Below are 54,065 nucleotides of genomic sequence, written 5' to 3'. Positions count from 1 at the left end.
GACCTTTGGCGCTGATGAGGTGGCGGCCAGCCAACGGCCCCTTGTTCGGGGCGCGCCAGTAGGTGTTTACGCTCGGTGGGAACGGCAGCACAAACTTCATATGGCCACCCCGCGCGCCTGGAGAAACTCGATCGCCTGCTCTCTTGCATCCTCGTCTCCATTAACTAGCGAGCGCAGCAGCATTACCGCCAGCGCTTCAGTGCCCAGACCGCTGATGGTGATTCCGCGTGATACGCCAGGGGTGATCGAGATCGCCCCTCTACGCTGGAGTGAGCGCAACATATCGGCGGCGGCGTTCACCGAAGCTGCGCCCATCATGCGGGCTACCTCGGCATTGCTGGGCGGGTAGCCGTGCTCTTTCTGGAATTTCACCAGCAGATCGAAGACCTCCTGCTGGCGCACCGTTAATGATTTATTTCCCACTGCTACCCCCTACAGAACCGCAACGATATCGTTGACGGTTTCGCGTATGCTGGATTTGCTGGATATCGCGCGGCGGGCGCGTACGTAGTTGAGCTCAAAGCCATGCTGCTGATACAGCTCAATGACGCGCGGCGCGGATGAGTTACTGATCATCACCCGGGCACCGCGCTGGTGGGCGGCAACACAGCACTCCGCCAGGGCGATCTGGTCGTCCCAGCCAAACCCGCCCGGCACGTAGTTCGTGAAACCGTTGGTGCCGGGCAGTGGCTCGTAAGGTGGATCGCAGTAAACGACATCGCCCTCGCTGGCCAGCGACAGGGTGCGACGGTAACCGGCGTTCATGAACACGCAGTTGTGCGCCAGCGCGCAGAACGCCTCGATCTCGGAAGCCGGGAAATACGGCTTCGCGTACTTGCCCCAACCAACGTTGAATTTACCTGCGAGGTTGTACCGGATCAGCCCGTTAAAGCAGTGGCGATTCAGGTACAGGAAAGCGGCGGCACGCTCTGGCCCACCCAGAAGCTGTGCGTTGAATTCGTCAGCAACAGCGGCATAGCCAGCGGCGCTATTCATGGTGCCGAACAGCAGACGAGCGTGCCGCAGTACTGCATCCGGTACCACGGCCAGCATCTGATAAAGATGGATCAGGTCCGCGTTAACGTCTGCCAGCAGGAAGGAGCTGTGCTTCTCGGAGTTGATGAACACCGAACCGCCACCCACAAACGGCTCAATCAGCCGCAGTCCGGTGGGGATAAGGCGATCGATATCAGGCAACTGGTGGTATTTGCCACCAGCCCATTTCAGGAACGGACGTTGCCAGGTGCGAGCCGCTGGCGCTGCTGGCTCTTCTGCATGCTCAAATTTATCCAGCGCAGCAGCGATACGTTCACCTATCCAGCGCATAACCGGTACGGCCATACTGTTACCTATGGCACGGTAGCGCGGACCATCCGGGCACTCGACAGCATCTTTGCCACGCCATGAAATAAGCGTGTGGTTATCTGGGAAACCCTGGAGGCGTTCACACTCGCGAGGCGTGAGGCGGCGCACCAGCATAGAATTAACAACAGCTGGTGGCTGTCCGCCGTTGGCATGGCTCTTAGCATGGTTCCCGGCTCGCAGTGTGGGGGCCAGTTCTATCGTAGCGTCAGCGCCATGATCCTTAGAACTAAACGAGATGCACGCATTCTCTTGTCCGTGATTGCGGCCCAGCGTATGGGCTAATTCATGGTTTGAATCAGGATCCTGAGTGCCGTGTACGGCAAAAGTCTCGACTTCGAAATCAATGCGCTGCCCTTTAGCTGTCAGGCAGGCGGCTACTTCGATACTGCCACTAGTATTACCGCCGCCGAAGGCTACGGGTATATAGTGGCCGGCAGCCGCGCCTTCTGGCCTACCGCCAGCGCCGCCTGTAAAGCTGTGCGCTGCGATCGTGCCGACTACAGGCTGCAGGTGTCCTGCTTGTCCCTGGTTGTCGTCTGCGCCACACGTTCCAACGCCGTTTGCAGTAAGGGCGGCAACCGACGATTGCGGTTCGCGGCGCGGCGGAGTATCCCGGCGCATGCCTTCGAGCTCAAAAAGTACTGCTGCGGGATCGAATCCGTTTCGAGCACTTGCGACAACGAACACACGTTTGCGGCGTTGTGCCACTCCGAAAAATTGAGCGTCGAGCACTCGCCAGGCGACAACGCGCGCGGGTCCATACACACAACCAGCGTTTGACCATTTTCCCCCTGCCGGGTGCAGTTCACTGCTTTCTCCGGCAAGCCCTGCAAGAAAGCAGCCGAAGGCGTTGTCTTTACTGGTGAGAACGCCCGGGACGTTTTCCCAGACGAAGATCGCTTCTTCTTCTCCGCTTTCGCGGCGCTTGTCATCGATGGCATCTGCTAATTCCACATATGAGAGGGTTAACTGGCCACGCGCGTCGGCGAGCCCATTACGTAATCCGGCGATGCTGAATGCCTGGCACGGCGTACCGCCCACCACAACATCCGGCGCTTCTACTGCGCCAGCGCGAACGGCCGCCGCGATCAGTGTCATATCGCCTAGGTTTGCCACTTCTGGCCAGCGCGTCGCCAGCACTGCGGACGGGAATTTCTCGATCTCGGAGAACCATGCCGCCTGCCAGCCCAGGGATTCCCAGGCCACGCTTGCCGCCTCAATACCGCTACATACAGATCCGTATTTCATCAGTTACCCCCAACGTAGCGGCCAGCAACGCAGCTGTCGTCACCGTTGCCTTTAGTCATTCCTGCCAGACAGCGCAGCCGACGCTGGCAGTACCGTTCGCGGTCATTGACTGATTTAGCCGCGTCGAATGCCGTAAGCCAGACCTCTGCAGCACGGCGGTGCAGCCCTTTTTCCTCCAGCTCACGCGCCCGCCTCTCCAGTTCCGCCAGCAAGGGGTCGCTGCCGTTTGTCGTATCGACGAAGTAACGGAACCCGTCCCCTGCAGCCAGGCGCTCAATCTCTCCGTACATCCAGAGGTTATCAATCGCGCCATACGCGTTGCTGCGAGTAACTTCGGGCAGCGCTGCGGCTATCTCAGACGGCAGCAAGCCCGGGTTATCTTTGATGTGCTGAAATACCTGCTCGATAGCTGTCATCCCCGGAACCCCGCTGGAATCTGTGAATAATCAACGTTGTCAAAGCTGGTGCGTGCTGCATCGCTGTTAACCCAATGCCCGTTACGGCGCTCAGGACGTCCGGCTTTTTCCCAGTTGGTAGCCGCCTGCAGGTAGGCCGGGAACTTGCTCGGCTGGAATAGCGTGGTCGGGCGCAGGTATTCGGACATTTTCAGGTCGTCACCCCACTTTGCGGTGCTGTAGTCGACCACCAGCATCAGTTCGTCCAGCGTGAAATCTTCTCCCAGGCGGGCACGGATATTCTCCAGTGAGGACTTGCAGACCTGGTACCGTGAGTTGGTTTTTTGGTTCAGGTGGGTTAATACCTGTTTGGCCTGGTCAGTGACCAAAACATCAGGGTCGGGTTGCCCGACAACCTGACAAAGGGTTTCAGGTTTTACTTGTGGATCTGGTTTTGAATTTACTGACGGATCCCCGCCAGATTCTGACGGGTCAAAACCAGTGCCAGCGCCGTTTTTTGATGCCTCAAATTTTGACGGGTCAGATTTTGATGCATCAGATTTTGACGTGTCAGAATCTGACAGGTGAGCAAATGCCCCCGCCTGAAGTTTCGCCACGTTGAGCCGGTAGACGTTAGACGCGTTGCGGTTCCCCTGGCGGCGCTGCGTGCGGGTCAGCCAGCCATCTTTTTCCAGCTTAGCGATCGCCGTTCTGACTGTGCTCGGGCCTGCACCCAACTGGCGGGCGATGGTTTCAATGCTCGGCCAGCAAACGCCCTCGTCGCTGCTGAAATCAGCCAGCCGCGCCATGATAGCCACGGAGGATAATTTCATGCCAGAAGCCGCGCAGGCATCCCAGACGTAGCCGGTTAATTTAGTGCTCATCCATCCACCCTTTTAAATTTCTCCCGGAACCGCTCAACAGGCTGCATGCATTCGTGCGGGTAACCGCTGCGCATGAAGATGACCTGTCGTTTTTCCCGGTCATAACCAACGACGTGCACTTCGACTCCCCGGTGATCCCGGTACCGCCGGTCAAGCTGTTCCACACCTCACGCCCCTTCTCGTTCATTGCCGAAAAAGCGCCTACCAGATCACGAGCTGGCTGGTAGTTGTTGCTCCCGTCAGCTACGGGTAATCTCTGCACATAGTCGAACGGGGAGTCACCCACCAGCGGCAGGCATCTAAATTGCGTTACTGGCCTGTATCGGCTTACAATGTTCATGCGTAGTTTCTCCACTTACTGAAATGACGCGCCAGACGCCTCGAGCTGCACACTCGGGGCGTCACCCTTTCTGGATGTCATGAACACTTCCACTGCCTGATCTGAAACGCCGTACAGCGCCATAAAGCCCATGAAGCCGTGGAACTGGTGACGGATGGTTTTACGGAACAGGTCAGAAAGCTTTTTCCTCTCGTGACGGTCAATCACCCCATCCCCAGCTGCTTCGATCTGCGCCTGCGCGAGCATTCCTTTCGCCGCGTTCGCCTGCATGTCGAGGGAATACAGATCGACGTTATCAATGCTCTCTGGCTTCGGTACGTCCACCAGCAGCTTGCCAACGCGCGCAGCGGCGTACTCAGCCAGCATCGAAACGCCGGACAGGTCCTCCATACGCTCGAGTTCTGCCAGGGTAAAGAAACGGCTACCGCACTTCTGGTACATGTGGTTGTGGAAAGTGTCGATGCTCATATCGAGATCGGCAGCCATGCCCAAACGTCCGCCCGGGTGGGCCTTGCACATAGCTGTAATCGCTGCCTTTATGCTGTCTACCATGATCGTTTTCCTTTGGTAGTTAACTGAATTAACGTTTCGATTTAGAGTTGTTTTGCAGGACAGGAAGTGAGCGACTCGGTTTGCTCATATCTGCCAGGGTAAAGAATGTGAAGCTCGCTAATCTCACCCTTGAAGAAGTTGACTAATCTTTCGGCCAACTCGACTGAGGGAACCTGCTCGCATCGTTCGATACGGCTTAATGTTGCGGGATCGATTTGAACACCAGCAGCAACATGCGAAAGAGTGAAGCCGTGCGACTTTCGCAATTTTCTAAGCGGTGATTGCATAATGCCTCCTGTATTTGCGTATTACGCATATTATTTCATGCTGGATGCTTGCGCAAGTCGCTTTGCACAACGCGCAAAAAATACATGTAATGGACGCATGAACATTGGAAACCGTGTACGACAGCTTCGCCTAGCGAAGAAGATGAAAATTGCGGATCTCGCTGATGCCGTAGAGATTGATTCTGCCAATATTTCCCGCTTGGAGACGGGTAAGCAAAAGCAATTTACAGAACAAACACTTAACCGATTAGCTCAAGCTTTAGGCGTTAGTGTGGCCGATCTCTTTACCTCGACAGATATTCAGTCTACTGTATGTATAAACAGTAACAATAATTCTTCATCTGTAGAGGGTGTCGATGTGTTTAGGGTTGAAGTTCTTGATATTGCAGCTAGTGCTGGCGCAGGATTTATCCAGGGAAGTGACGTGATAGACGTTATACACGCTATTGAGTACAGCCATGAGAAAGCCCTATCCATGTTCGGTGGTCGTCCCTCAGATGGCGTAAAAGTTATCAACGTGCGTGGCGATAGCATGGCAGACACTATCGAACCCGGCGATTTGATATTTGTCGATATCACAATCCACGACTTCGACGGCGATGGCATCTATGTATTTGGCTTTGACGAGAAAATTTACGTTAAGCGCCTGCAGATGATACCCGATCAGCTGCTGGTGATATCTGACAATCCAAAATATAGGGAGTGGAGCATCGACAAACAAAACGAGCACCGCTTTTATATTTATGGCAAGGTCATGATAAGCCAGTCCCAAGCCATCAAACGGCACGGTTAAACTCCCGCCTCAAAAAAAAGCCACTACGTGTGGCTTTTTTTACATCTCAATAATTGCGTTATGTGCAAATTATGCTTGCGTTATACGCAATTTCTGATTATCTTCATATCACCAACAGCGAACAGGCAGGACGCCCACGCAGTAGCCGCCCCAGGCGTATGAAGATGGGGATGATTCGCTGAACCAGCCATTCGCGTTAAGCGCCCTGCCCGGGTGTTTACCGGGACTGGATGACTTACCACTTCAAGACGGTCCTAGTAAATGTCTAGTAAGTGGCGGTGACTGCACCGAGAACAGCGGCGACAAGATGATGCAAACGGCAAGGGTCGTTAAAACTCGTTAGGTGCTGGCGTGGCATACGCGACACACGTGAGAGAACGTGGATGCCGTAATGGGCTATAACCCTTCAATCTCGTTCCGGGCGAGTTCAACCCGGATGACAGCCGGAAGAGACGGCACAGCCCAGACGATATCTGAGTGGCTTTAAAAACAGATGGGAGCCGGTGGAAGCCCGGCACACAACGAAGAGAGCATTATCTGTGAATAAGCACATCGACCCGCAACGCGGACGTGATGCCCAACCGATAGCTGTTAGAAGCATCATTTAGTGCTCTCTTCGTTGTGATGTGCTCAAGCACCTAAGACCTGTAATAGCTGCATTGCTGTCTTTGGCGGCGTCTGATCTTTACCCGTGAGGATGCCGCACTTTTTTACGCAACACACGAGAGCATCACCGGGCGACGGGCTCATAACCCAATCCACCCGGGCGGCCCCCTAACCGCAGGTGCTCTCCTGTGTTGTGTGGAGAAACTATAAGGGCGGTGGCAGCCGCCTTGGTTTAGAAAGCGAATTATTTCAAGCAAAAGGTACCCATGAATACTTTAAACACAGGTAAAGCCTTACCTTTAAATTTTTACTGGCTTCCAACAAAAATCTCGTACGACGATCACGTTGTTATTGGCATAAGTAATATAAAGATCGCTCTTTTTAAGCTGCTCAGCAATGGAAGTCATTATAACCGGTGCAATTCTGTCCCTATCACAAATATCATAAAACTGATCCCACTTAATCGTGATGCCTTCATTTCCATTTTTTCTCATCAAGTCATTGATATTAGAGGCAATAGTTGCTGCTGATTTTGGCATTTTCAGTCCTTAATTTGTTTTTATACAGCCTTAAAAAGACCTTAAAGATTCCTTACAGAGTCCTTACAGGGGCCTTATGAGATACTTAAAATAGGATTAAAAACACTTTATAGCAAGAACTTTCCCTTTCCTTTTGAGGCTAAGCGCGGTGCAGTGCGCTTTAAATGGAGAAACAAAATAGTGAAAGAACAACTCGCAGCCATGACCATCATAGAACTGGTCACTACGGCACATGGTTATGCCACCAGCATTCAGCAGATTGATACGCATTCTGCGATCGTCAGGGAAATGGCCTCCCGGCTGGAGGCGCTCAACCTGGCGCATATCGGCGGGATGAATAGCCTACGCAGCGCAATCAGCGATCGTGACCAGCTGGCGGCTGAGAATGCATATCTGCTGCCGAGAGCTGCCAGTGAACTGTCGAATGCATGGGTGCTTCATAAATATCTGATCGGTATTCAGGCGGCAATTATGTATCTGGATAATGGCAACAAGAATGCCGCTCAGGAATGGCTTTACGGAACTATTGCCGGTCCGGGATTCGAGTTTCCAGATGAGGTCGACGACATCGATGCATGGGCCACTCATCAGATGCGCGGAAGCATTAGCCATCCACGTGCTCTGGAAATCATCAAGGAAGAAACCCCCGCCACCGACGCCTTCCTGCGCGAGCAGCAGGCTAAAGGGGTGGAGATGTTTGCGGAGGTGTGCTCGACCGCAAACAACGGCCATGAAATCCATCCTGACATCGAAGAGATAAAGGCGTTCGCCGCCCAGCTGCGCGCCGGGGAGGCTGTATGAAATCACGCGGAATGATTTTTAACGCAGAGATGGTGCGCGCCATCCTCGACGGCAGGAAGACGCAGACGCGGCGGATCATGAAAAATCAGCCAGCTGAATTGCCATCGTCACCAGTCTCAATAACGCGCATTGATACGGGCTTTCAGTGGTATGCGAATGACGGCGTAAGCAGTGTCTTTACCTGCCCGTTCGGCCAGCCAGGCGATCGCATCTGGGTGCGCGAGGCATTCCGCGTTATGGGCTGTGCCACTGACGTTGCACGCCTGATGTACAAGGCGAGCGAGCGCAACAGCTTCACGGAGTCTACGCGCACCGTGCCGGTGGCGTCATGCACTAAACAGCCGTCTCAGAAATGGACGCCCAGCATCCACATGCCCCGCTGGGCCAGCCGTATTCTGCTGGAGATTACCGATGTGCGGGTGGAGCGGTTGAACAGCATCAGCGAGGAAGATGCCCGCGCAGAGGGATGTGCAGGTGGGCATGATTCGATACCCGACTATCACTACAGCGCTACACCACACGAGCATTTTCGGCATGTATGGACATCCATCTATGGCGAGGAGAGCTGGTCCTCAGCTTGGGTGTGGGTAATCGAGTTTAAGCGGGTTGATGGGGGTGCCGCATGAACGACAAATACGCAGCGCTGAAAGAAGCAGCGGCTTACTCGATTTTAGAGGAAGGTCAAATTTGGTGGGATGAGCAGCAACTGTCGTATGACGACGGTGTTGTTTTCCATAAAGCAGATATGCAATTTATCTCCCTTGCAAGTCCAGAAACCATCGTCGAATTATTGGCAGAGCGAGAGGCTGATAAAGCGCGGATCGCTGAGCTATCAGAGAGCCATAGCAAGCTTAGAGACACTATTGCGGCCATCCATAACACAATCAGAATGGATGGTGGCTATACACCTCTGGCAGCAATTATTAACGCAGCCAGGCGAGCACATGAAGAATCAGCAGTTGTCGCCGCTGGCATCACTCTTGAGACAGGGGTATAGGGATGGTCAAACTTTCTCACGATGAGCTTTGCCTGATTGCCTGCAACTTCCTGCAAAAGAACGGATTCAAGGTGGCTTTCCACGACCGCTTCAGAGCATGGACGCCTTACGGGGAGCAGGCAGACGCCATAGGTTTTCGGAACGGTGCATCGTGTCTTATCGAGGCTAAGTGCTCCCGTGCTGACCTGCTGGCAGATCGAAAAAAGCCATTCCGCATCGAGCCAGAAAAAGGTATGGGCGACTGGCGCTTTTTCATTTCAGAGCCTGGAATCATTGAATTAGCCGATCTGCCTGAGGGATGGGGGCTGCTGCACGTTGTGAAAGGCCGGGTGAAGAAGGTCCATGGCTGGCCAGGTAACTGGGAGTGGGTGAACAGCGCCTCTAAGCCGTTTGTCGCTAACAAACAGGCTGAGTGCGACTACATGTTCAGCGCACTTCGCCGCATGGATCTGCGCGGACACCTCAAAGAAGTATATGACGGGGTGATTATCAATAAACCAGAAGCAGCGCTCATTCAAAATGAGGACTAACCCATGACCACACTCAGCAATTTAATCCAGAGCGAAATCGCCGACTTCTTCGCTGGCTTCGGCGGCCCAGGCGAGCCAGACATCCAGAGCGGAGAGGCTCAGCGTCAGCTAACAGAGCGCGTGCTTGACCTGCTGCGCAAAGAGCGGGAAGCGGCTGTGCCGGTGGGCGTGGTTCGTCATATTGATGTTGGAGTGGCTGACAGAAAGGGGATTCACGTATCTCTGTATCAGCAATTGCCCGCTGGCACGGAAGTATTCGCAGCCCCGCCAGCGCCCCCCGTCGCAGTACCCGTCCGCTACATGAACCGCTACACCGGAGCGTGCTACACGCTGGAGCAGCAGCCGGATGCAGCGTCTGACCAGATGGTCTATGTGCCGCTGTATGATGTGGCGCAGCCCGTCGCGGTGCCGGATGACTATTTTTCGGCATTGGTTAGCAAGGCCCGACCAGCAGCCGAAAAGGCAATGCGGAAATTCCCACAGCCTAATTATGTGCTGCTGAAGGTGGCAGAAGAGGCCGGAGAGGTTGTGCAGGCTGGCGTTCACTACGCGGACAAGCGCATGAGCTGGGAACAAGTGGAGGGTGAGATCGTGCAGTTGCTGGCGATGCTGATCCGTCTGGTTACCGAGGGCGACCAGATTAACGGTGTCACACCACCAGAGAACACCCGCGCAGCTGCGCCTCAACAGGAAACGAACCAATGAACCACTTAATGATTGACCTTGAAACCATGGGCAACAAGCCCACCGCACCTATCATCGCTATCGGTGCCGTGCTCTTCGAACCCTCTACCGGCGAGCTGGGTTCGGAGTTTTATGCCGTTGTGGATCTGGAGAGCTCTCTGGTATTTGATGCAGTGGCCGACCCCAGCACAATTCTATGGTGGATGAAGCAAGGTGCGGAAGCGCGTGCGGCGATCACCAGCGATTCACGCGTGCACATCACTAATGCGCTGGGCGGGCTGAGAAGGCTGATTGATGAAAACTGCATTCTTAAAGACCTGCAGGTCTGGGGTAACGGGGCCACCTTTGACAATGTGATCACCCGGGCCTCGTTCGAACGTCATGGTATGTACTGCCCCTGGCAGTTCTGGAACGACCGCGACGTGAGGACAATCGTTGAGCTGGGTCGCGCTGTCGGGTTTAACCCGCGCTACGAGATCCCCTTCGAGGGTGATATGCATAACGCGCTGGCGGATGCCCGGCACCAGGCGAAGTACGTTTCGGCAATATGGCAGCGGCTAATCCCGGCCAGCGGCGATAGTATTGGTTAAGATGAACGCCCGGGTGCAGCCGGGCTAAGTGGAGAGATAGCCATGGGACAACTTGTAACTATTACAGACTGGGCATCTGGTCCGAACGGTTTTAAGGAGCCTATCAGCAGATCGGCGCTGCATAAAATCGCAAAGACCAAACAAACATATCCACCAGCGATTAAGCAGGGCCGCCGGTGGGTGGTGGATGAAAATGCTCGTTTTATAGGAATGGTGGGCAAGGTTGAGATTTCCTCTGGAATGTCAACGCAAGCCCGCCAGTTAGTGGAGAAAGCACTCAATGGCTGCCCGTCCCAGAAAGCATAACGTCAGTATTCCTAATCTCTATTGCAAACTGGATAAGAGAACATCCCGAATTTACTGGCAATACCGGCACCCAGTAACAGGGATATTTGTCGGTTTCGGCACAAATGAGGATGCGGCAAAGGCCGCAGCCTCAGAAATGAATCGAATTATAGCAGAGCAGGAAACCCAGCAAACCTATGCTTTAATAGATATGGCTATAAAAGCCAATACCAAAAAAGAGAATGGGATTAGGGTATCTTCATGGATCAAAAAGTATTTAGAAATTCAATCTGAACGCGTTGAAAATAATGAGTTGTCTAAGCGCACACTAATAAACCGAAAATCATGTGCTTTGGTCCTTGAGAAACGCGTACCAAATTTACGCTTAAAAGATGTAGATACAAAGATAATAGCAACCATCGTAGAGGAATATAAATCCCGTGGTAAGTTACGTATGGGGCAGTTAATAAGAGCCGTGCTAATTGATGTTTTCAAAGAGGCTCAACATGCTGGCGAAGTGCCGCCTGGTTATAATCCTGCACTGGCGGTAAGGAACCCCACTGCTAAAGTACAGCGTAGTCGAATGACACTGGAGCAATGGACCGAAATCTTTGAAGCAGCCGCGGATCATCCACCATGCGCTCAAAACGCAATGTTGCTAGCCCTCGTTACGGGGCAGAGGCGCGGTGATCTAATTAAGATGAAGTTCAGTGACGTCTGGGATGGTTTCCTGCATATCGAACAGAGTAAGACCGGGGCCAAAATTGCACTACCTCTTACATTGCGTTGTGAGGCGATCAATATGTCCCTAGCAGAAGTCATTGCCAGGTGCAGAGATCGCGTCATCAGCAAATACATGCTTCATCACGTCAGGAAGCATTCGACCATAGACGCGGGTGATCCGGTTAACGATAACACCATTACGCGTATGTTCATGGAAGCCAGGAACAAGGCTGGCGTTAAGTCAGTGAAGGGCTCTACACCCCCCTCATTTCATGAGCAGCGTTCTCTGGCTTCACGCCTTTACACTGAGCAGGGCATAGACGTTAAAACGCTGTTGGGCCATAGCACAGACGCGATGAGCGAACAGTACAAAGATGATCGAGGCATGGACTGGAAAAAGCTTGTGGTGTAGCTGCTTAAAAAACTAGAGGCATTGCCCTACTCAGCGTCTTATTTTTCACGTAGCGTTTTGGGGGGATGTGTTGGGGAGGTTTTGGGGAAAGAGATAAATTCAGTAAAAACAGCAATTTAATTTTCCGTTGTGTGCTCCACAAGCAAACGTCAGATTCCCATAGCTAACCCTAACCAGCCGGTAAAGCAATTTACCGGCTGCCCGGCGGCGCTCCGCTTGCACGGGCCTACAAAACCATAGAACCTGTAGGCTGGGTAAGGCATCAGTTGGCGTCACAGACCATATTTTCATGACTCCTAATGTTTTTTAATTTCCTTCTTCTTCCAAAGCTATCTTACATTCTCCTTTATTATCTAATTTATAGATCCCCATTGCTCCTCCTTTCAGCAAGAAAGCATCATTACCTATTATATAATCAGAGCTCATCAATTCATAATTTATATAGCACAATCTGCGCTGAAATTACTTCTAGCCTATGTTTATATAAGAAAACCTTAAAAAATGTTAATAAATCACCAAGGATAATACATGGCGATCCCTTCTTACTTATGGCTTAAAGATGATGGTGGTGCAGATATTAAAGGCTCGGTTGACATAAAAAATCGAGAGGGTAGTATTGAAATTTTATCGTTTGGTCATAATTTGCACATCCCAACCGACAGCAGCTCAGGTAAATTGACCGGAACACGTGTACATTCCCCTCTCACTATTGAAAAAGAGTTCGATAGTTCATCACCTTATCTCTATCGTGCAGTAGCTACCGGTCAAACGCTAAAGTCTGCTGAAATCAAATGGTATAAAATTAATGATGCGGGGCAAGAAGTAGAATATTTCAATATGTTTCTTGAAAATGTCAAGATCGTTGGCATTACCCCTGTCATGCATAATATAAAAAACACTGAAATGGAAAAACACAATCATAATGAATCTGTAGAGTTACGTTATGAAAAAATCACATGGAAATATTGCGACGGAAATGTTCAATTTAGTGATGATTGGAATATGCGAGTAACGGCATGATTGCTGCTAGATTTTCACTTAATGGTTTACCAACATCAATACTAACTGTTCCCGGCGTTGGTAATTTTCCGGCATTCTCAGGGCAAAAGAGTGGCCGTAATAATTCAACGTTGAGTAGTATAGTTGACATCGGCCCAATACCTCCTGGAAGATATTTTATTGTCGGACGTCATAGCGGTGGCCGGCTGGGCAGTATTTATGATTTTTATTTGAAAAATTTTTATGGCACAGACAGATCAGAGTGGTTTGCATTGTACGGCGATGACTGGCAAATTGATGACTCTGTTTTCATTGAAACAATAAAGCGTGGAGGGTTTCGGTTGCATCCAATCGGACCAAGAGGATTAAGCGAGGGGTGTATTACTCTGACGCATGTGAGTGATTTTGACTATCTTAGAAAAGCTCTGCTTAAGACAACGATGATTCAAGTTCCATGCTGTAGTTTCAAAGCCTACGGAACAATAACTGTATCATGATCGTAATCTTTCTTCGGTTAGTAACGATAGCCCTACTTTTCGTGGTTTGGTTTGTCGCCTGCGCTACGCTTTGGGCGGAAATCTTCCCGATTGAAAATGTCTACTCGCTTGCCCGGATGCTATGCATCTACGGTGATGAGAACATTTATGATCTGGCGGCAGCTCTCGGAATGATGTTTTCAGGAGCGGTTTCGCTGGTGCTTACCTGGTTGTCTGTGGTGTTTTTGCGACGTCACGCTAACTACTTAACATCACCCCATTCGCTCCAAAATAAGCACCGACGCCACCAGCACGGCGATGATGGCTAAAAAGGATGAGGTAATAATCAGCGTCTCGGTCAGCATCGGATCGTTCATTTTGTCGTCTCTTTTCTGCGCGATACAGCATTCATAATAGAGCGACATGAATATTTAATGACAGCTAAAGTGTTTTTAAGTGAAACTTTTAGGAACTTTCGCAGCGGGGTGAAAAAACTCTGCTGGCACACGCAGATAAGGTAAAGTAAGCGGGCTTATATTTCTGCCTGGAACCATCTTACATGTTTGATACCACTCTGTTTATTCTGCTAGGGCTGACGGCCCTCGGATTTATTAGCCACAACACCACCGTTGCCGTGTCGATCATGGTGCTGATTATGATCCGCATCACCCCGCTGAACGTCTACTTTCCGTGGATTGAAAAACAGGGCCTGACCATTGGGATTATCATCCTGACCATTGGCGTAATGGCTCCCATCGCCAGCGGGACGCTGCCACCCTCCACGCTTCTGCACTCCTTTGTAAACTGGAAGTCACTGATTGCTATTGCAGTAGGGATCTTTGTCTCATGGCTGGGTGGACGCGGCGTGGCGCTGATGAGCGCGCAGCCCTCACTGGTGGCAGGGCTGCTGGTAGGGACAGTGCTGGGCGTGGCCCTGTTCCGGGGCGTGCCGGTCGGGCCACTGATTGCGGCGGGTCTGGTGTCACTGCTGCTTGGCCGCCAGTAGGCTGCGGCGCTGCCAGCGCTTAGCCGTGTGCTCCAGCAGGGTACAGAGCAGGTAGTAGACCAACCCGGTAAAGATAAACAGTGCCGCCGGGTAGACCTGTACGCGGTTGTTAACCTGCCCGGCAACGGTGGTGAGCTCCGGGACGTTGACGATAAACGCCAGTGAGGTGTCTTTCAGCAGCGCAATCAGCAATCCCACGTAAGAGGGAAGCGCGTTGCGCAACGCCTGCGGGAGCAGTACCCAGCGCAGCAGCTGTACACTGCTGAAGCCTCCCGCCAGCGCCGCCTCATGCTGCCCTTTGGGCAATGAACCCATGGCGGCCAGCGTAGAGTACATCACCGAGGCGGAGGTAAACCATGCCAACGCCAGGGTCACGGTCACCGCGCCAGGTAGATCGGCTCCAGTCAGCATCGGCAGCAGAAACCATAGCCAGAAGATCACGAAGATCAGTGGAATGCCGCGGATAATCTCCGCCCAGGCGAACAGCACCCGTCGCGGCCAGCCCTTGAAGCGCCAGGCTAAGCAGGCCAGCGCGATCCCACCAGGAAAAGCCAGCAGCGCCGCCCCGAGGGTCATCAGCACCGACAGCAGCACCCCGCCCGGCTCGCCCTGAGCAGCACGGCCCAGCAGCAGATAGTCCAGGTTATCGGTAATCACCGTGATGTTAGCGATCATCCTGCACCTCCTTGCGCGCCAGCGCCCTCTCTTGCCGCGCCGCACGCCACCACACCGGGGCGTTAAACAGCAGGCTCATCACCAACCCCAGCAGCAGATAGAGCACGCTGCCGACGGCAAACGCCTCCAGAGCATGGGCGTTGTAGCTCTCAATCTGTCGGGTCTGATAGGTCAGCTCGGCAAAGCCAATCCCGGTCGCCAGCGAGGAGAGCTTCATCAGGTTCAGATACTGTCCCACTACCGGCTGCCAGGCGTTGCGTAAGCCCTGAGGCAGCAGCACCCAACGAAACAGCGCCAGCTCGCTAAATCCCTGCGATTTTGCCGCCTCAATCTGCCCCTTCGCTACGGCATGCAGCCCAGCCTGGATCTCCTCTACCAGAAAAGCCGCGGTAAACAGGCCCAGCGCCCAGGCGGAGCTGAGAAACTCCGGCGTGAACCACCACACATCGCCCGGCAGGATGCTAAAGGCGTGATCGGCATTAACATACTGGCGAAAACCCAGTGGCAGCAGGTTCCAGGCAGCAAAGTACCAGAACAGCAGCTGAACCAGCAGCGGCGTATTGCGGAACAGCGATACCCACACGGCGACCACGCCGCGTCCCACCGCGCCGCCCGCCAGACGGAGGGCCAGCAGCAGCACGGTCAGCACCGTGGCCAGCACGATGCCAGCGACGGTCACCCAAACAGTGGTGAGAAAACCAGAGAGGATCCACTGCGCAGGCTGGCCGGTAAGCACCCCGGCCCAGTCAAGATGGATGTGCATTACAGCTCCCTGCTTTCGGCGTGCAGCGGGTTAAGTACCTTCTGCAGGAAGCGCTGCGCCCGTGGATGCTGCGGAGTGGTAAAGAACTGCTCCGGTGCAGCCTGCTCAAGGATCTCGCCGCCGTCAATAAAGATTATTCGGTCAGCAATCTCGCGGGCAAACTGCATCTCATGCGTTACCACGATCAGCGTCATGCCGCTGTGGGCCAGGCTACGCATGACCTGTAGCACCTCGCCGATCGTCTCGGGATCGAGCGCCGAGGTGGGCTCGTCAAACAGGATGATCTGCGGCTTTGCCGCCAGCGTGCGGGCGATGGCCACCCGCTGCTGCTGGCCGCCGGAGAGCTGGGACGGCAGGTGATGCGCCTTATCGCGCAGGCCGACCCGCTCCAGCAGCGCCAGCGCCGTCTTCTGCGCCTCATGCGGGAGCTGACCGTGCACTTTAGTTAGCGCCAGGGTGATGTTATCCAGCGCGTTAAGATGGGCGTAAAGGTTGAACTGCTGGAAGACAAAGCCCACATGGCGACGCAGGTCGCGCAGCGCCTTGCCTTTCAGGGTGCTGGTGGGTTTACCGTCAACATAGATTTCGCCCCCGCTTACCGTTTCAAGCTGGTTTATCAGGCGGATCAGCGTCGATTTACCCGAGCCGGAAGGCCCGCAGACGGCAAGCACCTCGCCAGCGCGAACCTGAAGATCGATCTGCTTTAAGACCGGGCGATCGCCATAGCATTTACTGACCTGGCGGAATTCGACCGTGCCCGCCTGCACGGGAAACGCCTCCGTGGCACTGGCCACAGAGGCGGAGAAAAGACCTGCAAACATATTACTTCGCTTCTATTTTAAAGCTGCGCGGCTGGGGGGTTTTGGTCTGCGGGCCAAACCAGGTAGCGTAAATTTTGGCCGCATCGCCGCTCTGCTCAAGCTTAACCAGCTCGCTGTTTACCGTGTTCAGCAGCGCCGTTTCACCTTTGGGTACGCCCACGCCAATCTCCTCTTTAGAGAGCAGAGCCGGCAGGATTTTAAACTTCGCTTTATCCGGCGCTTCCGCCAGCAGGCCAGCCAGAATGGTGCTGTCCTGGGTGATCGCCTGCACGTTGCCGTTACGCAGAGCGGTCAAGGCCAGCGGGATATCGTCATAGGCCAGCACGCGCGCCTGCGGGAAGCGCTGATGCAGCGCCTGCTCGCCGGTGGTGCCTTTTACCGCACCGATACGCGACTTGCTGTAGGCGTCCAGCTTATCTGCGCCGTCTGCCGTCACCAGGAACTGCTGGCCGGTAACAAAGTACGGCGTCGAGAAGTCGATGACCTGGGCACGCTCTGGCGTAATGGTGATGTCGGCAACGATCAGGTCAACCTTGCCAGACTGCAACAGCGGAATACGGTTCGCCGGGTTAGTGGCGACCAGCTCCAGCTTAACGCCGAGGCTTTTCGCCAGCGCTTTAGCAAAGTCGACGTCATAGCCTACAATGTCGTGCGTTTTTGGATCCACTGCGCCAAACGGCGGATTTGCATCAAAAGTGGCGACTTTCACCACGCCTGCTGACTTAATATCGGCCAGTTTGTCGGCGTGAGCGGCAAAAGAGAGCGTTGAAAGGAGCGCCAGCGTGGAGATGGTCCATGCTTTTTTAGTCTGTGTAAAAGTTGCCATGCTTAATCCCTGTTATCCCTGGTTATAAATATTTAGCGCTACGTTCACATAAGCATTGGCGTCAGACAAATATCAAAAAGTGCATTACATATCCGCAAATAGAATAAGGCTATAGGCACATAAGCTTTTCAGGGTTCGTCGGCTGCTTTCATCACAGCGAAAAAGCGTTATCCTGTTAGCAACGTATTCAACCTGAGAAAACAATGACTAGCCTGACCTCCTCCGGCCGCAAGCAGGGATTGCTGCTGATTGCCGGGATCTTAATGATTGCCACCACCCTGCGCGTGACCTTTACCGGTGCCGCCCCCCTGCTGGACGCCATTCGCGCTGACTACGGCCTGACCACGGCGCAAACCGGACTCCTGACCACCCTGCCGCTGCTGGCCTTTGCTCTTATCTCCCCGCTGGCGGCCGGTGCCGCCCGCCGCTTTGGCATGGAGCGCAGCCTCGCCACTGCGCTGATCCTTATTTGTGCGGGCATTGCCCTGCGCTCGCTGCCTTCCGCCGCGCTGCTGTTTGTCGGTACGGCGATCGTTGGCTGCGGGATTGCGCTGGGTAACGTCCTGCTGCCCGGCCTGATCAAGCGTGACTTCCCCGGCCAGGTCGCAAAGCTTACCGGTGCCTATTCCCTGACGATGGGGGCAGCCGCAGCGCTCGGTTCGGCGCTGGTGGTGCCCTTAGCGCTACACGGATTTGGCTGGCGAGGGGCGCTCCTGATGCTGATGGCGTTCCCACTGGTTGCCCTGCTGCTGTGGCTCCCCCAGACCGGACGTCGGGCAGCAAGCAGCCTGACCCAGGCGGGTAGCCTGCAAAATCGTGGGATCTGGCGATCGGCGCTGGCCTGGCAGGTGACGCTCTTTCTGGGTATTAACTCGCTTATCTACTACGTGATTATCGGCTGGCTGCCGGCGATCCTGCTGAGCCTGGGCTACAGCGAAACCCAGGCGGGCTCTCTGCATGGCTTGTTGCAGCTGGCTACCGCGGCACCAGGCATTGTTATTCCGCTGATCCTGCATCGCCTGCGCGATCAGCGCAGCATCGCCGCGCTGGTGGCGCTGATGTGTGCCGTCAGCGCCGCCGGGCTGTGGCTGGTTCCCGCCCACGCGGTGCTGTGGACGGTGATCTTTGGTTTCGGCTCGGGTGCGACGATGATCCTCGGTCTGACCTTTATCGGCCTGCGCGCCAGCTCGGCGCATCAGGCGGCAGCGCTCTCCGGCATGGCGCAGTCGGTGGGCTACCTGCTGGCGGCGTTTGGCCCACCGCTGATGGGCAAGATCCACGATGCCAGCGGCGACTGGCGCATTCCGCTTATCGCCTGCGCCCTGCTGGCGGTGGTGATGGCTGCGTTTGGCATTTTTGCCGGGCGCGATCGCGAGATCGACGCCCGGTAAGAGAGGGGCGATCGGAGATTAGTTACTGGCGATGCGTAGCAGCGCATGAACCAGCGGCGCGGGACGACCGCTCAGGGCGGCACGCTCGTGCTGGAACAGCGTCGCAACAAAAAATGGGTGCGTGATCAGCTCAACGGCGCGCACTTCGCCCTCTTCATCCCAGCCGGTGACGCGCAGATCGGTCTTATCCAGCTCGGCGGCAAACGCTGGCGACACGCCATAGTTACAGTGATAGCCCTCGTCAATGGCATCTTTGCCGTAGGCGCGGGCAATAAGGGTATTGTGACGCAGCTCGATAGTGCCGGTCTGCTCCACCAGCGAGCAGGCCAGCGGCGTCACCACCATACGTCCTGCGCTGTCGGTTTCAGCATGTGCCGCATCGTCCCAGCCCATGACGTTGCGCGCGTACTCAATCAGCGCATGCTGGAACCCGCCGCAGGTGCCGAGAAACGGCACGCCGTTCTCACGGGCATAGCGAATCGCCGTGAACGCGCCCTGGGCATTTTTATAGGGGCTAGCCGGCACGACCCAGATGGCGTCATAACCTACCAAATCCTCTTCGCTGGCGATCTCATCGGTTGCCAGCCAGTCGTAGTCGGCCGTCAGTTCCTGCACGGCGGCGGCATCATCAATCGCCAACGGGATCGCCTGATGCGCAACAACGTCAGGGTTATAGTCGCCTACGAGGGCAATACGCAGCGTTTTTTTCAAAGGAGTGTGTTCCATGCGGGAGTCCTTATGTCAGGGGCAAATTACGGATAACATAAGGAGCCTCAGATTACCGATCTTTTACTGGTATCACAATACCTTAAAATAGGTGGGCGACGCTGATTAGCACCACTCGCGGGCCTCTACCTCTTCCGGCAACGAATCCGGCAGAAGCGGCATCAGGTGCTCGGCGCGAACAAACGCAAAACCGTGCTGGCCATCGAAGGCCACAACGTCCCCGGTTACCAGCCATAGCGCACGTGGGGCAGTGATCGGCATGTCGGTCATCACGCCGTTAACCGGGTTCAGAAAACGATCTCCCGGCTGGCACAGCGCAAACAGCTCCACGGATTTACCAATGTTGCGGCGTCCAGCAGGAGTTTGTGCGCCAATAACCATTGCCAGGCTGCCCGGTTTTAACTGAAACATAGCTCTCTCGTTCACAGAAAAATAGAATTTGCGGTTAGGATAATTCCTAAGCGAAATTTTACTCTGAGAGACAGGTCATTGTCATCACAGTAATTCATGCCTGCGATTAAAACCTCTGCTGATTTTAGGCAGACGAGAAAACATGATATATGAATTCGCCGCTTTTCATGTTTTACTGTACGGATAGCCCAAATATTAACCATAACGTATAAGGGTTTTTTACCTTTATACGGGAGTAAAAGAGAGTCATGTCAGATATTATTCTGGCTCGCGTTTCGGAAACGCTCGCAAGTGAACAAACCGTTGAAAGTCTGGTTCGCCAGCTGCTGGAGATGCTTGAGCTGGTGTCCGAAATGGAGTCAACCTACCTGACCAAAATCGATACCGATGCCCGCCTGCAGCACATCCTGTATGCCCGAAACAGCAAGCAGATGAATATCCCGGAGGGGCTTTCCGTGCCCTGGGGAGATACCCTCTGCAAGCGCGCCCTGGACGATGAGTGCTTCTTCAGCAATGATGTCGCTACGCTCTGGGGCGACTGTGGCCCTGCACGCGCGCTGGGCATCAAAACCTATCTCAGTTCGCCCGTTCATCTGGCCGATGGGACGCTGTACGGCACGCTTTGCGCTGCCAGCGCCGAAACCCATGCGCTAAACGTGCGGGCAAATCAGGTTCTGCAGCTCTTTGCCGGACTGATTTCTCAGGCGATCCAGAAGGAGTCTCTGGTAGCACAGCTGCGGGAAGCCAACGCGGCGCTGATTTCCCACTCCTACACCGATGCGCTTACCGGCTTGCCTAACCGGCGGGCGATATTCGATAACCTCTCTACTCTTTTCTCGCTGGCGCGCCATCTGAATGTGCCGGTGATCATTGCCTTTATCGATCTCGATAACTTTAAATCGATAAACGATAGCTTTGGCCATGACGTGGGCGATCTCTTTTTAGTGCAGGTGGGCCAGCGGATCATACGTCAGTGCGACGGCAACGACATTGCTGGCAGGCTGGGCGGCGATGAGTTCATGCTTGCCTGTCTGGGCAGCGGGCGCGGAAAAAGCGACGAGGCCTATCTCTGCGAGCTGAAGGCGCGCTTGAGCGGTCACATTATCGGCGACTATAGCCTGGGGAATATACGGATCTATTATCCCGGTGCCAGTATCGGTATCGTTGAGATTGACCCCACGCAGACCGACGCCGATACTGCCCTGCGCATGGCCGATGTCGCCATGTACCAGGAGAAAAAAGGTCGGCAAAAAAGCCCCTTTATCGTTCTGGATTAATTCATTATTTAGCGATCTTTCAGGAGCAAGGCGTGAAAAAAACAACGGTTATTATGCTGATCGTGGCGATTGTTGTCGTGGCCGGTACGCAACTGGGCTGGTGGTAATCCCTCTCGTATACCCTATTTCTTAATATCGTCTACTCGCACCGGACAGGTAGACGATATATTCGAGGCCCCTTTCTCGAATTTTTAGCGTGCTTTTACCGTATTGACATCGACTATGCTTTAAACAGGATTAACGCGTCGCTGACATGTTAATTTAATGTTGCAAATAATGTTGTGTCGGTACGGGTTCAATTTTTAGATCCTCATCTGGGCAGGAGCTCATACATGTTCAGTGGACTCAGCAAGAACGAAACAAAAAGGCTGGCGGCGCTTGCCCTCTTACGCAAGTACGATAAAGCGCGGGATACCGCGCTTGGCGAATTTGCGAATCTGGCCAGCGACATCATGGGCGTTAATGGCTGCTTCGTCACCATTTTCGACGACCAGTATCAATATATTAAATATGTAAAGAATATCTCCCAGCTGCCAATAAAAACCGCGATCCCTGAAACGATGTGTCAATATGCCGTTGCCAGCGTCGAGCCGGTTATCTGCTCCGACACCCGCACCGACAGCCGCTTTGCCGACCATATTCTGGTTACTACAGGGCAAGTCATCTTCTATGCCGCTGCTCCCCTGCAAACAAAGGAAGGGTTTGTACTGGGTACGCTATGCGTTAGCCATACGCAGCCTGTCGCGGCAACGCCGGAGCAGATTGATAACTTCCTGCGCGTTGCCGCACTTGCCAGCACCTATCTTGAGGCATGGTATTCGCTGGGCCGCATTGATGGCCTGACCGGGTTGCCTAACCGCCAGTCTCTTTTAAAAGAGATAGAGACCCTGGTGCTGGATAACAACGCCCAGCCCTGGTCGCTGATCCTCTTCGACTGTATTGATATGCCCCGCGCCTATGAGCTGTCGCGCTATCTTGGTCTACCCGCAGTAGAGAAGATGCTGCGTGGGTTTGGCCCTCTGCTGCGCCTGCGCCTTAAGCTACCTTCACGAATAACGCTGTTTGCTTTTGCGCCAGGGCGTTATGCCGTGCTGGTAGAGGCCGCGATCGCCCAGACGCTAATCAAAAGGGCGGGCTCCCTGCCGGATATCGATGCGCAGATCCGTGGCGATGTTGGTATTAACCTGCAGGTGCGTACTGGTTACGTCAACTTCACTCCGCAGGATAACGATCCGCATGAAATTCTGCGCCAGGGCATCAGCGCCCTGCACGAGGCGATGCGCGAGGAAATTCCTGTTCTGGCCTTCGATCCTCTTCTCGATCAGAAGCGCAATAACCACTTCCGGCTACTGCACGATCTGAGCGAGGCGATCAAAGCGCCGGATCAGCTCTATATGGTCTATCAGCCGAAAATTTCACTGCATACCGGCCTGACCCAAGGCTGTGAAGCGCTGCTTCGCTGGCATCATCCGGTACAGGGCAACGTGCCGCCGTCAACCATTGTTCAGCTGGCAGAGAAGACCAGCCTGATGACGGATATTACGCAATGGGTAATCAAAACCGTCATTGAGCAGCTTCAGGCCTGGCGCAAAGCCGGAATTGACCTGCCTGTTTCCATTAACGTCACGGTGAGCGATTTCTCGCGCCAGGGTTTTGCCGACGAGCTGGAGAAGAGCCTGCTTAATGCCGGGCTCACGGTAGCGGATCTGCGTATCGAATGTCTGGAGACCGAGAAGGTGCTGGAGAGCGATGAGGCACTGTACGAGCTGGGTCAGCTGAAAAATAAGGGCTTTAAAATCCTGCTCGATGATTTCGGCGCAGGCTACAGCAATATCAGCTACCTACGACGCATTCCCTTCGATGTTATAAAGCTCGATCGCTCGCTTATCAGCCAGATTGTCTCTGACTCCGATAGCCGAATTATCGCCCGCAACGTCATTACGATGCTCAAGGATCTGAACTATCTGGTACTGGCGGAGGGGATTGAAGACAGGCAGACGGCCATGATGCTAAAGGAGTACGGCTGTGACGAAGCGCAGGGATATTACTTCTCCAGGCCAATCTCTCCAGCGGAGATCCCGGCATGGCTGGCAAAAGGCAGCGCGGTGGATAAGCTGCCTGGCCTGCTGCGACATGGAATCTGTTAGCGTTTACTCAGTGCCAGCTTAGCGGCAAAGAGAATAAACAGCGTGCCGGTGGTGCGATCCATCCAGCGTACTACCGCACTGCGTTTCAGGAAACGACCGAGCGGACGCGTGGCCAGAATCAGCACCGTCGACCAGGTCTGCCCCAGCACAACGTGGATCGCCACCAGCCCAAAGGTCCAGGCGATTAACGGCTGACCGTGGGGAATAAACTGCGGTAAAAAGGAGACGTAGAAGACGCCCATTTTGGGGTTTAGCAGATTGCCCAGCAACCCCTTGATAAACCCGCTCTGCTTTGCCCTGGGTGTTTCTCCCTCTGCCGCTGCGGTTAACCCACCCCCGCGACTCAGCAGCATATTCACCCCCAGCCAGCAGAGGTAAGCCGCGCCGCAGTATTTCAGAATGGAATAGGCCAGCTCAGAGACGGCGATAAGCGCGCCCAGACCAAACGCCACCATCGCTCCCCAGATAAAGCACCCGGCATTGATACCTAGCGCAACTTTAAACGCCTGGGCCCGACTCTCGACCGAGGCGGTGCGCAGGACCAGCGCGGTATCCAGCCCTGGAGTCAGGGTAAGCAGAGCAGCGGCCAGCGTAAATGCCAGCAGGGAGTCATAAATGGTCAAGCGGTGTCTCCATGAATATGTAAAAGATATCTAATCATACTTTACGTCAGGCGAGCGCGGTCTATACTTCTCTCATTGTAAATGCCCGGCAATGTTCATGAAATGATTGCCCTCTGGCACACACCATTTTTAGTAGTTTTTAGTTCATTGAATTGGTTTAAACTCTCCGTCACGTAACCGAAAGGACGCAACGATGAATGTATCAAGCAGAACGGTAGTCTTGCTAAATGTGTTAGCCGCAGCGGGACTCTTTCTGACCCTTTACTCTAAATACAACTGGTTGTGATGCTGTTTCAGAGCGGGTTGTAGGGTAATAATAGAAAACGGGAGCCGACTGGCTCCCGTTTTTTTATTGATTAGCCGGTAAGCTTTAAATCGACTTTGCGGTTATTCTTTTGATCTTGATAGAAGTTTTCGTGCGAGCCAATGCTTAGCAGATAGAGCTCCAGCTTATCCTTGACCCAACTGTATCCCAGAAGCGCCTGCTGTTTGTTTAGCGGAAATTTGTGCACCCAGAGAAAGCTGAGGTCTCCCCTCTTCTGCTCGCCTATAGCTGGGTTATCAATGATTTTATCGATCTCATCCTCTACCACCTTCAGTAAAGCGGTCGGGAGTTTGTCCAACGCCTTTTCGAAACGGCGACTCTGGTAAACATCAATTTTTTGAACGCCCTGTCCTTCTGGCATATCGCGTTACCTTCTGGTTTTTGATTTCGCTTTGCGCCAGCAGGGTTTCATTGATAAAGCTGTAGGGAAGGTCAGGGTTATCTTCTGCAATCTGCCCTATTTTAGCCCAGTGCTCAATCTGCCTGGGAACGCTGCGGTTTGCAGCTTCAGCATGAATCTTTACGTCGCTAACGAAGTCATCGTCTAAACGAATGCTTATGGCCATATCACCTGTCTCCCGGATTAAATCACCTTACGTGTAAAATGCTTACGCAAAGCGTGCGCATGCTTAATATGCGACATTTTGTCGCATTATGCAATCTCTATACTCTGATGCTACGAGGGAGGATTTATCTGGCTTACGTTTTATAGCGGTATCTTACCGTCCCCCAATAATCTGATTCCCCATCCGTAACTTTTTTCCAACCTGCGCGTTCGAGCTCTTTGGCTATCAGCTTGTTCATGATGCCGTGCCCCATGCTGAGAACCTGTTCGTGCTCATGGGCCAGTGCTGTCAGGCGATCCGCGACTCTTTTTGCGCGCTGTTGAGCATCAGCGCAGGACTCACTCTCAGACGACGCGCCCGCTAACCAGAGCAGCCTGAAGAGCACCAGCCACAGTGAGGGCGGTAATTTAATCGCCGGTACGTTAAAGATGGGTAGTGGGGCCTCGCTCAACTCATTCAAAATGAAATCTGGCTTTACGCCCAGCGTATGAAGGGAGGAAACAGCGCGAGGCAGCGGACTGCTCACCACCAGGTTACTATTCTGACAGGCTACTTTTGCCGCAGATGCAGGCGATCCAGAAATAGATGACGCGTCGTAGGCAGATACCCACTCCCGCATACCTGCCGCATTTACGCTGCCAGACTTTTTCAGATCGGGTTTGCCATGCCTTACTAACGTAATCTCCATTGCGGACATCTTCCCTCTAATTATCAAACAACTTTAATAAATCAGCAGATTAGCATTTTCACCAGGAGCGCAGCGAAATATTTGCCAACATCCGCAGCATGCGCCCGGAACCCTGTTATTTTCAACTACGCTTCTTAAGTAAAATTTTAATTTTCTCAGGAGAGCGCATGCCGCCTTTAACGTCCCCGCTTCACTCCGACTTAAAACGATCCCTGCTCGCCACCGTTCCGCTCGGCATCGGTATGATGGCAGCAATTGATGAAGTGGTATTCCATCAACTTCTGGCCTGGCATCACTTTTTCGACTGGGGCACCCCGGCTTTCAGCCTGCTGTCGGATGGTTTGCTGCACTCCGCTGAGCTGATCCTATTTGTGCTCGGATTTTTTATGTATACCGGGCTCTATCGCCGCGGCGTGCTTAATCGAACGGCAGCATGGGCGGGTTTTGTTTTGGGGATGGGGGGTTTCCAGCTATTTGACGGGATTGTCGATCACAAGCTGCTTAGACTGCATCAGATCCGCTACGTTGAAAACGTTCTGCTTTACGATGTCATCTGGAACGGGGTTGCCGTAGTGTTGTTGCTGGCAGGCTATCTGCTGTTTCGCCGCGCGCGCCGTACGGCCAGGGGTTAAGTCGTGGAGCCGATGATGCATCATCCAGAAGGCGCACCTTCAGCCGCGCTGTTTATTCTGCTGGTCATTATTCCTGTGGCGCTGCTCTGCCTGTATCTGTTCGCCGCCCTGAGAATACGCCGTACCGCCCGCTGGAGCAGCTGGCGCATCGCCAGCTTTACCGCCGGAACCGTGTTGATTGTGGCCGCCATGCTGCCACCGCTGGCAAGCTGGGCCCATCACGATCTGCGCGGTCATATGATGCAGCATCTGTTTTTAGGTATGTTTGGGCCGCTTGGGCTGGTATTTGGCGCGCCGGGTTCGCTTTTGCTACGCAGTGTTTCAGCCCGAACGGCTCGCGGCATCATGAATTTTCTCCGCATCCGTCCGATACGTTTTTTAATCCACCCGGTTACCGCTGCGTTTCTGGATATAGGCGGCATGTATCTGCTCTATCTCACGCCCTTTTACGCGTTGAGCATGGGCGATCCCGTGCTGTTTGTTTTGCTCCACGTGCATTTTGTCCTCTCCGGCTACCTGTTTACCTGGTCTGTCGCCGGGCCGGATCCTGCCCCCCATCGTCCGTCGAGAAATCTACGGCTGACAGTAATCTTCTTAGCTACCGCCGCACACGCGATCCTCGGCAAGCTGATGTACGGCTATGGATACCAGCAGGGTACCTCGGCCAGCGTTGAGGAGATTCAGGCGGCCGCGCAGTGGATGTATTACGGCGGCGATCTTGCCGAGTTTCTCATTATCATCGGCTTTTTTGCAGCATGGTTCCGCCAGCGCAGCGCCCTGCCTGGTGCTTTGAAGGATTATTAAGACCAGCATGGGGGTATATCACTCCACGCTAAAATAGTTCAGATCTTCAACTCTTCTCTTTTTCATATTGATTCTGCACTGAAGAAGTAACGCTGGATGCAAAGGCGCAGAGGCGCTTATTCTGGACGTGGCGAGTTCACAAAATTGCATACTTTCCTTCTGCCAGCTTTTTTGATTGCTGATGAATGCCTCTTTGTTTTGTTTGACAATATCAGAGTGGCTATTTTCATAATCAACGTTTGGCAGAAGCCACTCATCCGACTGAACGGTAGCTAACGATCTATCAAAAACGTCCTTCACTGTTTTATCTACTTTGCTCTCTTCTTTTTGCAGGCAATCAATATAATTTGATATATCATCATTTGCTAGTTTTTTACTTTGGCACAGCTCGCTCTCTTGGCCAGTCAAAATTTTTTCCATCCCGGCGGCAAAGAGCGGCCGCATTGATAATAATAAAATAATTGATAAGATTTTTCTTAAGGAGGCCATTTTACTCTTTCAATAGCATGATATTTTTTCTGTAATGGAAATCAACGAGCCGTTATTCTTACTCAGTACTTCATAGAAGTTAATGTTATCTCCATCTTTCAGCCCATTCCTTGACTAAAATCAGATATACACATAATTTTATTTTAAAGATAGAAGGTGACATGAATCGAGGGAATGGGATTTTCATAATAATTAGTGGTTGTCGTTATTAATCCCCTTAATAAAAATCACACTTTTTGCTTAACACCGATGCTATCTTTACTATTACAGTTGATTATCTTTCATAAAAGAGTATTTACCCTGGCTAATGGCAGGCTTTACTCATACTGTAACGGAGAATGGATGCATGGCACGCCAAATTGCCCCAGGCTATTGTATTGTGCAACAGCCTGGAAACCTTAATTTTCAGGCCCGAGTACTGTTCAGAGATACCCGTTCTCCTGCTGCTAGCCTATTTATGCAACTCAATGCTGATTCGCAGTGGCTCATCCCAGGTCAGATATTGATCGTTGCCGACCCAAGTAACGTTACACCAGCGACAACACAGATACTATATAAACTTAGACAGGTAAAACAAAATATCCAGAATGCCTTTATAGGCGTGGGTGCTGAAGATGCGAGCTTTCTTCAAAAGCATTATGGCATCATTGCTGGGTTAACTAGTGCTGGTGATAAAATTTTTGGCACTACAGGGGATGTTGGAGAAAAATATTTTTCTGCCATTGAGCAGACCTTGAAAAAGATCGAGGCCACCTATCAGAATCAATACCGCACACAGGGTACGCTGATTGGTCAGCAGTTTTTTATTGAGCGTAACCAACTATTAAATCAGTTGAAAGACTTAGTAAACAAACCATTGCTCAAGTCCCTTGCTCGTCACTCTGTGAAATTTAGGCCCTATGAAGATATGCGTCGGGCATTGAATCTTTCTAGTCGCTCAATTGTGCATGAATGGTCAACTACTGGTATTACGGGTTTACCTGGTTATTCAAACTATATAGGAAACGCTGCTAAAGCTGCGCGTTTCCTGAAGTACGGTGGCTATATAGGAATAGTTTTTTCTTTCGCTGGTGTTAGCAGTGAGGTTATCAATAACTGTACGCTGAAGCGGGAAAACGAATGCAAGCAGATTGCTTTTCAAAAATATACTAAGTTTGCTTTTAGCACTGGTTCGGGTATAACTACTGGAGCATTGGGCGGTGGGGCTATGTTAGGGCTCTGCGCTATGGTCGGCATTACTACAATGGGTATGGGTGGTGTCGCATGTGCTGCGATAGGTTCTATCGCAGGGAGTTATGCTGGTAGTGCAGCAGGGGAAAAACTGGTCAATAAATTTTTGGAGTCAACTGGTGATTGAACATGTACTGGCGAGGTTAGGGTTATTTATAGGGCTTTTCGGTAGTATTCTTATTTTTATCTCTTTCCTGATTTACCTGGCTAACAAAAAGAGCTATGAAAACTTAGTTTCACTATTCAAAGAAAAATATACTTTTCCAGCGCCAAGTTCATTTTATCATATGGTGGGTTTTTTCGGTGTTTTTCCAGTAAGCAGGTTTTTTATCAAACTGAGTAAGAAGAAAAAAATTTCCTTTCTTAAACAGAGCGATCCGGCCTACAGCTTTTTTGAAGAAAATGACTTAAAAATTCAACCGTGGATGAATTATCTATCCTATATTTGGATTACGGCAACGGTAGCTTACCTGATTTCAGCTATAATAGGTGTCGTTTTATCTCTTATTCGTTAGTCAGTAGGTTAGCAATAAGGATGGGAGCCACCCACCTCCCACCGTCCCTTAATTAAAAAAGCGAGCCAGTTTTTTTTACTTTACTCATAACAACGATTACATTTTGTTAAAGCCAAAAAGATTAAAATATAAAAGAACGGCATTATTTTATTAGGGAAATAATCGTAAAGATAATAATTATGCTTACATGTAAATAAGACTGTAAGCCAGGGCGCTTTAGAAAATCAAATTTACTGCTCTTTTTCAATGGCGGATGAGGTAAAACATCCTCTTCAATGGTATTTTTTGATTTAGTGTCAGCGTCATTGTATACAGAATTAAAAAGCGCTTCATTATATTTTTTTAGTAAAAAGCGAGCTCTTTCCTGATGGAATTTAACCCATTGCCTAGACTTTATTATGAATATTGCCGCAAAAAGATTTATCAAAATCAAAAAACCTAGCAAAAAATCGCTCACACCCTGAGAAATATCATTACTTTCAGATAAAAAAAACGTGAACATCGCAGCTGTTATAGTTAGAACAAGGCTACTAAAAGTTAATCTTTGATTTTCGTGATGAGCAATTCTTTCGTACTGTAATTTTAACATATCCATATAATGTAAATCTTCATTATTCATTTCTATACCCCTTAAAATTCATGCACTTTAATATAATTTAGATAACTACCTATAATAGCCTTAATAAATAAAAAACGGGAGCACACTGGCTCCCGTTGTCATCTAATCCAAAGTCTGGATTACATGTTTTCGATGATCGCGTCACCAAACTCTGAACATTTCAGCAGCTTAGCGCCGTCCATCAGACGTTCAAAGTCATAGGTCACGGTTTTATTGTTAATCGCGCCTTCCATGCCTTTAACGATCAGGTCTGCGGCTTCGAACCACTCCATGTGACGGAGCATCATCTCTGCGGAGAGGATGATCGAGCCTGGGTTAACCTTGTCCTGGCCTGCGTATTTCGGCGCAGTACCGTGGGTTGCTTCAAACAGTGCGCACTCGTCACCAATGTTTGCACCCGGTGCGATACCGATCCCGCCAACCTGGGCTGCCAGGGCATCGGAGATGTAGTCGCCGTTCAGGTTCATACAGGCAATCACGTCGTACTCGGCCGGACGCAGCAGGATCTGCTGCAGGAACGCATCGGCGATCACATCTTTAATGATGATCTCTTTGCCGGTGTTCGGGTTTTTGATCTTCTGCCACGGGCCGCCGTCGATCAGCTCACCGCCGAACTCTTCCTGGGCCAGCTGGTAGCCCCAGTCTTTGAACGCGCCTTCGGTGAACTTCATGATGTTGCCTTTGTGCACCAGGGTCACGGAGTCACGATCGTTGGTGATTGCATACTCGATGGCAGCACGCACCAGACGCTTGGTACCCTCTTCTGAGCACGGCTTGATACCGATACCGCAATGTTCCGGGAAGCGAATTTTCTTCACGCCCATCTCTTCGCGCAGGAATTTGATCACTTTCTCAGCGTCAGCGCTATCGGCTTTCCACTCAATACCAGCATAGATATCTTCGGAGTTCTCACGGAAGATCACCATGTCGGTCAGCTCCGGATGTTTAACCGGGCTTGGCGTACCCTGGTAGTAACGTACCGGGCGCAGGCAGACATACAGGTCCAGCTCCTGGCGCAGGGCAACGTTCAGGGAACGAATACCGCCGCCGACGGGAGTCGTCAACGGGCCTTTAATTGCTACACGATACTCACGGATCAGATCCAGGGTCTCAGTCGGCAGCCAGACGTCCTGCCCATACACCTGGGTCGATTTCTCACCGGTATAAATTTCCATCCAGGAAATTTTACGCTCACCGTTGTAGGCCTTTTGCACAGCGGCATCAACCACCTTGATCATCGGCGGCGTCACGTCCACACCGATACCATCACCTTCGATAAACGGGATGATCGGATTGTTTGGCACGTTCAGCTTGCCGTCTTGCAGGGTGATCTTACTACCTTCCGCCGGAACAACTACTTTGCTTTCCATTCACCTCTCCTTCGAGTTCGAGCGTGTTTTCGTTCTGCTGTTTTGTTAATAAATTGTAATGGGCCTGTCAATACTAACTGATTGTCGGCTGGCATGAAAGGCGCAAGTTATTCCGCTATAATGCGGCAATTGTTAACATCTGAAAATACCATGCGCAAAACTTCTTTTATAGATCACCGGGTTAAGCGATTCAGCTCACAACAACCTACCAAACGTCACGGCAAAACCCACCCAAAGCGGGTGATTTTGTTCAATAAACCCTACGATGTGTTGCCGCAGTTTACCGACGAGGCCGGACGCAGCACGCTGAAGGATTTTATCCCCGTCGCCGACGTCTACGCCGCAGGCCGTCTGGACCGTGACAGCGAAGGGCTGCTGGTACTGACTAACGACGGCGCACTGCAGGCGCGGCTAACGCAGCCGGGCAAGCGCACCGGGAAGATCTACTACGTTCAGGTAGAGGGCCTACCCGGCGAGGAGGCGCTGGCAGCGCTGCGCAACGGGGTGACGCTCAACGATGGCCCTACCCTACCCGCCGGCGTCGAGGTGGTCAGTGAGCCAGCATGGCTGTGGCCACGTAATCCGCCGATCCGCGAGCGGAAATCCATTCCTACCGCCTGGCTGAAAATCACCCTCTATGAAGGGCGGAACCGCCAGGTGAGGCGCATGACCGCGCACGTAGGTTTTCCCACGCTGCGCCTGATCCGTTACGCTATGGGAAATTACACGCTGGATAATCTCGCCAACGGTGAGTGGCGAGATATTGCTGAATAAGGATGAAAGTATGTTTAAACCGCACGTTACCGTTGCCTGCGTAGTGCATGCCCAGGGCAAGTTTCTGGTTGTTGAAGAGACCATCAACGATAAGGCGCTGTGGAACCAGCCTGCCGGACACCTTGAAGCCAATGAAACCCTGGTGCAGGCCGCTGCGCGCGAGCTGTGGGAAGAGACCGGCATTGATGCCATTCCCCAGCATTTTATTCGCATGCACCAGTGGATTGCGCCGGACAACACCCCCTTCCTGCGCTTTCTGTTTGCCATCGAGCTTAACGAAACGTGCGCTACCTGGCCCAACGATGGCGATATCGATCGCTGCCTGTGGGTCACTGCCGATGAGATTTTAAACGCCTCTAACCTGCGATCGCCGCTGGTGGCGGAGAGTATCCGCTGCTACCAGAGCGGTCAGCGCTACCCGCTGGCGCTGATCGGCGAATTTAACTGGCCTTTTACAAGTGATGCCTGAGGCGCGCTTGCATGATAGAATACGCCGCCTTGAAGTTTAATGTCGCGAGTATTCTATGTCTGAAAGCCCAAAAAAAGTGATCGTCGGGATGTCCGGCGGTGTCGACTCTTCCGTCTCTGCCTGGCTCCTGCAACAGCAGGGCTATAAGGTGGAAGGCCTGTTCATGAAGAACTGGGAAGAGGATGACGGCGAGGAATACTGCACCGCTGCCGCCGACCTTGCCGATGCGCAAGCGGTGTGCGACAAGCTCGGCATTGAGCTGCACACCGTTAACTTTGCCGCAGAGTACTGGGATAACGTCTTTGAGCACTTCCTCGAAGAGTACAAGGCTGGCCGCACGCCAAACCCGGATATTCTCTGCAACAAAGAGATCAAATTCAAAGCCTTCCTGGAGTTCGCCGCCGAAGATCTCGGCGCGGACTATATCGCTACCGGCCACTACGTGCGCCGGGCGGACGTCGATGGCAAAAGCCAGCTGCTGCGCGGGCTGGACGGCAACAAAGACCAGAGCTACTTCCTCTATACCCTCGGCCACGAACAGATCGCCCAGAGCCTCTTCCCGGTTGGTGAGCTAGAGAAGCCCGAGGTGCGTAAAATTGCCGAAGAGCTGGGTCTGATCACCGCCAAGAAGAAAGATTCCACCGGGATCTGCTTCATCGGCGAGCGCAAATTCCGGGAGTTCCTGGGGCGCTACCTGCCTGCCCAGCCGGGTAAAATCATCACCGTTGACGGGGACGAGATTGGCGAGCACCAGGGGCTGATGTATCACACCCTCGGCCAGCGTAAAGGCCTTGGTATCGGCGGCACCAAAGAGGGCAGCGAAGATCCGTGGTACGTGGTCGATAAAGACGTTGAAAACAACGTGCTGATCGTCGCCCAGGGTCACGATCATCCGCGCCTGATGTCGGTGGGCCTGATTGCTCAACAGCTGCACTGGGTCGATCGCGAAACCTTTACCGGCACGCTGCACTGCACGGTAAAAACACGCTATCGTCAGACGGATATCCCCTGCACCGTCACCGCACTGGATGACGAGCGTATTGAAGTCCGTTTTGACGAGCCGGTGGCTGCCGTTACGCCGGGCCAGTCCGCTGTCTTCTACAGCGGGGAAGTGTGCCTGGGCGGCGGCATTATTGAGCAGCGTCTGCCGCTGCCGGTTTAACGTAGAACATTCTCCCCGTGGGCGTAAGGCTGCGGGGATACAAGGAGTGAGTGTGGCGAAGAACTATTATGATATCACCATCGCACTGGCAGGGATCTGCCAGTCGGCTCGTCTGGTGCAGCAGCTGGCGCATCAGGGCACCTGCGATTCCGACGCCCTGCATGTCTCGCTGAATAGCGTTATCGACCAGAATCCGGACTCCACGCTGGCGGTGTTTGGCGGTAGCGAAGCCAACCTGCGCATGGGTCTCGAAACCCTGCTGGGCGTGCTCAACGCCAGCAGTCGCGAAGGGCTGAACGCCGAGCTGACCCGCTACACGCTGAGCCTGATGGTGCTGGAGCGTAAGCTCGCCGCGAGTAAAGGCGCAATGGATAACCTTGGCAGCCGCATTGCCGGGCTGTCACGCCAGCTTGAACACTTCGATCTGCACTCCGACACCCTGTTAAGCGCGATGGCGGCGATCTATGTCGATGTCATTAGCCCTCTTGGCCCGCGTATTCAGGTCACCGGCTCCCCGGCGGTGCTGCAAAGCGCTCAGGTGCAGGCGAAAGTTCGCTCCTCGCTGCTTGCCGGGATCCGCGCCGCCGTGCTCTGGCACCAGGTGGGCGGCGGTCGTCTGCAGCTGATGTTTTCCCGTAATCGTCTGTCCACGCAGGCGAAACAAATTCTTGCTCATTGTTAACGTCCCGGAGTTTTGTCTTATGGAATTATCCTCACTGACCGCCGTTTCCCCTGTCGATGGACGCTACGGCGATAAAGTCAGCGCGCTGCGCGAGATCTTCAGCGAATTCGGCCTGCTGAAGTTTCGTGTTCAGGTAGAAGTACGCTGGCTGCAAAAACTGGCGGCACATGCAGCTATCAAGGAAGTTCCTGCTTTTGCTGCCGACGCAAACGGTTACCTTGATAAGATTGTCGCGGAATTCAGTGAAGAAGACGCCGCGCGCATCAAAACCATTGAGCGCACCACTAACCACGACGTGAAAGCGGTCGAGTATTTTCTGAAAGAGAAAGTGGCTGACGTACCGGCTCTGCATGCGGTCTCTGAGTTCATCCACTTCGCCTGTACCTCGGAAGATATCAACAACCTCTCTCACGCCCTGATGCTGCATACCGCTCGGGAAGAGGTGGTTATGCCCTACTGGCGCAAGATTATCAATGCGGTAAAAGATCTGGCGGAGCAGTATCGCGATATCCCGCTGCTCTCCCGCACCCACGGCCAGCCGGCAACGCCGTCAACCATGGGTAAAGAGATGGCCAACGTGGCCTACCGCATGGAGCGCCAGTTCCGCCAGCTTGCCCAGGTAGAGATCCTTGGCAAGATCAACGGCGCAGTGGGTAACTATAATGCCCACATCGCGGCCTACCCGGAAGTGGACTGGCACCAGTTCAGCGAGGAGTTTGTGACCTCCCTTGGCATCCAGTGGAACCCCTACACCACCCAGATCGAGCCGCACGACTATATCGCCGAGCTGTTTGACTGCATGGCGCGCTTCAACACCATTCTGATCGACTTCGACCGTGACGTTTGGGGTTATATCGCCCTGAACCACTTTAAGCAGAAGACGATCGCCGGTGAAATCGGCTCTTCCACCATGCCGCACAAGGTTAACCCTATCGACTTCGAAAACTCCGAAGGTAACCTGGGCCTCTCTAACGCAATGCTGCAACACCTGGCGAGCAAACTGCCACTCTCCCGCTGGCAGCGCGATCTCACCGATTCCACGGTGCTGCGTAACCTCGGCGTAGGTATCGGCTACGCGCTGATTGCCTATCAGTCGACGCTGAAAGGCGTTAGCAAGCTGGAAGTGAACCGCGATCGTCTGCTCGACGAGCTGGATCATAACTGGGAAGTGCTGGCTGAGCCGATCCAGACGGTGATGCGCCGCTACGGTATCGAAAAGCCGTACGAGAAGCTGAAAGAGCTGACTCGCGGCAAGCGCGTTGATGCCGAAGGCATGAAGCAGTTTATCGATAGCCTGGCGCTGCCAGAGGAAGAGAAAACCCGCCTCAAAGCCATGACGCCTGCCAACTACATTGGCCGCGCCATCACCATGGTCGATGAACTGAAATAATCCCCCTGCCTATTAGCCTGCTCTCGTTTAGGGAGCGGGCTGCTTCCCCGCTGGTTTACTCTCTGTTGATTTCATTCGCATCATAATCACGCATTCGCGTTAAACTATTCACAACATGAATGTATGGGAGTTCGGACAATGCGCGTACTCGTCGTAGAGGATAACCCTTTGCTGCGCCACCACCTGAAAGTTCAGCTGCAGGAGCTGGGGCACCAGGTCGACGCCGCCGAAGATGCAAAGGAAGCGGATTACTACTTAAATGAACACCTTCCTGACATCGCCATCGTCGATCTCGGCCTGCCGGATGAGGATGGGCTGTCGCTAATCCGCCGCTGGCGCAGCCATGATGTCACCCTACCCGTGCTGGTGCTCACCGCCCGTGAAGGGTGGCAGGATAAGGTCGAGGTGCTGAGCGCCGGGGCCGATGATTACGTGACTAAGCCGTTTCATATTGAAGAGGTGGCTGCTCGCATGCAGGCCCTGATGCGCCGCAACGGCGGTCACGCCTCGCAGGTTATCTCTATGCCGCCGTTTCAGGTCGATCTTTCGCGTCGGGAGCTGTCTATTGACGACGAGGTGATCAAGCTGACCGCCTTCGAGTACACCATTATGGAGACGCTGATCCGCAACAGCGGCAAGGTAGTGAGTAAAGATGCCCTGATGCTACAGCTCTACCCGGACGCCGAGCTGCGGGAGAGCCATACCATCGACGTGCTAATGGGTCGCCTGCGGAAAAAAATCCAGGCCCAGTATCCCCATGAGGTGATTAATACCGTGCGCGGCCAGGGCTATCTGTTCGAACTGCCCTCATGAAGAGGCTTCGGCGGCACCTGCTGCCGCTCTCCCTGCGGGTCCGCTTCCTGCTCGCCACGGCTGCCGTCGTACTGGTGCTCTCTCTCTCCTACGGCATGGTGGCGCTGGTGGGCTACAACGTCAGCTTCGACAAAACCACCTTTCGCCTGCTGCGCGGCGAGAGCAATCTCTTCTATACGCTGTCAAAGTGGGACAACCAGCGCTTTAGTATTGAGCTGCCGGAAAACCTGAATCTGCAAGGTCCTACCGTGGCGCTGATCTACGACCAGCAGGGGCAGCTTCTGTGGTCCCAGCGCAGCGTACCGTGGCTGGTGCAGCGCATTCGCCCTGAGTGGCTGAAGAGCGATGGCTTCCATGAGATTGAGGCCGACGCCGACGCCACCAGCACCCTGATCAGCGGCGACCCCTCGGCGCAGAAAGCCCTCAGCGACCTGCGCGCGGACGACAATGACAGCGAAACCACCCACTCGGTGGCGGTGAACTACTTCCCGGCGACGGCCCATATGCCACCGATGACCATTGTGGTGATCGACACCGTGCCCGATGAGCTAAAGCAGGCGCATCAGGTGTGGAATTGGTTTATCTACGTGGTGATGGCTAACCTGCTGCTGGTTATTCCCCTGCTGTGGCTAGCCGCGCGCTGGAGCCTGCGCCCCATCGAAGCGCTGGCGAAAGAGGTGCGTGAGCTGGAGGAGCACCACCGTGAGCGCCTGAACCCGGTAACCTCCCGCGAGCTGGTCAGCCTGGTGCGCAACCTCAATCGCCTGGTGAAAAGCGAGCGCGAGCGCTACGACAAGTACCGTACCACTCTCACCGATCTGACGCACAGCCTGAAGACCCCGCTGGCGGTGCTGCAAAGCACGCTGCGCTCGCTGCGCAGCAATAAGCTGAGCGTGAACGATGCCGAGCCGGTGATGCTGGAGCAGATCAGCCGTATCTCCCAGCAGATTGGCTACTATCTGCATCGGGCCAGCATGCGCGGCGGCAGTATTATGCTCAGCCGCGAGCTGCATCCGGTGGCGGCCATGCTGGACAGTCTTACCTCGGCGCTGAATAAGGTCTATCAGCGCAAAGGGGTGGCTATCACTCTCGATATCTCCCCGGAAATTAGCTTTGTCGGCGAGAAAAACGACCTGATGGAGGTGATGGGTAACCTGCTGGATAACGCCTGCAAATACTGCCTGGAGTTTGTGGAAGTCTCCGCCCGGCAGTCTGACGATCGCTTGCATATCATCGTTGACGATGACGGCCCCGGTATTCCCGTTAGCCTGCGAGAGACGATTTTTGATCGCGGTCAGCGGGCCGATACGCTGCGTCCCGGCCAGGGAGTAGGCTTAGCCGTTGCCCGCGAAATCGTGGAGCAGTACGGCGGGGAGATCGTTACCGGAGAAAGCCCGCTCGGTGGCGCGCGGATGGAGGCTATATTTTCCCGCCAGCAGGAGAGCACCGGGGATAATTAACGAATTAAGCATCCAGCCAGGCCGCCATCCGTTATAATCCGAGTCAGACACAAGACCAGGAAACTCATATGGAATATCAATTAACACTCGACTGGCCCGATTTTATTCAGCGTTACTGGCAAAAGCGCCCGGTAGTGCTGAAGCGTGGCATAGCCAACTTTATCGATCCCCTCTCGCCGGATGAGCTGGCTGGGCTGGCGATGGAGAGCGAAGTCGACAGCCGCCTGGTCAGTCATCAGGATGGTAAATGGAACGTCAGCCACGGTCCGTTTGAGAGCTACGATCACCTGGGTGAAACCAACTGGTCGCTGCTGGTACAGGCGGTGGATCACTGGCACGAGCAGAGTGCCGCCCTGATGCATCCCTTCCGGGCATTGCCGGACTGGCGTATTGACGACCTGATGATCTCTTTCTCCGTACCCGGCGGCGGCGTGGGTCCGCATCTCGACCAGTACGATGTGTTTATCATTCAGGGTACCGGCCGCCGCCGCTGGCGCGTGGGCGATAAGGTGCCGATGAAGCAGCACTGTCCGCACCCGGATCTGCTGCAGGTCGATCCCTTTGAAGCGATCATTGATGAAGAGCTGGAGCCGGGTGATATCCTCTATATCCCCCCGGCCTTCCCGCACGAGGGCTACTCCCTTGAAAACTCAATGAACTACTCGGTGGGTTTCCGTGCGCCAAGCGGTCGGGAGATGATCAGCGGCTTTGCGGACTATGTCTTGCAGCGCGAGCTGGGCAGCCACCGCTACAGCGATCCGGACGTGCCGTCGCGTGAGCACCCGGCGGATATTCTGCCGCAGGAGCTGGATAAGCTGCGCGGAATGATGCTCGAGCTGGTTAACCAGCCGGCACAGTTCCAGCAGTGGTTCGGTGAGTTTATCTCTCAGTCGCGCCACGAGCTGGACGTCTCCCCGCCGGAGCCGCCGTATCAGCCGGATGAGATCTACGATGCGCTGCAACAGGGTGACAAGCTGGTGCGTCTCGGCGGCCTGCGCGTGCTGCGCGTCGGCGAAGAGATATTTGTAAACGGTGAGAAGGTTGATTCCCCGCACCGCCCGGCCCTCGCCGCGCTGGCAAACCATATCGTGGTGACCGCCGACACCCTCGGCGACGCGCTGGACGACCCGTCGTTCCTCGCCATGCTCGCCGCGCTGGTTAACAGCGGCTACTGGTTCTTCGAGGATTAACTCTCGGTAACGTAACGCCCGGCGCGCCTGCCGGGCCTACGAACCCACTGCAGCCTCACTATCACCCCCGCTTCGCGGTCAGCTCCGCAATCCGTACGATCACGCGCACCGCTTTCTCCATCCCTTCCAGGGTGACGAACTCATGTTTGCCGTGGTAGTTATAGCCGCCGGTAAAGATATTCGGGCACGGCAGGCCCATAAAGGAGAGCTGCGCGCCATCTGTGCCGCCGCGAATAGGCTTAAGCTGCGGCTCAATATCACAGTCGCGCATCGCCTGCTGGGCGATATCGATAATATGCGGATGCTCAGCGACCTTCTCGTGCATGTTGTAGTAGCTATCCTCGATCGTCAGTTCGATATAGCAGTCCGGGTGCAGCCCCTTGCCGACCTTCTTGGCGATCTCCATGATCTTACGTTTGCGCGCTTCAAAGTTCTTACGATCGAAATCGCGAATGATGTAGTGCATCTCCGCACGATCGACCGCCCCCTTTATGCTGGCGAGATGATAAAAACCTTCGTAACCCTCGGTGGTTTCCGGGCTCTCATCGGCAGGCACCAGGGCGTGAATACGCGTTGCCAGCGTCAGGGCATTTACCATGACCCCTTTCGCCGTGCCGGGATGCACGTTGTTTCCCACAATTTTAATCGTCACCGAGGCCGCGTTGAAGTTCTCAAACTCCAGCTCGCCTACGCCGCCGCCGTCAACGGTATAGGCCCACTGCGCGCCAAACGCTGGCACGTCAAAGTGCTTCGCCCCTTTTCCCACCTCTTCATCAGGCGTAAAGGCCACGCGGATCTCACCGTGAGGTACGTTCTGTTTAATCAGCACCGCCAGCGCGGTCATGATCTCCGCCACGCCGGCTTTGTCATCCGCACCGAGCAGGGTTTTGCCGTCGGTGGTGATCAGCGTCTGCCCCAGCAGCTGATGCAGCACCGGGAACATCACCGGCGAGAGGATCTCATCCCCTACGCCCAGAGCGATATCGCCGCCGCGGTAGTTCTCAACGATCTGTGGATTAACATTCTTGCCGGTAAAGTCCGGGGAGGTATCAACATGGGAGATAAACCCAATGGCGGGGATATCGCCCTCTACGTTTGCGGGCAGCGTCGCCATCACCGTGCCTTTGTCACTCAGCGTCACGTTGATAAGGCCCATCTCGTTAAGCTGATCGCGAAGCAGCTCTAATAGCTTCCACTGTCCCTCTGTACTTGGAACCTGTCTGACACCCGGTTTTGACTGGGTATCTAACGAAACATAGTGCAAAAAACGCTCAAGTAATTTTTCCATGCGGCCACCCTCACTTTTTGTCACAACATTATCAAGACGCGCGACACGTTGCGTATTGCGTCAGGTCACTTTTAGCGTGTAAACCCTGTATTTTAGTACACCTTTAATAGTGGCTGAAAATGCCCAGGCTGGAGAAGAAATAAGAACAAGGTTTGGCGATTTCAGTGGTTTGCCGTAGAATGCCAGGCCTTATTCATGTGCCAAAACCCAAGGTGGTTAATCACAAACCCCGCATCGGTAAGCCATCCGCTGCGTCTACACGGGACAGAGTCAAAAATTGAATACACAACCACGTTCGCTTTCACCGCTGGTACAAATGGCGGGGATTCGAAAAAGTTTTGATGGTAAAACCGTTATTTCCGATCTTAACCTCACCATCAACAACGGCGAATTCCTGACGCTGCTTGGCCCTTCTGGCTGCGGTAAAACTACCGTCCTGCGCCTTATTGCAGGCCTGGAGAGTGTCGACACAGGCCGCATTATCCTCGATAGCGATGATATAACGAACGTTCCAGCAGAACATCGCCATGTTAACACCGTCTTTCAAAGCTACGCCCTGTTCCCACACATGACGGTGTTCGAAAACGTCGCCTTTGGCCTGCGGATGCAGAAGACGCCGGCGGATGAGATCACCCCTCGGGTTACCGATGCCCTGCGTATGGTGCAACTGGAAGAGTTTGCCCAGCGTAAGCCGCACCAGCTCTCTGGCGGCCAGCAGCAGCGCGTGGCCATCGCCCGGGCGGTGGTCAACAAGCCGCGTATGCTGCTGTTAGATGAGTCCCTCTCTGCCCTCGATTACAAGCTGCGTAAGCAGATGCAGAACGAGCTGAAGGCATTGCAGCGCAAGCTTGGCATCACCTTTGTCTTCGTTACGCACGATCAGGAGGAGGCGCTGACCATGTCCGATCGTATCGTGGTGATGCAGAACGGTAAAATCGAGCAGGACGGCACCCCGCGTGAGATCTACGAGGAGCCGAAAAACCTCTTCGTGGCCAGCTTTATTGGCGAGATCAATATCTTTAACGCGACGGTGATCGAGCGTATTGATGAGCAGCGCGTGCGGGCCAACGTTGAAGGCCGCGAGTGCAATATCTACGTTAACTTTGCCGTCACCCCGGGTCAGAAACTCAACGTGCTGCTGCGTCCGGAGGATCTGCGCGTCGATGAGATCAACGGCGACAATGAGATTGAAGGGCTGATTGGCTACGTGCGCGAGCGTAACTACAAGGGCATGACCCTGGAGTCGGTGGTTGAGCTGGAGAACGGCAAGATTGTGATGGTCAGCGAGTTCTTTAACGAAGACGATCCCGATTTCGACCACTCGCTGGATCAGAAGATGGCGATCAACTGGGTAGAGAGTTGGGAGGTCGTACTGGCTGATGAAGAGCACAAGTAAATTCCAGAACGTGGTGATTGCCACTGTCGTCGGTTGGCTTGTGCTGTTTGTCTTTCTGCCCAACCTGATGATTATCGTCACCAGCTTTTTGACCCGCGACGACGTCTCCTTCGTTAAGCTGGTCTTTACGCTGGATAACTATACGCGCCTGCTCGATCCGCTCTATTTTGACGTGCTGCTGCACTCGCTCAATATGGCCCTGATCGCCACCCTCGCCTGCCTGGCGCTGGGCTATCCGTTCGCCTGGTTCCTGGCGAAGCTGCCGCAGAAAGTGCGCCCGCTGCTGCTCTTTCTGCTGATCGTGCCGTTCTGGACCAACTCGCTGATCCGCATCTATGGCCTGAAGCTTTTTCTCAGCACCAAGGGCTATCTCAATGCCTTCCTGCTTGAGCTGGGGATCATCGACACGCCGCTGCGCATTATGTTTACCCCCAGCGCGGTCATCATCGGCCTGGTCTATATCCTGCTGCCCTTTATGGTCATGCCGCTCTACTCCAGCATTGAGAAGCTGGATAAGCCGCTGCTGGAGGCGGCGCGGGATCTCGGTGCAAGCAAACTGCAAACCTTTATGCGCATCATTGTGCCGCTGACCATGCCGGGCATTATCGCCGGCTGCCTGCTGGTGATGCTCCCGGCGATGGGGCTGTTCTACGTCTCGGATCTGATGGGTGGGGCAAAAAACCTGCTGATCGGCAATGTGATTAAGAGTCAGTTCCTCAACATTCGCGACTGGCCATTCGGTGCGGCGACCAGCATCACCCTGACGGTGGTAATGGGGCTGATGCTGCTGGTCTACTGGCGAGCGATGCGCCTGCTGAATAAAAAGGTGGAGCTGGAGTGATGGGTCGACTGCTGCGCGGCGGTTTTATGACCGCCATTTATGCTTATCTCTATATTCCGATCGTTATTCTGATCGTTAACTCCTTTAACCAGGCGCGCTTTGGCATTAACTGGCAGGGCTTTACCACCAGCTGGTATAGCTTGCTGATGAACAACGACAGCCTGTTACAGGCAGCCCAGCACTCGCTGACCATGGCGGTGCTGTCGGCAACCTTTGCTACGCTGATCGGCTCCCTGACGGCGGTGGCGCTCTACCGCTACCGCTTTCGCGGCAAGCCGTTTGTTAGCGGGATGCTGTTTGTGGTGATGATGTCTCCGGATATCGTAATGGCGATCTCGCTGCTGGTGCTGTTTATGCTGCTTGGTATCCAGCTGGGCTTCTGGTCGCTGCTCTTCTCGCACATCACCTTCTGCCTGCCGTTTGTGGTAGTGACAGTCTATTCCCGGCTAAAAGGCTTTGACGTGCGGATGCTGGAGGCGGCGAAGGATCTGGGTGCCAGCGAAATCACGATCCTGCGCAAGATCATTCTGCCGCTGGCAATGCCCGCCGTGGCCGCTGGCTGGCTGCTGAGCTTTACCTTGTCAATGGATGACGTGGTGGTCTCGTCGTTTGTGACCGGGCCAGGGTATGAAATTCTACCGTTGAAGATCTACTCAATGGTGAAAGTCGGCGTCTCACCAGAGGTGAACGCGCTGGCGACCATTCTGTTAGGACTCTCGCTGGTTCTGGTGATTGCCAGCCAGTTAATTGCACGTGATAAAACTCAGGGGACGTTAAAATGAAAAACTGGTCACGCCACCTGCTCGCTGCGGGGGCTTTAGCGCTCAGCGTGAGTGCCGCCCATGCCGAGGATAATAAGACCCTCTACTTCTATAACTGGACCGAGTATGTGCCGCCGGGCCTGCTGGAGCAGTTCACCAAAGAGACCGGCATCAAGGTGATCTATTCGACCTATGAGTCGAACGAGACCATGTATGCCAAGCTCAAAACCTATAAAGAGGGCGCTTACGATCTGGTTGTGCCCTCCACCTACTTTGTCGACAAGATGCGCAAAGAGGGGATGATCCAGAAGCTCGACAAGAGCAAGCTGACCAACTTCAGCAACCTCGATCCTGAGGTGCTGAACAAGCCGTTCGATCCGAGCAACGACTACTCGGTTCCTTACATTTGGGGCGCGACGGCGATTGGGGTGAATAGCGAAGCGATCGATCCGAACAGCGTCACCCGCTGGGCCGATCTGTGGAAGCCGGAGTATAAGAGCAGCCTGGTGCTGACCGACGATGCCCGGGAAGTGTTCCAGATGGCACTGCGCAAGCTGGGCTACTCGGGTAACACTACCGATCCGAAAGAGATTGAGGCGGCCTACCACGAGCTGCAGAAGCTGATGCCAAACGTGGCGGCCTTCAACTCCGATAACCCAGCCAACCCCTATATGGAAGGCGAAGTTAACCTGGGGATGGTCTGGAACGGTTCCGCCTGGGTGGCGCGCCAGAGCGGTACGCCGCTGAGGGTGGTATGGCCTAAAGAGGGTGGCATCTTCTGGATGGACAGCCTGGCGATCCCGGCCAACGCCAAAAACGTGGACGGCGCACTCAAGCTGATCAACTTCCTGCTGCGACCGGACGTGGCGAAACAGGTCGCGGAGACCATTGGTTACCCGACGCCTAACCTGGCGGCGCGCAAGCTGCTTACCCCAGCGGTGGCCAACGACAAGTCACTCTATCCAGATGCCGAGACCGTGAGCAAAGGCGAGTGGCAGAATGACGTCGGCCAGGCCAGCGCCCTCTACGAGAGCTACTACCAGAAGCTGAAAGCGGGCCGTTAATCCGCTCTCCCTGTATATACGCCCGGCGAGCCTGCCGGGCCTACAGGATCCGTTACAGCCCCTTCAGCAGCCGATCAACAAACTCCGGCACCACCTGGCTCGCCAGCCCATAGTGCTTCTCTTCGAATTCGCTGCCAACCTGACTCGGCTCAAGGTTCAGCTCGACGGTGTGTGCCCCCTGCAGCTTCGCCTCATGCACAAACCCGGCCGCGGGATAGACGTGCCCGGAGGTGCCGATGGCGATAAAGATATCCGCCAGCGCCAGCGCGCTGTAGATCTCATCCATGCCCAGCGGCATCTCGCCAAACCAGACTACGTGCGGACGCAGCGGTGACGGGAACTGGCAGCAGTGGCACTTATCTTCCGGGGTAACATCCCCCGTCCACGCCAGGACCTGTCCGCTGGCGGCGCAGCGCACCTTCAGCAGCTCGCCGTGCATATGCAGCACGTTGTTGTTACCGGCGCGCTCGTGCAGATTGTCGATGTTCTGGGTGATCAGCAGAAAGCGATCTCCAATGGCCTCTTCCAGCTCAGCCAGCGCCAGATGCGCGGCGTTGGGCGCAATCTCCGGCTGCTGCAGCTGGCGACGGCGTGCGTTGTAGAATGACTGCACCAGCTCCGGGTTACGGGCAAACCCTTCCGGCGTGGCGACGTCTTCAACATGATGCTCCTCCCACAGCCCGTCGGCGGCGCGGAAGGTACGAATGCCCGATTCGGCGGAGATCCCCGCCCCGGTCAACACGACCACTCTTGGTTTTTCCATCACGTCGGGTACCACTCTGTCTCTGAAAAAGATGCGCTGGCGTAGACGCTCGCGCAAACGACGTTTGTTGCGGCGAAAACGGCTTAGTCGGCTAAAACGACGCGACTGCATATCGACCTCTTGTGCTTAATCGGTGAGATGGAGGAAGGCTGCGCCACGCATGCCGCCCGCGTCGCCGTGTCGGGCGCGCTCAATGCGCGGCACGCGAGCAACCGGCAGCAGACGCAGCGGCAAACGGTCGGACAACAGCGTGGTCAACGCGGCAAAGTTTGATAACCCGCCGCCGATGACCAGCAGATCCGGATCTACGATGGTCAATATCGTCCCCAGGCAGGCGGCCAGTAGCTCAACGTAGCGAGCCACATGCGCACGTGCCCCTTCATCACCTTGTTCCCATAGAGCGATTATTTCAGGTGCGTTCAGAGATTGATCGTAGAAGTGATTGTAGAGCCATGCAAAGCCGTGACCCGAAAGATAGTTCTCAATGCAGCCCAGCTGGCCGCAGCCGCAGCGCAGCAGGGGAATATCGCGCCCAAGGATTTCAAGGGCATCGACGGGAAGACGAATGTGGCCAAACTCACCGGTAATATAGCTATGGCCGGGAATGGATTTGCCGTTGATCACCAGCCCGCCGCCCACGCCGGTGCCGAGGATCAGCCCCATCACCAGCGGATAGCGGGCAAACTCATCGTCCCAGGCTTCCGAGAGGGCAAAGCAGTTGGCGTCGTTGTCGAGACGCACGTCGCGGCCTAACAGCGCGCAGAGATCGGCCCGCAGCGCCCTGCCGCTGGCGGCGGGAAGGTTCGCCGCGTAGAGCGTGCCGTCAGCGGTAACGGGCATACCGGGAATGCCGATGCCCACCGAGCCGCGTTCACCCGTACGGGCATCGGCGTCGTGCACCAGCCCGGCGATGGCGGCTAAAAAGGCGCTGTAGCTCTCATGGGGTGTGGCGATGCGCCGCTCCCACTGTAACGTTCTGTCACTGTCGAAGACGCCCAGCGCAATTTTACTGCCGCCAATGTCCAGCCCGTAATGCATCGCCACTCCTGGTTACTGCCCGCTCAAAACCCGGGCCGGATCGATATTGCTGGCGCGTCTGGCGGGATACCAGCTCGCCAGCAGGCTCAGCACCAGGGCGGTGACCAGCACGTAGACCACGTCAAGGGCGTGCAGCTCTGACGGCAGGAAATCGATAAAGTAGATATCCCCCGACAGGAATTGATGGCCGATCAGTGTCTCAAGACCGTTGATAATCGGCGTCAGCTGGAGAGCGACCACAACGCCAATCACCACGCCCGCCACGCTGCCGAACAGCCCGGCCAGCAGACCATACCAGACGAATACCGCACGGATAAGTCCATCCTTCGCCCCGAGGGTGCGCAGCACGGCGATGTCGCCGCTCTTGTCCTTCACTGCCATCACCAGGGTCGAGACGATGTTGAAGCAGGCCACGCCGATCACCAGCACCATTGCCAGATACATAATGGCGCGGATCATCTGGATATCGCGGTACATGTAGCCGTAGGTGCCGATCCAGCTCTTGATGTAGACGTAGCTGTCGGTCACGCTGCCGGCGTCGCGCACCAGCTTATTGGCGTTAAAGACGTCCTTCACCTTGATGGCAATCCCGGTTATGCCGTCGTTCATCTCCAGATACTGCTGAGCATCCTGCATCGGGATCATGGCAAAACTGTGATCGAGCTGGCCGCTGAGCTGCAAAATACCGCTGACGTGCAGCCTGATGCGTTTCGGTTGCAGCAGCTTGTGGTCAGCGCTGGCGTTGGGGATCTGCATTGATACCCAGTCGCCCTGCTTGACCTTCAGCGCCTCGGCGACGCCTTTGCCGAGGATCACCTGCTGCTCGCCCGCCTTGAAGCTGGCCCAGGCACTGTTCTGCACATAGCGCGGCAGCGCGCTCAGACGCGTCTCCTGCTGCGGATCGACCCCTTTCACCTGGATAGCGCGCAGGTTTACGCCGCTCTCTACCAGGCCGGTGAAGTTGATATAGGGCGCAGCGGCTTCGATGCCTGCCACCTTCTCAACTTTGCCCAGCGCCTCGCGCCAGTTACTCCACGGCTGGTTGACCGGCTCGATCTCGCCGTGGGGCACCACCGCGAGAATGCGGTTATTCAGCTCGCGTTCAAAGCCGTTCATGGCGCTCAGGCCGACGATCAGCACCGCCACCCCCAACGCAATGCCGATGGTAGAGATCACCGAGATCAGCGACACCATGCCGCCACGCCGACGGCCACGGCTAAAACGCAGGGCAATGAGTAACGACAGAGGTGAAGCCATTACTGCGCCCCCATCAGCGTCATCTCCGCGCTCAGGTGGCCATCGCGCATCTCCATCTGGCGGCTCATGCGTTTTGCCAGCTGCAGATCGTGGGTGACCACCAGAAACGCCGTGCCCTGCGACGCGTTTAGCTCGCCGAGCAGGGCAAAGATAGCGTCGGCGTTGCGCGCGTCGAGGTTACCGGTGGGTTCATCCGCCAGCACCAGGCGCGGATTGTTCACCAGCGCCCGGGCAATGGCCACGCGCTGGCGCTCGCCGCCGGAAAGCTCCGACGGACGGTGGTTCGCCCGGTGCAGCAGCCCTACCGCCTGGAGCATATCCCGCGCACGCTGGGTAATCTCCGCCGGTTTATGCTTGCCAATCAGCAGCGGCATAGCGACGTTCTCCTGGGCGGTAAAGTCCGGCAGCAGGTGGTGGAACTGGTAGATAAAGCCCAGCTCGCGGTTGCGCAGCTCGGCTTTCGCCGTCGAGGAGAGCTGGCTCAGATGACGATCGCCAAAAATCACGTCGCCGGAGGTAGGCGTATCCAGCCCCCCCAGCAGGTGCAGCAGCGTACTTTTACCGGAGCCGGAGCTGCCGACAATCGCCACGGTTTCGCCTTCGTTCACGCTAAAGCTGACATCGTGCAGCACGTCGGTCTGCACGTTCCCTTCCTGATAGCGTTTGCACAGGTTGTCGCATTGCAACAGGATCTTATTCATAACGTAAAGCCTCAGCGGGTTGGGTGGCGGCGGCGCGCCATGAGGGATAGAGCGTAGAGAGCAGCGCAATGGCCATCGCCACCAGCGCGATAATCACCACCTGGAGTGGCTCAATAGCCACCGGCAGCGCCGCGCCGTCCAGCAGCGCGCCAATGATCGGCATCAGATTGTTAAGCTGGCTGGCAAGGAGAGCCCCCAGTACGGCACCGAGCAGCGCGCCGATAATCCCCGCACTGGCCCCCTGCACCATAAAGACCGCCATGATCTGGCGCGGGGTCAGCCCCTGGGTTTGCAGGATCGCCACTTCGCCCTGCTTCTCCATCACCATCAGCCCCAGCGAGGTGATGATGTTGAAGGCGGCGACGGCGACGATCAGGCTCAGCAGCAGGCCCATCATATTTTTCTCCATGCGCACGGCCTGGAACAGTTCACCTTTGCGATCGCGCCAGTCCTGCCACTTAGTGCCGTCCGGCAGCGTCTGCTGACTCAGCTCGTCTACCTTCAGAGGTTCGTTGAGCCACAGCCGCCAGCCGGTAATATTGCCCGCCGGATAGCGCATCAGGCGCGATGCGTCCTGAATGTTCACCAGCATCTGGTAGCCATCGACTTCGCTGTTGGCAGCAAAGGTGCCGATCACGTTAAAGAGGCGCTGGCTTGGCAGGCGGCCCATCGGCGTAAACTGGCTGGCGGAGGGCACCATCACTCGCAGCTGGTCGCCGCGGTTAACGCCCAACTGCCCGGCCAGCTGCTCGCCAAGGATCACGTTATATTTGCCCGGCTGCAGATCGGTTTGCTTGACGTTAACGAGGTACGGCGTGAGCGGATCCTTTTGCGCGGGATCGATGCCGAGCATCACCCCCACCGAGACGCTACGCGCGCTCTGTAACACCACGTCGCCGGTGGTCAGCGGCGCAACGCGGCTGACGCCCTGCAGCTTTGCGGCGCTGGCTGGCAGCTGCTGCGGGTTCAGCGAGCCGTTGGTCGAGGAGAGAACCGCCTGCGGCATCAGCCCCAGGATGTTGTTTTGCAGCTCGCGCTCGAAGCCGTTCATCACCGACAGCACGGTTACCAGCGCCATCACGCCAAGCGTAATACCAATGGTCGAGAGCCAGGAGACAAAGCGACCGAATCGGTCCGCTGCGCGCCCACGCATATAACGCAGGCCTATGAATAGTGCGACAGGTTGGTACATGACATCCGTCTGGTTGCGGTTAGCAGACTCACGAGTATATAAGCGAAACAGGGGATGGTAAATCGCTTATGCGCTAAGAATTGTCGGGTATTGGGGTAAAAATTTGTTCAAAATCAATTTGCTAAAACAGCGTTTCTCGCCCATGCGGGTGACAACGGACCTCACCTTTTTCCGAAAACGTCTCATAACAGGGTAAATCCAGAGCGTTACCCATTACAGCGCCAGCTTCCCCGATCACTATATACGGCAAAATTTATCGCAACACGGGCGTTTTAACGATGAAGCAAAAAGCATTGTGGATTAACCAGATCAAAGGGTTATGCATCAGTCTGGTGGTGATCTACCACTCGGTGATCACCTTCTATCCGCATCTTGAGGGGCTGCAACATCCCCTCTCCGGCCTGCTCGCCAAATGCTGGCTCTATATGAATCTCTACCTCGCCCCGTTCCGCATGCCGGTCTTTTTCTTCATCTCCGGCTACCTGATTCGGCGCTATATCACCGAGGCGGAATGGAAAAACTGTATTGATAAGCGGCTGTGGTCAATTTTTTACGTGCTGGCCCTGTGGGGCGTTTTACAGTGGCAGGGGATCGGCTTTCTCAACCGCTGGCTGGCTCCCGAGCGCGATCTTAGCCAGTCGGCCAACGCCGCCTACGCCGACTCGCTGAGTGAGTTTCTCCACGGAATGCTGACCGCCAGCACCAGCCTGTGGTACCTCTACGCCCTGCTGATCTACTTCGTGGTTTGCAAATTCCTGAGCCGCTGGAAACGCCCCGCGCTGGCGCTGATGCTGGTGGCGTCGGTGGCCATTAACTTCCTGCCGCTGCCGTGGTGGGGAATGAACAGCGTGGTGCGCAACATCATCTACTATGCCCTGGGGGCCTGGTACGGCGTGACCATTATGACCTGGCTGCAGAGCATCCCTCTGCGCCGCCAAATTTTACCTCTGGTGCCTGCCCTGCTGGTGGCGGTAGCGCTCTGGTTTTGCAACGTGCCGGTACTGCTCTCTCTGCTGTCGGCCTGGCTGATCATGTCCCTGTTCTGGCGGCTGGAGCAGCGCTTTACCCCCGGTGAGGATCGGCTCCTGAACGTGATTGGCTCCAACACCATTGCCATTTACACCACCCACCGCATCCTGATCGAAGGCAGCAGCCTCGCCCTGCTGCCGCTGTTTCGTCAGGGCGTGCTCTCGCCGACGCTGGAGCTGGGCCTGCTGCTGGTTTACCCCCTGCTGAGCCTGCTGGTGTGTACCCTGGTTGGGCTGGGTATCCGCCGTCTCTCCGTGCGCCTGTTTGGCGACCTCTTTTTTTCACCACCGGAGAAACTGCGTCTGGCTCCCACCACGCGCTAGTGGTCTAACTTTGCTAATATTGAGGGATCAAAGATAATAAACTGCATTGTGTATCAGTGATATGTCCCCATATCAGGGGGCATAAACCCAAGAGATCCCGATATTCGCTATGCCTGAACAATACCGTTACTCCCTTCCCGCCAAGGCGGGCGACCAGCGCCAACTGGGTGAGCTTACAGGCAGCGCCTGTGCCACAGAAGTGGCAGAAATCGTTGAGCGTCATGCAGGCCCGGTGGTGCTCATCGCACCCGATATGCAAAACGCGCTGCGCCTGCATGATGAGATCCGCCAGTTTACCGACAGTATGGTGATGAACCTTGCCGACTGGGAGACGCTGCCTTACGACAGCTTCTCTCCGCACCAGGAGATCATCTCTTCGCGGCTCTCAACGCTCTATCAGCTGCCCTCTATGCAGCGCGGCGTGCTGATTATGCCGGTGAATACGCTGATGCAGCGCGTCTGCCCGCACAGCTATCTGCACGGTCATGCGCTGGTCATGAAAAAGGGCCAGCGCCTCTCGCGCGACGCCCTGCGTGCCCAGCTGGATACCGCTGGCTACCGCCACGTTGACCAGGTAATGGAGCACGGCGAATACGCCACCCGCGGCGCGCTGCTCGATCTCTACCCGATGGGCAGCACGCAGCCCTACCGCATCGACTTCTTTGATGATGAAATCGATAGCCTGCGGCTGTTCGATCCCGATACCCAGCGCACGCTGGAAGAGGTGGAGGCGATTAACCTGCTGCCCGCCCACGAGTTTCCTACTGACAAGGCGGCTATCGAGCTGTTCCGCAGCCAGTGGCGCGATACCTTTGAGGTGAAGCGCGACGCCGAGCATATCTATCAGCAGGTGAGTAAAGGCACGCTGCCGGCGGGGATCGAATACTGGCAGCCGCTCTTTTTCAGCGAGCCGCTGCCGCCGCTGTTTAGCTATTTCCCGGCCAATACGCTGGTGATTAACACCGGCGATCTCGATGCCAGCGCGGTGCGTTTCCAGAGCGAAACCCAGGCCCGCTACGAGAACCGCGGTGTCGATCCGATGCGTCCTCTGCTGCCGCCGGAGACGCTGTGGCTGCGCAGCGACGAGCTGTTTGCCGAGCTGAAGCGCTGGCCGCGCATTCAGCTGAAAACCGAACAGCTGGCGGAGAAAGCCGCTAATACCAACCTCGGCTACCAGACGCTGCCGGATCTGGCCGTACAGGCGCAGCAGAAAGCGCCGCTTGATAGCCTGCGCAAGTTCCTCGAATCCTTTACCGGCCCGGTGGTCTTCTCCGTTGAGAGCGAGGGCCGTCGTGAGGCGCTGGGAGAGCTGTTGGCGCGCATTAAAGTCGCACCGAAGCGGATCCTGCGCCTTGATGAGGCCGTCGACAGCGGACGCTACCTGCTGATCGGCGCGGCCGAGCGCGGGTTTATTGATACCCTGCGCAACCGGGCGCTGATCTGCGAGAGCGATCTGCTGGGTGAGCGCGTCGCGCGCCGTCGTCAGGATAATCGCCGAACCATCAACCCGGATACGCTGATCCGCAACCTGGCGGAACTGCACCCTGGCCAGCCGGTGGTACACCTGGAGCACGGCGTTGGGCGCTATGCGGGCATGACCACGCTGGAGGCGGGCGGCATTAAAGGGGAATACCTGATGCTGACCTACGCCAACGAGGCCAAACTCTACGTCCCGGTGTCGTCCCTGCACCTGATCAGCCGCTACGCGGGCGGTGCGGAGGATAGTGCGCCGCTGCACAAGCTCGGCAGCGATGCCTGGACGCGGGCGCGGCAGAAAGCAGCGGAAAAAGTGCGCGACGTGGCCGCCGAGCTGCTGGACGTCTACGCCCAACGCGCGGCCAAGACCGGCTTTGCCTTTAAACATGATAAAGAGCAGTACCAGCTCTTCTGCGATGCGTTCCCGTTTGAAACCACGCCGGATCAGGCTCAGGCGATCAACGCCGTGCTGAGTGACATGTGCCAGCCGCTGGCGATGGACCGTCTGGTGTGCGGCGACGTGGGCTTCGGTAAGACCGAGGTCGCCATGCGCGCCGCCTTCCTTGCGGTAGAGAACCACAAGCAGGTTGCGGTTCTGGTGCCCACTACCCTGCTGGCCCAGCAGCACTACGATAACTTCCGCGACCGCTTCGCCAACTGGCCGGTACGCATCGAGCTGCTGTCGCGCTTCCGTAGCGCTAAAGAGCAGACCCAGGTGCTGGCCGATGCCGCAGAGGGCAAGGTCGATATTCTGATCGGCACCCACAAGCTGCTGCAAAACGATCTGAAGTGGCGCGATCTCGGCCTGCTGATCGTCGACGAAGAGCACCGCTTCGGGGTGCGCCACAAGGAGCGCATCAAAGCGATGCGTGCCGACGTCGATATCCTGACGCTCACCGCCACGCCGATCCCGCGTACCCTGAATATGGCCATGAGCGGCATGCGCGATCTGTCGATTATCGCCACGCCGCCTGCGCGTCGTCTGGCAGTGAAAACCTTCGTGCGCGAGTTCGATAGCCTGGTGGTGCGTGAGGCAATGCTGCGTGAGATCCTGCGCGGCGGTCAGGTTTACTACCTCTATAACGACGTGGAGAACATCCAGAAGGCGGCCCAACGGCTGGCAGAGCTGGTGCCGGAGGCGCGGATCGCCATCGGCCACGGCCAGATGCGCGAGCGCGAGCTGGAGCGGGTGATGAATGATTTCCATCACCAGCGTTTTAACGTGCTGGTCTGCACCACCATTATCGAAACCGGGATCGATATTCCTACCGCTAACACCATCATCATCGAGCGGGCGGATCACTTCGGTCTCGCCCAGCTGCACCAGCTGCGCGGTCGCGTTGGGCGCTCACATCATCAGGCCTATGCCTGGCTGCTGACGCCGCCTCCGAAGGCAATGACCACCGACGCGCAGAAGCGTCTGGAAGCGATCGCCTCGCTGGAAGATCTCGGTGCAGGTTTTGCGCTGGCTACCCACGATCTGGAGATCCGCGGCGCGGGTGAGCTGCTCGGGGAAGATCAGAGCGGCTCTATGGAGACCATTGGTTTCTCGCTCTATATGGAGCTGCTGGAGAACGCCGTTGATG

General features: G+C 55.1%; 63 protein-coding genes (2 of these 63 cut by a window edge). 34 read left to right on the top strand and 29 right to left on the bottom strand.

From position 1 onward, the window contains the following. The 8 genes from WFN61_RS04150 to WFN61_RS04115 form a co-directional block, all read right to left on the bottom strand. Positions 1-100, bottom strand: the 5' portion of a protein-coding gene (locus WFN61_RS04150) for a RusA family crossover junction endodeoxyribonuclease (protein ID WP_337037796.1). Its footprint begins 287 nt before the window's first position; 100 of the gene's 387 nt are visible here — the first part of the coding sequence; its start codon is at positions 98-100; the stop codon falls past the left edge of the window. Then, positions 97-423 (bottom strand): LexA family transcriptional regulator, encoded by a 327-nt coding sequence (locus WFN61_RS04145; protein WP_337037795.1) that lies wholly within the window; start codon positions 421-423, stop codon positions 97-99. The genes WFN61_RS04150 and WFN61_RS04145 overlap by 4 nt, the downstream gene beginning before the upstream one ends. A 9-nt stretch (positions 424-432) precedes the next feature. Continuing rightward, positions 433-2,613, bottom strand: coding sequence for a Dam family site-specific DNA-(adenine-N6)-methyltransferase (locus tag WFN61_RS04140; protein ID WP_337037794.1), 2,181 nt, complete (start codon positions 2,611-2,613; stop codon positions 433-435). Continuing rightward, the gene (locus WFN61_RS04135; protein WP_337037793.1) at positions 2,613-3,029 is read right to left on the bottom strand and encodes a PerC family transcriptional regulator; all 417 of its coding nucleotides are present in this window, start codon (positions 3,027-3,029) and stop codon (positions 2,613-2,615) included. The genes WFN61_RS04140 and WFN61_RS04135 overlap by 1 nt, the downstream gene beginning before the upstream one ends. Further along, on the bottom strand, positions 3,026-3,892 hold the full coding sequence (locus tag WFN61_RS04130) for a conserved phage C-terminal domain-containing protein (protein WP_337037792.1): 867 nt from the start codon (positions 3,890-3,892) through the stop codon (positions 3,026-3,028). Before WFN61_RS04130 ends, WFN61_RS04135 begins: the two co-directional genes overlap by 4 nt. Then, positions 3,889-4,056, bottom strand: coding sequence for a DUF4222 domain-containing protein (locus tag WFN61_RS04125; protein WP_337037789.1), 168 nt, complete (start codon positions 4,054-4,056; stop codon positions 3,889-3,891). The genes WFN61_RS04130 and WFN61_RS04125 overlap by 4 nt, the downstream gene beginning before the upstream one ends. A 191-nt stretch (positions 4,057-4,247) precedes the next feature. Beyond that, positions 4,248-4,784, bottom strand: coding sequence for a YmfL family putative regulatory protein (locus WFN61_RS04120; protein ID WP_337037787.1), 537 nt, complete (start codon positions 4,782-4,784; stop codon positions 4,248-4,250). A gap of 41 nt (positions 4,785-4,825) precedes the next feature. Further along, entirely contained in the window at positions 4,826-5,071 is a 246-nt protein-coding gene (locus WFN61_RS04115; protein ID WP_337037786.1) for a helix-turn-helix domain-containing protein, read from the bottom strand. A gap of 97 nt (positions 5,072-5,168) precedes the next feature. On the opposite strand from WFN61_RS04115, the gene WFN61_RS04110 reads away from it, so the two are divergent. Then, the gene (locus tag WFN61_RS04110) at positions 5,169-5,864 is read left to right on the top strand and encodes an XRE family transcriptional regulator (RefSeq protein WP_337037785.1); all 696 of its coding nucleotides are present in this window, start codon (positions 5,169-5,171) and stop codon (positions 5,862-5,864) included. 905 nt (positions 5,865-6,769) lie between these two features. On the opposite strand, the gene WFN61_RS04105 is transcribed toward WFN61_RS04110, so the two are convergent. Further along, a complete protein-coding gene (locus WFN61_RS04105; protein WP_337037783.1) occupies positions 6,770-7,009 on the bottom strand; it encodes a hypothetical protein in 240 nt (79 codons plus the stop codon). Between the two features lie 180 nt (positions 7,010-7,189). On the opposite strand from WFN61_RS04105, the gene WFN61_RS04100 reads away from it, so the two are divergent. The 10 genes from WFN61_RS04100 (at position 7,190) to WFN61_RS04055 (ending at position 13,527) form a co-directional block, all read left to right on the top strand. After that, entirely contained in the window at positions 7,190-7,810 is a 621-nt protein-coding gene (locus WFN61_RS04100) for a hypothetical protein (protein ID WP_337037781.1), read from the top strand. Next, a complete protein-coding gene (locus WFN61_RS04095) occupies positions 7,807-8,436 on the top strand; it encodes a hypothetical protein (RefSeq protein ID WP_337037778.1) in 630 nt (209 codons plus the stop codon). The genes WFN61_RS04100 and WFN61_RS04095 overlap by 4 nt, the downstream gene beginning before the upstream one ends. Beyond that, complete coding sequence (locus WFN61_RS04090) at positions 8,433-8,807, top strand: hypothetical protein (protein ID WP_337037777.1); 375 nt, start codon at positions 8,433-8,435, stop codon at positions 8,805-8,807. Before WFN61_RS04095 ends, WFN61_RS04090 begins: the two co-directional genes overlap by 4 nt. 2 nt (positions 8,808-8,809) lie before the next feature. Next, on the top strand, positions 8,810-9,337 hold the full coding sequence (locus WFN61_RS04085) for a hypothetical protein (protein ID WP_337037774.1): 528 nt from the start codon (positions 8,810-8,812) through the stop codon (positions 9,335-9,337). A 3-nt stretch (positions 9,338-9,340) separates the two neighbouring features. After that, positions 9,341-10,042, top strand: coding sequence for a hypothetical protein (locus tag WFN61_RS04080; RefSeq protein WP_337037772.1), 702 nt, complete (start codon positions 9,341-9,343; stop codon positions 10,040-10,042). Then, positions 10,039-10,611, top strand: coding sequence for a 3'-5' exonuclease (locus WFN61_RS04075; RefSeq protein ID WP_337037769.1), 573 nt, complete (start codon positions 10,039-10,041; stop codon positions 10,609-10,611). Before WFN61_RS04080 ends, WFN61_RS04075 begins: the two co-directional genes overlap by 4 nt. A gap of 42 nt (positions 10,612-10,653) precedes the next feature. Then, positions 10,654-10,917: a hypothetical protein gene (locus tag WFN61_RS04070; RefSeq protein ID WP_337037766.1), complete on the top strand. Its 264-nt coding sequence runs from the start codon at positions 10,654-10,656 to the stop codon at positions 10,915-10,917. Beyond that, positions 10,892-12,031 (top strand): phage integrase Arm DNA-binding domain-containing protein, encoded by a 1,140-nt coding sequence (locus WFN61_RS04065; RefSeq protein ID WP_337037764.1) that lies wholly within the window; start codon positions 10,892-10,894, stop codon positions 12,029-12,031. The genes WFN61_RS04070 and WFN61_RS04065 overlap by 26 nt, the downstream gene beginning before the upstream one ends. Positions 12,032-12,559: 528 nt before the next feature. Next, positions 12,560-13,051, top strand: coding sequence for an Hcp family type VI secretion system effector (locus tag WFN61_RS04060; RefSeq protein ID WP_238084426.1), 492 nt, complete (start codon positions 12,560-12,562; stop codon positions 13,049-13,051). Then, a complete protein-coding gene (locus WFN61_RS04055; protein ID WP_144812214.1) occupies positions 13,048-13,527 on the top strand; it encodes a DUF2778 domain-containing protein in 480 nt (159 codons plus the stop codon). Before WFN61_RS04060 ends, WFN61_RS04055 begins: the two co-directional genes overlap by 4 nt. A 251-nt stretch (positions 13,528-13,778) precedes the next feature. Here the strand turns inward: WFN61_RS04055 and yoaI are convergent, their stop codons facing one another. Further along, the gene (yoaI, locus tag WFN61_RS04050; RefSeq protein ID WP_238084425.1) at positions 13,779-13,883 is read right to left on the bottom strand and encodes a small membrane protein YoaI; all 105 of its coding nucleotides are present in this window, start codon (positions 13,881-13,883) and stop codon (positions 13,779-13,781) included. A gap of 182 nt (positions 13,884-14,065) precedes the next feature. Between yoaI and WFN61_RS04045 the strand changes: the two genes are divergently transcribed. Beyond that, positions 14,066-14,512 carry a DUF441 domain-containing protein gene (locus tag WFN61_RS04045; protein WP_144812217.1) on the top strand — a complete coding sequence of 149 codons (447 nt, stop codon included), beginning with the start codon at positions 14,066-14,068 and terminating at the stop codon, positions 14,510-14,512. Here WFN61_RS04045 and WFN61_RS04040 read toward each other — a convergent pair. From WFN61_RS04040 to WFN61_RS04025, 4 genes are read right to left on the bottom strand one after another with little or no spacing between them, the layout of a single operon-like run. Next, entirely contained in the window at positions 14,489-15,187 is a 699-nt protein-coding gene (locus WFN61_RS04040) for an amino acid ABC transporter permease (protein ID WP_337037761.1), read from the bottom strand. The genes WFN61_RS04045 and WFN61_RS04040 overlap by 24 nt on opposite strands. Next, positions 15,177-15,950 carry an amino acid ABC transporter permease gene (locus tag WFN61_RS04035; RefSeq protein ID WP_257757260.1) on the bottom strand — a complete coding sequence of 258 codons (774 nt, stop codon included), beginning with the start codon at positions 15,948-15,950 and terminating at the stop codon, positions 15,177-15,179. Before WFN61_RS04035 ends, WFN61_RS04040 begins: the two co-directional genes overlap by 11 nt. Continuing rightward, the gene (locus WFN61_RS04030) at positions 15,950-16,771 is read right to left on the bottom strand and encodes an amino acid ABC transporter ATP-binding protein (protein ID WP_337037759.1); all 822 of its coding nucleotides are present in this window, start codon (positions 16,769-16,771) and stop codon (positions 15,950-15,952) included. The genes WFN61_RS04035 and WFN61_RS04030 overlap by 1 nt, the downstream gene beginning before the upstream one ends. A gap of 1 nt (position 16,772) precedes the next feature. Continuing rightward, positions 16,773-17,597 (bottom strand): ABC transporter substrate-binding protein, encoded by an 825-nt coding sequence (locus tag WFN61_RS04025; RefSeq protein ID WP_337037756.1) that lies wholly within the window; start codon positions 17,595-17,597, stop codon positions 16,773-16,775. A 203-nt stretch (positions 17,598-17,800) separates the two neighbouring features. On the opposite strand from WFN61_RS04025, the gene WFN61_RS04020 reads away from it, so the two are divergent. Further along, positions 17,801-18,988 carry a CynX/NimT family MFS transporter gene (locus tag WFN61_RS04020; protein WP_257757256.1) on the top strand — a complete coding sequence of 396 codons (1,188 nt, stop codon included), beginning with the start codon at positions 17,801-17,803 and terminating at the stop codon, positions 18,986-18,988. Positions 18,989-19,006: 18 nt separating this feature from the next. On the opposite strand, the gene WFN61_RS04015 is transcribed toward WFN61_RS04020, so the two are convergent. Continuing rightward, positions 19,007-19,714: a CTP synthase C-terminal region-related (seleno)protein gene (locus WFN61_RS04015; RefSeq protein WP_257757254.1), complete on the bottom strand. Its 708-nt coding sequence runs from the start codon at positions 19,712-19,714 to the stop codon at positions 19,007-19,009. Positions 19,715-19,819: 105 nt separating this feature from the next. After that, on the bottom strand, positions 19,820-20,125 hold the full coding sequence (locus WFN61_RS04010; protein ID WP_312177432.1) for a hypothetical protein: 306 nt from the start codon (positions 20,123-20,125) through the stop codon (positions 19,820-19,822). 248 nt (positions 20,126-20,373) lie between these two features. On the opposite strand from WFN61_RS04010, the gene WFN61_RS04005 reads away from it, so the two are divergent. Both WFN61_RS04005 and WFN61_RS04000 read left to right on the top strand, forming a co-directional pair. Beyond that, positions 20,374-21,402 carry a sensor domain-containing diguanylate cyclase gene (locus tag WFN61_RS04005; RefSeq protein ID WP_337037753.1) on the top strand — a complete coding sequence of 343 codons (1,029 nt, stop codon included), beginning with the start codon at positions 20,374-20,376 and terminating at the stop codon, positions 21,400-21,402. Between the two features lie 332 nt (positions 21,403-21,734). Beyond that, entirely contained in the window at positions 21,735-23,549 is a 1,815-nt protein-coding gene (locus tag WFN61_RS04000; protein WP_337037751.1) for a sensor domain-containing diguanylate cyclase, read from the top strand. On the opposite strand, the gene WFN61_RS03995 is transcribed toward WFN61_RS04000, so the two are convergent. Beyond that, on the bottom strand, positions 23,546-24,172 hold the full coding sequence (locus tag WFN61_RS03995; RefSeq protein WP_238084413.1) for a LysE family translocator: 627 nt from the start codon (positions 24,170-24,172) through the stop codon (positions 23,546-23,548). The two genes, WFN61_RS04000 and WFN61_RS03995, sit on opposite strands and share 4 nt — an antisense overlap. Positions 24,173-24,365: 193 nt before the next feature. Between WFN61_RS03995 and yncL the strand changes: the two genes are divergently transcribed. Next, positions 24,366-24,458: a stress response membrane protein YncL gene (gene yncL, locus WFN61_RS03990; RefSeq protein ID WP_144812251.1), complete on the top strand. Its 93-nt coding sequence runs from the start codon at positions 24,366-24,368 to the stop codon at positions 24,456-24,458. 70 nt (positions 24,459-24,528) lie between these two features. On the opposite strand, the gene WFN61_RS03985 is transcribed toward yncL, so the two are convergent. From WFN61_RS03985 to WFN61_RS03975, 3 genes are all read right to left on the bottom strand, one after another. Next, positions 24,529-24,858, bottom strand: coding sequence for a type II toxin-antitoxin system RelE/ParE family toxin (locus WFN61_RS03985; protein ID WP_312177442.1), 330 nt, complete (start codon positions 24,856-24,858; stop codon positions 24,529-24,531). Beyond that, positions 24,827-25,063 carry a TA system antitoxin ParD family protein gene (locus WFN61_RS03980; protein ID WP_103821259.1) on the bottom strand — a complete coding sequence of 79 codons (237 nt, stop codon included), beginning with the start codon at positions 25,061-25,063 and terminating at the stop codon, positions 24,827-24,829. Before WFN61_RS03980 ends, WFN61_RS03985 begins: the two co-directional genes overlap by 32 nt. A gap of 133 nt (positions 25,064-25,196) precedes the next feature. After that, on the bottom strand, positions 25,197-25,751 hold the full coding sequence (locus WFN61_RS03975) for a histidine phosphatase family protein (protein ID WP_337037747.1): 555 nt from the start codon (positions 25,749-25,751) through the stop codon (positions 25,197-25,199). A gap of 167 nt (positions 25,752-25,918) precedes the next feature. Here WFN61_RS03975 and WFN61_RS03970 point away from each other — a divergent pair, with 167 nt between their 5' ends. Both WFN61_RS03970 and WFN61_RS03965 read left to right on the top strand, forming a co-directional pair. Then, entirely contained in the window at positions 25,919-26,383 is a 465-nt protein-coding gene (locus WFN61_RS03970) for a DUF2243 domain-containing protein (RefSeq protein ID WP_144812259.1), read from the top strand. A 12-nt stretch (positions 26,384-26,395) separates the two neighbouring features. Continuing rightward, on the top strand, positions 26,396-27,187 hold the full coding sequence (locus WFN61_RS03965; RefSeq protein ID WP_337037744.1) for a cytochrome c oxidase assembly protein: 792 nt from the start codon (positions 26,396-26,398) through the stop codon (positions 27,185-27,187). Positions 27,188-27,205: 18 nt separating this feature from the next. Here WFN61_RS03965 and WFN61_RS03960 read toward each other — a convergent pair whose 3' ends face one another. After that, complete coding sequence (locus tag WFN61_RS03960) at positions 27,206-27,676, bottom strand: lysozyme inhibitor LprI family protein (RefSeq protein WP_337037741.1); 471 nt, start codon at positions 27,674-27,676, stop codon at positions 27,206-27,208. Positions 27,677-28,022: 346 nt separating this feature from the next. Between WFN61_RS03960 and WFN61_RS03955 the strand changes: the two genes are divergently transcribed. Together WFN61_RS03955 and WFN61_RS03950 are read left to right on the top strand one after the other, a co-directional pair. Further along, the gene (locus WFN61_RS03955; protein ID WP_337037738.1) at positions 28,023-29,033 is read left to right on the top strand and encodes a hypothetical protein; all 1,011 of its coding nucleotides are present in this window, start codon (positions 28,023-28,025) and stop codon (positions 29,031-29,033) included. Further along, positions 29,026-29,421 (top strand): hypothetical protein, encoded by a 396-nt coding sequence (locus WFN61_RS03950; protein ID WP_257757245.1) that lies wholly within the window; start codon positions 29,026-29,028, stop codon positions 29,419-29,421. The genes WFN61_RS03955 and WFN61_RS03950 overlap by 8 nt, the downstream gene beginning before the upstream one ends. A 142-nt stretch (positions 29,422-29,563) precedes the next feature. Here the strand turns inward: WFN61_RS03950 and WFN61_RS03945 are convergent, their stop codons facing one another. Next, positions 29,564-30,040 (bottom strand): hypothetical protein, encoded by a 477-nt coding sequence (locus tag WFN61_RS03945; RefSeq protein WP_238084406.1) that lies wholly within the window; start codon positions 30,038-30,040, stop codon positions 29,564-29,566. Positions 30,041-30,159: 119 nt separating this feature from the next. Further along, positions 30,160-31,410 (bottom strand): NADP-dependent isocitrate dehydrogenase, encoded by a 1,251-nt coding sequence (icd, locus tag WFN61_RS03940; RefSeq protein WP_144812267.1) that lies wholly within the window; start codon positions 31,408-31,410, stop codon positions 30,160-30,162. Between the two features lie 120 nt (positions 31,411-31,530). Between icd and rluE the strand changes: the two genes are divergently transcribed. From rluE to WFN61_RS03900, 8 genes are all read left to right on the top strand, one after another. Then, complete coding sequence (gene rluE / locus WFN61_RS03935; protein WP_257757243.1) at positions 31,531-32,184, top strand: 23S rRNA pseudouridine(2457) synthase RluE; 654 nt, start codon at positions 31,531-31,533, stop codon at positions 32,182-32,184. A gap of 10 nt (positions 32,185-32,194) precedes the next feature. Then, entirely contained in the window at positions 32,195-32,653 is a 459-nt protein-coding gene (locus WFN61_RS03930; protein WP_144812272.1) for an NUDIX hydrolase, read from the top strand. Positions 32,654-32,708: 55 nt separating this feature from the next. After that, positions 32,709-33,815, top strand: a complete 1,107-nt coding sequence (gene mnmA, locus WFN61_RS03925; protein WP_144812275.1) for a tRNA 2-thiouridine(34) synthase MnmA — start codon at positions 32,709-32,711, stop codon at positions 33,813-33,815. 52 nt (positions 33,816-33,867) lie between these two features. After that, a complete protein-coding gene (gene hflD / locus WFN61_RS03920) occupies positions 33,868-34,497 on the top strand; it encodes a high frequency lysogenization protein HflD (RefSeq protein WP_144812277.1) in 630 nt (209 codons plus the stop codon). Positions 34,498-34,516: 19 nt separating this feature from the next. After that, on the top strand, positions 34,517-35,887 hold the full coding sequence (gene purB / locus WFN61_RS03915) for an adenylosuccinate lyase (RefSeq protein ID WP_144812279.1): 1,371 nt from the start codon (positions 34,517-34,519) through the stop codon (positions 35,885-35,887). A gap of 138 nt (positions 35,888-36,025) precedes the next feature. Next, positions 36,026-36,700, top strand: a complete 675-nt coding sequence (gene phoP, locus WFN61_RS03910) for a two-component system response regulator PhoP (RefSeq protein ID WP_144812282.1) — start codon at positions 36,026-36,028, stop codon at positions 36,698-36,700. Further along, the gene (gene phoQ, locus WFN61_RS03905; protein ID WP_337037733.1) at positions 36,697-38,160 is read left to right on the top strand and encodes a two-component system sensor histidine kinase PhoQ; all 1,464 of its coding nucleotides are present in this window, start codon (positions 36,697-36,699) and stop codon (positions 38,158-38,160) included. The genes phoP and phoQ overlap by 4 nt, the downstream gene beginning before the upstream one ends. Before the next feature lie 68 nt (positions 38,161-38,228). Continuing rightward, positions 38,229-39,350 carry a ribosomal protein uL16 3-hydroxylase gene (locus WFN61_RS03900; RefSeq protein WP_144812287.1) on the top strand — a complete coding sequence of 374 codons (1,122 nt, stop codon included), beginning with the start codon at positions 38,229-38,231 and terminating at the stop codon, positions 39,348-39,350. Between the two features lie 61 nt (positions 39,351-39,411). On the opposite strand, the gene pepT is transcribed toward WFN61_RS03900, so the two are convergent. After that, positions 39,412-40,638 carry a peptidase T gene (gene pepT / locus WFN61_RS03895; protein WP_312177466.1) on the bottom strand — a complete coding sequence of 409 codons (1,227 nt, stop codon included), beginning with the start codon at positions 40,636-40,638 and terminating at the stop codon, positions 39,412-39,414. Positions 40,639-40,954: 316 nt separating this feature from the next. Here pepT and potA point away from each other — a divergent pair, with 316 nt between their 5' ends. The 4 genes from potA to potD are packed head-to-tail and all read left to right on the top strand — an operon-like array spanning position 40,955 to position 44,700. Further along, positions 40,955-42,034: a spermidine/putrescine ABC transporter ATP-binding protein PotA gene (potA, locus tag WFN61_RS03890; protein ID WP_257757238.1), complete on the top strand. Its 1,080-nt coding sequence runs from the start codon at positions 40,955-40,957 to the stop codon at positions 42,032-42,034. After that, on the top strand, positions 42,018-42,875 hold the full coding sequence (gene potB / locus WFN61_RS03885; RefSeq protein ID WP_144812295.1) for a spermidine/putrescine ABC transporter permease PotB: 858 nt from the start codon (positions 42,018-42,020) through the stop codon (positions 42,873-42,875). The genes potA and potB overlap by 17 nt, the downstream gene beginning before the upstream one ends. Then, a complete protein-coding gene (potC, locus tag WFN61_RS03880; RefSeq protein ID WP_144812298.1) occupies positions 42,872-43,657 on the top strand; it encodes a spermidine/putrescine ABC transporter permease PotC in 786 nt (261 codons plus the stop codon). The genes potB and potC overlap by 4 nt, the downstream gene beginning before the upstream one ends. Beyond that, positions 43,654-44,700 (top strand): spermidine/putrescine ABC transporter substrate-binding protein PotD, encoded by a 1,047-nt coding sequence (potD, locus tag WFN61_RS03875; protein WP_337037728.1) that lies wholly within the window; start codon positions 43,654-43,656, stop codon positions 44,698-44,700. The genes potC and potD overlap by 4 nt, the downstream gene beginning before the upstream one ends. 52 nt (positions 44,701-44,752) lie before the next feature. Here the strand turns inward: potD and cobB are convergent, their stop codons facing one another. Genes cobB through lolC form a run of 5 tightly spaced genes read right to left on the bottom strand, consistent with a single transcriptional unit; the run spans position 44,753 to position 49,651 of the window. Continuing rightward, complete coding sequence (gene cobB, locus WFN61_RS03870; RefSeq protein ID WP_337037725.1) at positions 44,753-45,574, bottom strand: Sir2 family NAD+-dependent deacetylase; 822 nt, start codon at positions 45,572-45,574, stop codon at positions 44,753-44,755. Positions 45,575-45,589: 15 nt separating this feature from the next. Continuing rightward, the gene (gene nagK, locus WFN61_RS03865; RefSeq protein WP_144812308.1) at positions 45,590-46,501 is read right to left on the bottom strand and encodes an N-acetylglucosamine kinase; all 912 of its coding nucleotides are present in this window, start codon (positions 46,499-46,501) and stop codon (positions 45,590-45,592) included. A 12-nt stretch (positions 46,502-46,513) separates the two neighbouring features. Continuing rightward, entirely contained in the window at positions 46,514-47,758 is a 1,245-nt protein-coding gene (gene lolE, locus WFN61_RS03860) for a lipoprotein-releasing ABC transporter permease subunit LolE (protein ID WP_257757236.1), read from the bottom strand. Beyond that, on the bottom strand, positions 47,758-48,459 hold the full coding sequence (lolD, locus tag WFN61_RS03855; protein WP_144812314.1) for a lipoprotein-releasing ABC transporter ATP-binding protein LolD: 702 nt from the start codon (positions 48,457-48,459) through the stop codon (positions 47,758-47,760). Before lolD ends, lolE begins: the two co-directional genes overlap by 1 nt. Further along, entirely contained in the window at positions 48,452-49,651 is a 1,200-nt protein-coding gene (gene lolC, locus WFN61_RS03850) for a lipoprotein-releasing ABC transporter permease subunit LolC (protein ID WP_312274451.1), read from the bottom strand. Before lolC ends, lolD begins: the two co-directional genes overlap by 8 nt. Positions 49,652-49,929: 278 nt before the next feature. On the opposite strand from lolC, the gene WFN61_RS03845 reads away from it, so the two are divergent. Continuing rightward, a complete protein-coding gene (locus tag WFN61_RS03845) occupies positions 49,930-51,003 on the top strand; it encodes an acyltransferase family protein (RefSeq protein ID WP_144812320.1) in 1,074 nt (357 codons plus the stop codon). Positions 51,004-51,112: 109 nt separating this feature from the next. Continuing rightward, positions 51,113-54,065, top strand: partial view of a transcription-repair coupling factor gene (gene mfd / locus WFN61_RS03840; protein WP_337037720.1) — the 5' portion only. Its footprint extends 494 nt past the window's final position; 2,953 of the gene's 3,447 nt are visible here — the first part of the coding sequence; the start codon lies at positions 51,113-51,115; its stop codon lies off the right edge, out of view.

It is taken from the genome of Pseudescherichia sp. AS216, assembly GCF_037152055.1.
Taxonomy (GTDB): domain Bacteria; phylum Pseudomonadota; class Gammaproteobacteria; order Enterobacterales; family Enterobacteriaceae; genus Pseudescherichia.
This window is presented reverse-complemented; position numbering and strand designations above follow the sequence as displayed.

Excerpts from the sequence above, each read along its gene's own strand:
- WFN61_RS04140 (WP_337037794.1), bottom strand. The coding sequence starts at position 2,613 with ATGAAATACGGATCTGTATGTAGCGGTATTGAGGCGGCAAGCGTGGCC.
- WFN61_RS04135 (WP_337037793.1), bottom strand. The coding sequence starts at position 3,029 with ATGACAGCTATCGAGCAGGTATTTCAGCACATCAAAGATAACCCGGGC.
- WFN61_RS04130 (WP_337037792.1), bottom strand. The coding sequence starts at position 3,892 with ATGAGCACTAAATTAACCGGCTACGTCTGGGATGCCTGCGCGGCTTCT.
- WFN61_RS04120 (WP_337037787.1), bottom strand. The coding sequence starts at position 4,784 with ATGGTAGACAGCATAAAGGCAGCGATTACAGCTATGTGCAAGGCCCAC.
- WFN61_RS04115 (WP_337037786.1), bottom strand. The coding sequence starts at position 5,071 with ATGCAATCACCGCTTAGAAAATTGCGAAAGTCGCACGGCTTCACTCTT.
- WFN61_RS04110 (WP_337037785.1), top strand. The coding sequence starts at position 5,169 with ATGAACATTGGAAACCGTGTACGACAGCTTCGCCTAGCGAAGAAGATG.
- WFN61_RS04105 (WP_337037783.1), bottom strand. The coding sequence starts at position 7,009 with ATGCCAAAATCAGCAGCAACTATTGCCTCTAATATCAATGACTTGATG.
- WFN61_RS04095 (WP_337037778.1), top strand. The coding sequence starts at position 7,807 with ATGAAATCACGCGGAATGATTTTTAACGCAGAGATGGTGCGCGCCATC.
- WFN61_RS04090 (WP_337037777.1), top strand. The coding sequence starts at position 8,433 with ATGAACGACAAATACGCAGCGCTGAAAGAAGCAGCGGCTTACTCGATT.
- WFN61_RS04085 (WP_337037774.1), top strand. The coding sequence starts at position 8,810 with ATGGTCAAACTTTCTCACGATGAGCTTTGCCTGATTGCCTGCAACTTC.
- WFN61_RS04080 (WP_337037772.1), top strand. The coding sequence starts at position 9,341 with ATGACCACACTCAGCAATTTAATCCAGAGCGAAATCGCCGACTTCTTC.
- WFN61_RS04075 (WP_337037769.1), top strand. The coding sequence starts at position 10,039 with ATGAACCACTTAATGATTGACCTTGAAACCATGGGCAACAAGCCCACC.
- WFN61_RS04070 (WP_337037766.1), top strand. The coding sequence starts at position 10,654 with ATGGGACAACTTGTAACTATTACAGACTGGGCATCTGGTCCGAACGGT.
- WFN61_RS04065 (WP_337037764.1), top strand. The coding sequence starts at position 10,892 with ATGGCTGCCCGTCCCAGAAAGCATAACGTCAGTATTCCTAATCTCTAT.
- WFN61_RS04060 (WP_238084426.1), top strand. The coding sequence starts at position 12,560 with ATGGCGATCCCTTCTTACTTATGGCTTAAAGATGATGGTGGTGCAGAT.
- WFN61_RS04055 (WP_144812214.1), top strand. The coding sequence starts at position 13,048 with ATGATTGCTGCTAGATTTTCACTTAATGGTTTACCAACATCAATACTA.
- yoaI (WP_238084425.1), bottom strand. The coding sequence starts at position 13,883 with ATGAACGATCCGATGCTGACCGAGACGCTGATTATTACCTCATCCTTT.
- WFN61_RS04045 (WP_144812217.1), top strand. The coding sequence starts at position 14,066 with ATGTTTGATACCACTCTGTTTATTCTGCTAGGGCTGACGGCCCTCGGA.
- WFN61_RS04040 (WP_337037761.1), bottom strand. The coding sequence starts at position 15,187 with ATGATCGCTAACATCACGGTGATTACCGATAACCTGGACTATCTGCTG.
- WFN61_RS04035 (WP_257757260.1), bottom strand. The coding sequence starts at position 15,950 with ATGCACATCCATCTTGACTGGGCCGGGGTGCTTACCGGCCAGCCTGCG.
- WFN61_RS04030 (WP_337037759.1), bottom strand. The coding sequence starts at position 16,771 with ATGTTTGCAGGTCTTTTCTCCGCCTCTGTGGCCAGTGCCACGGAGGCG.
- WFN61_RS04025 (WP_337037756.1), bottom strand. The coding sequence starts at position 17,597 with ATGGCAACTTTTACACAGACTAAAAAAGCATGGACCATCTCCACGCTG.
- WFN61_RS04020 (WP_257757256.1), top strand. The coding sequence starts at position 17,801 with ATGACTAGCCTGACCTCCTCCGGCCGCAAGCAGGGATTGCTGCTGATT.
- WFN61_RS04015 (WP_257757254.1), bottom strand. The coding sequence starts at position 19,714 with ATGGAACACACTCCTTTGAAAAAAACGCTGCGTATTGCCCTCGTAGGC.
- WFN61_RS04010 (WP_312177432.1), bottom strand. The coding sequence starts at position 20,125 with ATGTTTCAGTTAAAACCGGGCAGCCTGGCAATGGTTATTGGCGCACAA.
- WFN61_RS04005 (WP_337037753.1), top strand. The coding sequence starts at position 20,374 with ATGTCAGATATTATTCTGGCTCGCGTTTCGGAAACGCTCGCAAGTGAA.
- WFN61_RS04000 (WP_337037751.1), top strand. The coding sequence starts at position 21,735 with ATGTTCAGTGGACTCAGCAAGAACGAAACAAAAAGGCTGGCGGCGCTT.
- yncL (WP_144812251.1), top strand. The coding sequence starts at position 24,366 with ATGAATGTATCAAGCAGAACGGTAGTCTTGCTAAATGTGTTAGCCGCA.
- WFN61_RS03985 (WP_312177442.1), bottom strand. The coding sequence starts at position 24,858 with ATGCCAGAAGGACAGGGCGTTCAAAAAATTGATGTTTACCAGAGTCGC.
- WFN61_RS03980 (WP_103821259.1), bottom strand. The coding sequence starts at position 25,063 with ATGGCCATAAGCATTCGTTTAGACGATGACTTCGTTAGCGACGTAAAG.
- WFN61_RS03975 (WP_337037747.1), bottom strand. The coding sequence starts at position 25,751 with ATGGAGATTACGTTAGTAAGGCATGGCAAACCCGATCTGAAAAAGTCT.
- WFN61_RS03970 (WP_144812259.1), top strand. The coding sequence starts at position 25,919 with ATGCCGCCTTTAACGTCCCCGCTTCACTCCGACTTAAAACGATCCCTG.
- WFN61_RS03965 (WP_337037744.1), top strand. The coding sequence starts at position 26,396 with ATGATGCATCATCCAGAAGGCGCACCTTCAGCCGCGCTGTTTATTCTG.
- WFN61_RS03960 (WP_337037741.1), bottom strand. The coding sequence starts at position 27,676 with ATGGCCTCCTTAAGAAAAATCTTATCAATTATTTTATTATTATCAATG.
- WFN61_RS03955 (WP_337037738.1), top strand. The coding sequence starts at position 28,023 with ATGGCACGCCAAATTGCCCCAGGCTATTGTATTGTGCAACAGCCTGGA.
- WFN61_RS03945 (WP_238084406.1), bottom strand. The coding sequence starts at position 30,040 with ATGAATAATGAAGATTTACATTATATGGATATGTTAAAATTACAGTAC.
- icd (WP_144812267.1), bottom strand. The coding sequence starts at position 31,410 with ATGGAAAGCAAAGTAGTTGTTCCGGCGGAAGGTAGTAAGATCACCCTG.
- rluE (WP_257757243.1), top strand. The coding sequence starts at position 31,531 with ATGCGGCAATTGTTAACATCTGAAAATACCATGCGCAAAACTTCTTTT.
- WFN61_RS03930 (WP_144812272.1), top strand. The coding sequence starts at position 32,195 with ATGTTTAAACCGCACGTTACCGTTGCCTGCGTAGTGCATGCCCAGGGC.
- mnmA (WP_144812275.1), top strand. The coding sequence starts at position 32,709 with ATGTCTGAAAGCCCAAAAAAAGTGATCGTCGGGATGTCCGGCGGTGTC.
- purB (WP_144812279.1), top strand. The coding sequence starts at position 34,517 with ATGGAATTATCCTCACTGACCGCCGTTTCCCCTGTCGATGGACGCTAC.
- phoP (WP_144812282.1), top strand. The coding sequence starts at position 36,026 with ATGCGCGTACTCGTCGTAGAGGATAACCCTTTGCTGCGCCACCACCTG.
- phoQ (WP_337037733.1), top strand. The coding sequence starts at position 36,697 with ATGAAGAGGCTTCGGCGGCACCTGCTGCCGCTCTCCCTGCGGGTCCGC.
- WFN61_RS03900 (WP_144812287.1), top strand. The coding sequence starts at position 38,229 with ATGGAATATCAATTAACACTCGACTGGCCCGATTTTATTCAGCGTTAC.
- pepT (WP_312177466.1), bottom strand. The coding sequence starts at position 40,638 with ATGGAAAAATTACTTGAGCGTTTTTTGCACTATGTTTCGTTAGATACC.
- potA (WP_257757238.1), top strand. The coding sequence starts at position 40,955 with ATGGCGGGGATTCGAAAAAGTTTTGATGGTAAAACCGTTATTTCCGAT.
- potB (WP_144812295.1), top strand. The coding sequence starts at position 42,018 with ATGAAGAGCACAAGTAAATTCCAGAACGTGGTGATTGCCACTGTCGTC.
- potD (WP_337037728.1), top strand. The coding sequence starts at position 43,654 with ATGAAAAACTGGTCACGCCACCTGCTCGCTGCGGGGGCTTTAGCGCTC.
- cobB (WP_337037725.1), bottom strand. The coding sequence starts at position 45,574 with ATGCAGTCGCGTCGTTTTAGCCGACTAAGCCGTTTTCGCCGCAACAAA.
- nagK (WP_144812308.1), bottom strand. The coding sequence starts at position 46,501 with ATGCATTACGGGCTGGACATTGGCGGCAGTAAAATTGCGCTGGGCGTC.
- lolE (WP_257757236.1), bottom strand. The coding sequence starts at position 47,758 with ATGGCTTCACCTCTGTCGTTACTCATTGCCCTGCGTTTTAGCCGTGGC.
- lolD (WP_144812314.1), bottom strand. The coding sequence starts at position 48,459 with ATGAATAAGATCCTGTTGCAATGCGACAACCTGTGCAAACGCTATCAG.
- lolC (WP_312274451.1), bottom strand. The coding sequence starts at position 49,651 with ATGTACCAACCTGTCGCACTATTCATAGGCCTGCGTTATATGCGTGGG.
- WFN61_RS03845 (WP_144812320.1), top strand. The coding sequence starts at position 49,930 with ATGAAGCAAAAAGCATTGTGGATTAACCAGATCAAAGGGTTATGCATC.